The following is a 57671-nucleotide window of genomic DNA, read 5'->3' as shown; positions in this document are numbered from 1 at the left end:
GAACAGGCGCCGACCCAGCGTGAACTGGCCCAAAGTGTCGCCGTCGAAGGCCCGACCCTGGCCCGGTTGCTCGACAGCCTGGAAACCCAGGGGCTGGTGCAGCGCCAAGCCGTAGCCGAGGACCGTCGGGCCAAGAAAATCGTGCTTTGCGCAGCGGCGCTACCGTTGATCGAACAAATCGAAACCATTGCCACGCAACTGCGTCGTGAGCTGTTCGAAGGTGTCGACGAAGCGGACATGCGCGTGTGCATGCGGGTCCACGGTACGATCCTGGCCAACCTGGAAAAATCCTGAGGCATATCCCTGGCGTCAGACTTTTGAGATTCGGCGATTAGCGAACTATAACCAGTACTAAGTGATCGTATTGGATGCGTTTACGCTCAGTCTGGTAGTCGAAAGGGATACCCATGCTTGAAAGTTTGCAGTCCACGTTGCGCAGTTGGGTCAACGTGTCGGTCGTCGTGGGTGCCCTGGGGTATTCGACCTTGGCGTCGGCACTGGGGTTTGGCGAGATCACGCTTCATTCCGCCCTGAACCAGCCGTTGCGCGCCGATATCGCCCTGGTCGATGTGGCCGGGATCGGTGAGGGCGATCTGTCGGCCAGCCTGGCGAGCCCGGACGATTTCAGTCGTGCGGGTGTGGAACGGGTGTTCTTTCTCAATAACCTGCGCTTCACGCCGGTACTGCGCGGGGAGCGCAGCTTCATTCGGGTGACCTCCAGCAAACCGGTGGAGGAACCCTTTCTCAATTTCCTGGTACAGCTCAATCAGCCCAACGGGCGTCTACTGCGCGAGTACACCGTGCTGATCGACCCGCCGGGTACACCGGGTATCGTGCCGGCCGGTGACGAACCTTCCGAGGCCCCGCAGGCCGCGATGCCGGTCATCAAGCCGCCCCCGGCGGTACAGGGCAAACGTTACACCGTCGTGCCGGGAGACAACCCCTGGCTCATCGCCAAGCGCCTGCATGATGCTGGCAGCAACGCGTCGGTCAATGAGTTGACGCAAGCAATCCAGGCCTTGAACCCCGGCAGCGACCGGCTTTCCATCGGCCAGCGCTTGTTGTTGCCCGATTCGGCCGTGCTGCCGACGTCGGCTGCAACCCCTGTCGACCTGCCCCCCGCCGCGTCCGATGAGCAATTGGCCGCCAGCGCGCTGCAAAACCAGCAGCAACAGCAGACTATCGATGAACTGCAGGCCCGGCTCCAGGCCCAGGACGAGGAACTCGCTGACCAGCGCAAGCAGATCAGCGAATTGCAGACCCGGCTGGCCGAGGTTGCGCCAGCCCCTGTTGCATCGACGCAACCGCAACCGCAACCGCAACCGCAACCGGCGCTTCCTGCATCGGAACCGGCTCCAGACGCGCAACCCGCGACAGAACCGCTTGCAGAGCCAGAGGGCACTAATTGGTCATGGGTGGCGGGGCTGGTGGGCCTGTTGGGGTTGCTGGCGTTGTTACTGTTCGTTCGGCGTCGGCAGCAGCAGGCCGAATTGGAACCGATGGTCGGGCGTCCCGAGCCGATGCTGGAGGATGACGAAACCTTTGCATCAATCCCCGATACGCGGTCGTCCGAGACCGCGGCATCGTTCCATAACGGGGATACGCCCCAGGGGGATGTGCTGGAGGGCGTCGGAATCTACCTGACCTACGGTCGATTCACCGAGGCCGCCGGATTGTTGCGCGCTGCGTTGCTGGCGGAGCCGGAACGTACCGACCTGGGCCTTAAATTGCTGGAGGTACTGGGCAAGCAGGGCGATGTCATCGGTTTCCAGGCTCAGGAACATCATCTACTGGCACAGGGTATCGATGCCGGGACGTTGGAGGAGATCCGCGGGCGCTACCCCAAGGTTGCCATGATCGCCGCGCCGACAGTGGCATCGGTACAACCTCAGGCACCGGTTCTTGTACCTGCTCTGGCACCGATACCTGTTCCTGAACGTGAGCCGGTGCCTGGTGACGAGTTCGAGTTGGACCTGGATGCACTGTCCATGGAAACCAGCTGGGACCTCGCCGATGCCCAGGACCACACGGCTGAAAAAGAGGCTGTTTCACCCCATGCCGCCGAGAGCTTTTCGCTTTCAGGGGGCGATGAGCTGGACCTGCAATGGGAAGCGCCGCTGGAAACCGAGTCGCTGGACGATGCTTTCCTCGATAGCTTTGCCGATGAAGAACAGGCGCTGGCGCTCGAGCCGCAGGCCCTTGAACCTGTTTCTCTGGACACCATGCCCCTCGAACCTCAGGCCCCGGAACCCTCGGTCAAGCTGGAACAGGCACAGAATTGCATCGACGATGGAGACCTGAAAGCTGCCGCTTCCTTGCTTGAAGAACTGCTCGAAGAGGGCGACGAACCCCTCAAGCAGACCGCCCGGGTGCTGCTGGCCGGGATTCGCTGAAGCTATGAATGGATGTTGAGTCAACCGGCCTCTTCGCGAGCAAGCTCGCTCCCACAGGGATCTTGGGTGAACAGTCATCCCGCGAACACTCCGCCCCCCATGTGGGAGCGAGCCTGCTCGCGATGACGGCAGCACAGCCAACATCACCGGCACTGACCCACCGCTATCGCGAGCTTGCTCCGGGCGGCGTTCCGACGATAGCGGCCTATCAGGCTGTCAACTCCTGTCCAGGCAGCCCCTCAAAACGTCTGCCCCAGGTTCAGATACACCGCCTGTTCATCTTCGTCGTTAAAGCCATAGCTGAAGTTCAGAGGTCCCAGCGGTGTATCGAAACCGAGGAAAACGCTGGCGGCGTTGATGTAGCCGCTGTCGAATTCGTTGTCGTTGTTCCAGGCCCGGCCGCGTTCCAATGAGCCACCGATGTACAGCGGAAAGTCCAGTGGCAGGTAGGCCCGCGGTGTGAGGCGACGGTAATACACGGCGCGCATCAAGCTGATGTTCTGCCCGGATACCCCGTCTTCGCGAAAGCCTGACAGTTGCCGCGCGCCACCGAGCACAAAGCTGGACGTCACGACCTCGGCAGTGTCCAGTGTGCGGCCGTAGCGACCGCCCAGGATAAAGGTGTCCGGGCCGCGGCTCAGGGCCTTGTCCAGTTTGAACTCCCACTGGCGGTAACGCTGGTCGGAACCCAGCCCCGGTTCGTATTGGCGCCAGGTCAGGCCGATGTCTTCCCCTTCGTGGGGGAAATACACGTTGTCGAAGGAGTCGAAGGAGTACTTCAGCTCATAAAAACCTTCATTGAAGTTTTCGCTGGGCTGGTCATGGTCGCCAATGCGCACATCCGCCTTGCCCCAGGCCTGGCCGACACCGAAGCGGATTTCGCCGTTGTTGCTGATCTGGCGGCCCAGGTTCAGCCCGAAGCCATAGCGCTCGACGCGATACTGGGCCACCGGATCGTTGTTCAGGATGGACTCCACGTTGCGGGATTCGAATTGCCCGTAGGGGGCGATGAAGTAGCGTGAGCCGACATCCAATGGCTGGTAGAACTCGCTGTACAGCTCCTGCTTGTCGCCGATTTGTGCCCGGGTCAGCCATTCGGCACCGAGGCGATTGATGCCGTTGACCCGATAGCTGGCCCCCAGGTTGAAAGCACTGTCGCCGCGCATGTCGTCCGACAGGCTCAGGCCCAGCCGCAGGTAGTCGGTGCCAGTGCGTTTGCCTCGGGCGTTGATCAGCAGCGTGTGATCCGGGCCCTTGCGGACCACGCGGTATTGCACCTGCTCGAAGTAATCCAGGCCGTACAGCGTGCCCATGTCGGTCTGCAGGCGGCCCAGGTCCAGCGGCTCACCGATCTTCTGGCGAACGTAATAGCGGATCACGTCATCACCGACTTTCGAGTCGTTCTCCACACGAATGGCGGTGATGACCGGCGTGCGCTCGCTTGGGGTGCGCGCGGCCATGAGCTCGGCGTCGGGCGCCTCGGATGGGCGTAGGGGAACCAGGCGTGCATCGAGTATCCGCGTGGCACGATAACCGGCATCGATCATGTCCTGGGCCTGGCCGAAATCGGTGGCGCCGAAGCTCGCCAGCGCCGGCTGGATCAGCACGTCGTCTTTTTTCAGGGTTGCCAGTTGCTCTTCGGAGTTGCGTCGGGTCATCAGGGTGGTCGATTGGTTCAGCACGTCGAGCACCGTGACCAGTTGCTTGCGATTGCGCAGGGGGGTACCGATGTCGACCACGATAGCCACGTCCACGCCCATTTCCCGGGCCACGTCCAGCGGGATGTTGTCGGACATGCCGCCGTCCACCAGCAGCCGGCCGTCCAGTTCCACCGGGGCGAACACCGCCGGGATCGACATGCTGGCGCGAATGACTTTGGGCAGATGGCCTTTGCGAAACACGACCTTTTCGCCCGTGGCAATGTCAGTGGCGACTGCGCGAAATGGGATCGGCAGTTGGTCGAAGTCCCGGGTGTCGCTGGCGTGGGCCAGCAGGCTTTCGAGCAGCAGGGCCAGGTTCTGGCCCTGGATGACCCCCAAGGGCAGGCCGAGGCTGCCGTCGTCGCGAAAGCTCAGTTTCTGTTTTACCAGGAAGTCCCGGTCATCCTGCTTGCGTCGGAATGGCACGTCCTTGCGTGGCGGCGCATCGGACAAGGCCTGTTGCCAGTCGATGCCCAGGGCGAGCTTTTCCAGTTCGTCGATCTTGTAGCCCGAGGCATACAGCCCGCCGATTACCGCGCCCATGCTGGTGCCGGCGATGGCATCGATCTTGATGCCTTGCTCTTCCAGAGCCTTGAGCACACCGATGTGGGCCAGCCCCCGTGCGGCACCGCCGGACAGCACCAGGCCGATTTTCGGCCGTGGCGTTTCGACGGTGGGCTCTTTGGCATGGCCGAGCAAGGGCAACAGCAACAGCAACAGGAGGGGCAAGAGGCGGCGCATCGTCAATCTCGGGGGCGATCAAAGGCGGGTATTATAACGACGCCTTCGAACCCAAGAGTCCACCCGCAATGACCGAACGTAAACCGGAAGTCGTCATCACGTATTGCACCCAGTGCCAATGGCTGTTGCGCGCTGCCTGGCTGGCCCAGGAACTGCTCAGCACCTTTGGCGATGACCTGGGCAAGGTGTCGCTGGTGCCGGGCACCGGCGGTGTGTTCCACATCAGCTGCGACGGCATGCAGATCTGGGAGCGCAAGGCCGATGGCGGTTTTCCCGAAGCCAAGGTCCTCAAGCAGCGGGTCCGCGACCGGATCGACCCGGAGCGGGACCTGGGCCACAACGATCGGGGTCAGTGAGACGCGACTTGGGCGCCGACCTCCGGTTTCTTCGAACCGCCCAGTTGGCTTGAGATCACGATGGCCACGATGATCACCACGCCGCCCAGCAGCATGCGCAGGGTCGGGATCTCATCGAACAGCCACCAGGCCATGGCGATGCCGTAGACCGGCTCCATGGCGAACACCACTGCCGCCGTGCGGGCCTTGATCACCGCCAGGCTGGCGACGAACAGGCTGTGGGCCAGGCCGGTGCAGAACACGCCGAGCAAGCCGATCCACAGCCAGTCGATGGGGCGCACTTCGCTCAATTGCGGCGCGGCCATCGGCAGCAGGCACAACCCGACTACCACGTTCTGGCACAGCGCGGCCTGCACCGGCGGCACGTGTGCCGACCCGGCACGGTTGGTCAATGACAGCAGGGAAAACAGCAGCCCCGAGGCCACGGCCCACAGCAGGCCAGTGGTGGCGCCGCTGGCCAGGTCGAAGTTCGGCGTGACCAACACCAGGCCGATGCTCACCAACACCACCAGCCAGATTTCATTGGCGCGAATCCGCTCGCGGAAGATCAGCCCTTCAAGCAACACCGTGAAGGCCGGAAAACTGGCGAACCCCAGCGTGGCGATTGCCACGCCGGCAACCTTCACGGCGATGAAGAAACTCACCCAGTGCCCGGCCAGCAACAGTCCCCCGAGCAGCAATCGCCGGTCATCCTGGGCCCGCAGTTTCTGCCAGCGGCTGCTGCTGGCGAACCGGGCGAACACCGCAAGGGCAAGCACGGCGAAGATGGCGCGACCAAACACAATGACCGCCGGCGAGGCTGCGGCGAGTTTGCCGAATACACCGGTCAGGCCAAACATGAGTGCGCCAATGTGCAGGGCGCCGAGGGCGGTACGGGGTGTCATTTCAATCCTTTCAATAAAACCGGTGGATACATCAATCTCGCGTAGGAGCTGACGAGTGCAACGAGGCTGCGATCTTTTGATCTTTTGATCTTTCGCTTGAGATTCAAGTGTCTGGGGGAGGATCGCAGCCTCGTTGCACTCGTCAGCTCCTACTCAGTTCCTACAGGGCATTTAAGCGTTTGGGAGAGGGTGGCGTCTGTCGCGATCCTAGCGATTTTTAGCGCGTATCTAGCGCTGACGCCGCAGCTTGCCCGGCGAGGCGCCGAATTCGCGCAGCACCGCCGCGGCGAAGGCACTTTGCGAGCTGTAACCGACACGGTGGGCAATCTCACCGATGGGCAGCTGCGAATCACGCAACAACGCCACGGCCTTGTGCAAGCGACGGCTACGGATGTAATCCATCGGGGTTTGTCCGCACTCGGCGACGAAGCGCGCGTGCAAGCGGGCGCTGGAAAGGCCGGCGACTCGCGCCAGGTCCGCCACTTGCAGCGGATAGGCGGCGTTCTGGTCGATGTGGGCGTTGAGTGCGGCGTAGGGCAGGCGCCGGCCGCCGAGGGTTGCCTGGCGAGCGTTATTGAGACTCGCCAGCAGCAGCACCGCGCCTTGCTGGGCGATCACCGGATCGTCCACCGGGCTGCCCGCCAACCAGCTGACCAACTGGCTCTGCCCCGCATCCAGGGGCAGGCGAGCGGTGTCGTCGAGCAAGCGGCGGCTGGCGTTGGCGTGATCCCCCAGGCATTGCCCGACCCAGTCATCACTGGGCACATCCAGCACCAGGCAACGGCTGCCGTGGGGGCTGCCGCAGGCGTGATGTGCGCCGGCGGGTATCACCACGAAGCTTTGTTGCACCACCTGGCTGCCGTGACCTTCGACCTCGAAATCCAGCGCGCCAGACAGCCCGAACACCAGTTGGGCATGTTCATGGCTGTGGACGATCAAGTCGTGGCTGTAGTGGCGTAGGGTGAGGATCGGTCTCATCGCGGTCTCCCGTGTCAGGCCGCCAGCATACACCGAGGGCGCAACGCCCGGCGCTGTCATGCAATGGACTTGTGTTTGTCATGGGCCATTAACCGCTGGCGTGCACAGTGGCAAAAACGATCAGAGGGTTGCCCAATGACCAGCGCCGAGCTCGCCAAACCCAGCCGCAAACAGCGTGTTCGCACCCTGTGGATTTCCGATGTGCACCTGGGTACCCGGGATTGCCAGGCCGAGCACCTGTCGCAGTTTCTCAAGGGCTACCACGCCGACAAGATCTACCTGGTGGGTGACATTATCGATGGTTGGAAACTGCGCGGTGGCATGTATTGGCCCCAGGCTCACACCAACGTCATTCGTCGCTTGCTGACCATGAGCAAGCGCGGCACTGAAGTGATCTACGTCACCGGCAATCATGACGAATTCCTGCGGCGCTATTCGAAGCTGATCCTGGGCAATATCCAATTGGTGGACGAAGCGGTGCACGTCACTGCCGATGGTCGGCACCTGTTGGTGATCCATGGCGACCAGTTCGATGTCATCACCCGGTACCACCGTTGGCTGGCGTTCCTCGGGGATTCGGCCTACGAGTTCACCCTCACGCTGAACCGCTGGCTCAACCATTGGCGGGCCCGTTACGGCTACGGCTACTGGTCGTTGTCGGCGTACCTCAAGCACAAGGTCAAGACCGCCGTCAGCTTCATCAGCGATTTTGAAGAAGCCATCGCCCACGAGTGTGTGAAGCGCGAACTGCATGGGGTGGTCTGTGGGCATATCCACCATGCCGAGATTCGCAAAGTGGGTGAGGTGGAATACCTCAATTGTGGTGATTGGGTCGAATCCTGCACGGCGCTGATCGAGCACTGGGACGGGTCGATCGAGTTGTATCGGTTGGCGGAGGCCCAGGCACGCGAAGCGCAGTTGAAGGCACTGAAAGTCGCCGAACCGGCTTGAAACCGTAGGCGCTGACGAGTGCAACGAGGCTGCGATCTTTCCCCTGACGATTGAATTTCAAGCGAAAGATCAAGATCAAAAGATCGCCGCCTTCGGCAGCTCCTACAGGGCCGGTGCCTGCGTCATCGCCGCCTTGTAGATCGACTGCTTCGGCGTGGCAAACACCCTTTCCAGCATCGGCTCGAAGAAGCTTAGCGGCAAAGTGTCGTACTCGGGATCGAACGCCGCCGCGTCATATTTCGCACAAAAGTCGATCGTCGCCTGGTGCTGCGGATGTTCGAAAAACTGCTCGCGCAGGTGCCGATCCATGCCCAGGTGATGGAAGAAGTAATAGCCCTGGAAAATCCCGTGTTTTTCCACCATCCACAGGTTTTCGGCGCTGACGAAGGGCTTGAGGATTGCCGCCGCGATGTCCGGGTGGTTATACGAGCCGAGGGTGTCACCGATATCATGGAGCAGGGCGCAGACCACGTATTCCTCGTCCCGCCCGTCACGGTAGGCACGCGTGGCGGTTTGCAGGGAGTGGGTCAGGCGATCCACCGGGAACCCACCGAAATCGCCGTCCAGCAGTTTCAAATGGGCCAGGATCCGCTCCGGTAATTGCCGGGCGTAGGTGCTGAAATCGGCTGCGATGATCGCCCAGTCTTCCTGGGTGCCGTCCCGCATGTGGGCAAAGCGTGCATGAGGGTTCATGGGCACTCCTTTGGCTAGAACGCAACCTTGCCCCGCAGCATGTCGCGGTACATGACGAAATCGCCGAGCAAACTGTAGAACGGATGCTGGAAGGTGGCCGGACGGTTCTTTTCGAAGAAGAAGTGCCCGACCCAGGCAAAGCCGTAGCCGGCCACGGGCAGGGCGAGCCACAGCCACCCGCTACCCACGACGAGGGCCATGACGAAAATCAGGATGACCAGGGAGGTGCCGATGAAATGCAATCGTCGGCAGGTGCTGTTGCTGTGCTCGCCGAGGTAATACGGGTAGAACTCCGCGAACGTATTGAATCGTTTGGTGTTTTCCACGACGGCGCTCTCTGTGGTTGTTGTTCTGGCGATCGATGCAGCAGGCTTCTCACTCAAGTCTAGAGTGATCATTTGCAGCGGCCAGTGACAATCAGCGCCACTTTAGTATCCTTCGCAAATCCAGCCGTATCCTGCGGCTCGTCATGCAAGTAAATCGTCATGAACGAACGAACGACTTCTTCGAGCTGGGCGATGGGGATTGTCAAGGCGTTGGAAATGGACGGCCTGGATTGTCGGATGCTGTTCAAGCAACTGGGGCTGGACTTTGATGCGCTGGACGATCCGGATGCACGGTTCCCCCAGGACTCGATGACGCGGCTCTGGCAACGGGCGGTGGAATTGTCCGGTAACCCGGCCATTGGCTTGAACATGGGTAAAGTGGTGCGCCCGGCCTCGTTCCATGTGGCGGGCTACGCCTTGATGTCCAGTCGCACGCTGGTGGAGGGTTTCCAGCGACTGGTGCGATACCAGCGGATTATTGCCGAAAGCGCCGACTTGAGTTTTCGTCGATTGGAAGAGGGCTACGGGCTGATCCTGACGGTGCATGGCGACCATTTGCCCCCCACTCGGCAAAGTGCCGAAGCGTCCCTGGCCTGTGCGTTGGCTCTGTGCAACTGGCTGACCGGACGTACCTTGCAGCCAGTAAAAGTGCTGTTCCAAGGCACCGAACCCCTGGACCAGACGCCTTATCAGCGAGCCTTCTGCGCGCCGCTGGTGTTCGGTGCGCCTTATGACGCGCTGATTTTTGAACAGGCCGACATGGAGGCGCCGCTGCCGACGGCGAACGAAGCCATGGCGCAGTTGCATGACCGGTTTGCCGGCGAGTACCTCGCGCGTTTTTCGGAAAGCCGTGTGACCCACAAGGCGCGACAAGTGTTGTGCCGACTGTTGCCCCAAGGCGAGCCCAAGCGTGACATGGTCGCGCAGACGCTGCACCTGTCGCAGCGCACCTTGCAGCGGCGCTTGCAGGAAGAGGGCACCAGTTTCCAGCGATTGCTTGAGGACACTCGTCGCGAACTGGCCGAGCAGTACCTGGCGCAGCCGGGCATGACGCTGCTGGAAGTCGCCTATCTGCTGGGGTTTGCTGACCCGAGCAATTTTTTCCGGGCTTTCCGCCGCTGGTTCGACACCACGCCTGGCGAATACCGGGCACGGTTGGCGAGCCAGCCTGAAGCGGTCAGTGACGCCAGAACGCCGGGATACACAGCACGAACACCGTGATGATCTCCAGTCGGCCCAGCAGCATGCCTCCTGACAGAATCCACTTGGCCGCGTTCGGCAGCGGTGCGAAGTTGCCGGACGGCCCGATGGTTTCCCCCAACCCCGGGCCGACGCCGGACACGGTACTGGCCGCACCGGTCAGCGCCGTCATCCATTCCACACCCAGCAGCGACAGCAGCAGGGCGATCACGCAGATGGTGATGGCGAAGAAGAACGAGAACGTAAGGATCGAGCGCACGATCTCTTCGTCGAGGCGATGACCGTTGTATTTCTGCTTGATCACCGCGCGGGGGTGGATCAGTTGATTAAGGTTGGCCCGCAGCAGGATGTAGGCGACCTGGAAGCGGAAGATCTTGATGCCGCCGGCTGTCGAGCCTGAACAACCGCCGACGAACCCCAGGTAGAAAAACAGCATCAGCGAAAAATTGCCCCACAGGCTGTAATCGCCTAGGGAGAAACCGCTGGTGGTGACGATGGACGTCACGTTCAGTGCCACGTGCCGCAGCGCCTCCAGCCAATGCAGGTCGGTGGTCGCCCAATACCAGGTGCCGAGCACCAGCCAGGTCACCAGCAACACCCCGATGAGCCCCTGGACCTGCTGGTCCTTGATCAGTGCTCGGTGATTGCCTCGCAACATCGAAACGTACAGGGCAAACGGCAGGCTGCCGAGGATCATGATGACGATAATGACCCAGTGCACCGCCGGCTGGGTCCACTTGGCCAGGGATTGGTCCGAGGTGGAAAAACCGCCGGTGGAGATCGCCGACATTGCATGGTTGATGGCATCGAACAGGCTCATCCCGGCCCACCAGAGCGCCAGGGTGCCGAGAATGGTGATGCCCACGTAGGACGCCACGATCAGCCGCGCCACCATGTGGGAACGGGGCATGACTTTTTCCGAGCGGTCCGACGATTCGGTCTGGAACAGCCGCATGCCACCAATACGCAGCAAGGGCAGGATCGCCACCGCCATGCCGATGAAGCCGATACCGCCGAGCCAGTGCAGCAGCGAGCGCCACATCAGGATGCCCGGGGACATGGTGTCCAGGCCACTGAGGACGGTGGCGCCGGTGGCGGTGATGCCAGACATGCTTTCGAAAAACGAGTCGGTGTAGCTGATCTTCTGGGTCAGCAGGAATGGCAACGCGGCAAAGATACATACCACCAGCCAACTGCTGACGGTCAGCAAGTACATGTCGCGCGGGCGCAGGTGGATGTGTTCCGGCCGTCCGGGAAGCACCAGGGCCAGGCCGGCGAGGAAGGTGATCATGCTCGACCAGAGGAACGACGGCAGGTCGCCGGTGCGCTCGAAGACCATCAGGGTGGCCATGGGCACGACCATGAAGATCGCCAGGGTGATCAGGAAGATGCCGATGATGAAACCAATGATCCGCAGGGTCGGCAACGCCATGAAGTCCGCTCAGGCTGAAAGGGAAGGGCGCCATTCTACCTGCGACAAGCGTCCTGTAAACCGGCACCCGGCGCCGAGTGGGCGCCGGGTCGTGGAATTTGCGCTAACGAACTCGCCGCACAGCCACTAGAATAGCCGGACATTTTTTCAGGAGGTGGCCGATGCAGGCTCTCGACGCTTTGCTCAATCGTGTTTCCGTTCCGCGCCTGGTGGACCCGGCCCCCACGCCGGAACAGCGCGAACTCATGTTCGCCGCAGCGATGCGGGCGCCGGATCACGGCCAGTTGCGGCCATGGCGGTTTCTGACGGTCGAAGGGCAGGCGCGGCATCGCATGGGCGAACTGCTGGCCGAAGCAGCGCGGTTCAATGACCCGCTGGTAGCGGAAGCCGTCGTGGAAAAGGCCCTCAACGGCCCATTGCGTGCGCCCCTGGTCGTGGTGGTGATTGCCCGTTTGCAGGACCATTTCAAAATCCCAAAATCCGAGCAACTGTTGGCGGCTGGCTGCGCGGCCCATGGCATCTTGTTGGCGGCATATGCCCAAGGGGTTGGCGGCGTGTGGCGCACCGGCGAACTGGTGTATTCGCCGCATGTGGCCAGGGGGCTTGGCCTTGAAGACGGGGAAGAGGTGATCGGTTTCCTTTACCTGGGCACGCCGCAGAAAGAAGCACGTACCGCACCGCAGGTGGAAACCGCAGAATTTGTCAGCGCGTGGACAGGTCTGTAGGAGCTGCCGAGCGAAGCGAGGCTGCGATCGTTCCCCAGACACTTGAGTCTCAAGCGAAAGATCAAAATATCGCAGGCTTCGCCAGCGCCTACAGAACCAAGCGGGAGCAAGCTCCCTCGCCACACCATCAACAGCCGACGGTGGTGTTATTTACACGCATCCGCAATCGCCTCGGCCAGCAGGTCCAGGCGCGTGGCGTCGATGCCGGCCACGTTGGCCCGGCCGGTGCCGACCATGTAGACACTGTGGCGCTCGCGCAGGTGCTTGACCTGTTCTGGCGTCAGGCCGGTGTAGGAGAACATCCCGCGTTGTACGCCGATATGGGCGAAGCGCTCGCGCAAGCCATGGGGTTCGAGGGCCTCCAGCAAGCCGCTGCGCAATTGCGCGATGCGCAGGCGCATGGCCTGGACTTCATCGGCCCACAGGCTCTTGAGTTCCGGGTTGCCGAGAATGGTCGCGACCACGGCCGCACCATGATCCGGCGGTGTCGACCACAGGTTGCGGGCGATGTTTGCCAGTTGGCTGCGGATGTCCACCAGCTTCTCGGCATCCCGGGCACAGACGATCAACGCACCGGTACGATCGCAGTAGAGGCCGAAGTTCTTCGAGCAGGAACTGGTGACCAGCACTTCCGGCAGGGCTTGGGCAAACAGCCGGACCGCCCAGGCGTCCTGCTCCAAGCCATCGCCGAAGCCCTGGTAGGCGAAGTCGATCAGTGGCAGCAGGTCGCGGTTGCGCACCACCTCCAACACCTGGTGCCATTGCTCATGGGACAGGTCGAACCCGGTGGGGTTGTGGCAACAGGCGTGCAGCAGCACCACATCACCTTTGGGCGCCTGGTTCAGGGTCGCCAGCATCGCTTCGAAATCCAGGCGATTATCAGCGCCCACGTAAGGGTAATGACTGGCCTTGACCCCGGCCGCGGCAAAGATGGTTTCATGGATCGGCCAGGTCGGGTTGCTCAGCCATACGCCACGCCCCGGCAGGCATTGGGCGATGAAGTCGGCACTCAGGCGCAGCGCCCCGGTGCCACCCGGTGTCTGGGTGGCGCCGGCACGTTTTGCGCTGATCAGCGGTGAGTCGGCGCCCAGCACCAGCTCGTTGATCAATTGGCCGAATGCAGCGTCGCCATGGCCGCCGATGTAGGTCTTGGTGGTCTGGCGATCCACCAGCCGTTGTTCAGCTTGCTTCACTGACTGAAGAATCGGCGTCAGGCCCTGGGCATCCTTGTAGACACCCACGCCCAGGTCGAACTTGCTCGGGTTGGCGTCCGCCCCGTAGGCCTCCATCAGGCCGAGGATCGGGTCGCCGGGTACCCGGCCGATGGCATCGAAATGCATTACTTGCGGCCCTCGGCGGTCTTGGCCACGTCATCGGTGCGGGCGGCCATGATGAAGTCGTTGCGGTGCAGGCCCTTGATGGAGTGGCTCCACCAGGTCACGGTGACTTTGCCCCACTCGGTGAGCAGGCCTGGGTGGTGGCCTTCGGCCTCGGAGATTTCACCAACGGCATTGGTGAACGCCAGGGCGTGCTTGAAGTTCTTGAACAGGAAGACTTTTTCCAGCTGCATCACGCCGTCGCGCACTTCAATGTTCCAGTCGGGGATCTGCTTGATCAGCACCGGCAGTTCTTCGTCGCTGACTTGTGGGGCATCGGCGCGGCAGGCTTCGCAATGGGCTTGGTTCAGAGTGTTCATGGTGTGTTCCTGAATCGAATATTTGAAAACGTCGATGCACCCACGCTAAAGCAAAGCTGCGCTGTGCAACAGACTCAATTGAGATTAAAAGACGCGGTTCACGCCGCCTTTGGTGGGAATTTCGGGGCGTGCAAGCCCAGTTCCCGCCCGCGCTTGACCATGCCCATGATGTCTTCGTGGGCCAGGTCAAACAGGCGCTTGAGCTCGGGGAGTACGAAATACACCGGTTGCAGGATGTCGATGCGATACGGCGTGCGCATGGCTTCCAGCGGGTCGAAAGCTTGATGCTCCGGCTCGTCCGACAGGCAGTAAACGGTTTCCTTGGGCGAAGACAGGATGCCGCCACCGTAGATGCGCCGGCCCTGCGGGGTCTGCACCAGGCCGAACTCGATGGTCATCCAATACAGGCGCGCCAAGTAGACGCGTTCTTCCTTGGACGCCTGTAGGCCGAGTTTGCCGTAGGTGTGGGTGAATTCGGCAAACCAGGGGTTGGTCAGCAATGGGCAGTGGCCGAAGATCTCGTGGAAAATGTCCGGCTCTTGCAGGTAATCCAGCTCTTGCCGGGTACGAATGAAGGTCGCCACCGGGAACTGCTTGCTGGCGAGCAATTCGAAGAAGGTCTGGAAGGGGATCAACGCCGGCACCCGGGCGACTTGCCAGCCCGTGGTCTCACCCAGCACCTGGTTGATTTCGCCCAGTTGCGGGATACGGTCGTGGGGCAGGCCAAGCTTGTCGATGCCGTCCAGGTATTCCTGGCACGCACGGCCTTCGATGACTTTCAGCTGGCGGGTGATCAGCGTGTTCCACACCGCATGTTCTTCGACGGTGTAGTGGATAAAACCTTGCGCATCGGGCTCGCGGGCCACGTACTGCGTCTGCTTCATGCTGCTCTCCTGCTGATTTCCCTCGGGGGGAAGACGTGTTGTTGTTATGTCCAGCGATGTATTAGAGATAGCTCGAAGCAGCGGTATGCGCATCGGCTTGGCGGCGATGGATCGGACGACCGAAGGGTTAGCTCGTAAAGTTTTCGTTACGTTTTGGCGGGAGGTACGATGTTGTTGGGGTTTTCAGCTGGGAAAAGGCCTGCATCTGTCACATAATCTTGACGATTATTTGTACCATCCAGCAGAAAAACGATGGTGAGGGCGTGTGCTCCCCGCCGGGCTGCGCCGTAGGAGCTGCCGAAGGCTGCGATCTTTTGATCTTGATCTTTCGCTCGAGATTCAACTGCCAGGGAAAAGATCGCAGCCTCGCTTCGCTCGGTAGCTCCAACAAGCGGGAACAAGCTCGCTTACCACGAATTTCTACTACACATCGGGCCTTTTCATGCGCATCAAAGTCCATTGCCAGAATCGCATCGGCATCCTGCGGGACATCCTCAATCTGTTGGTGGAGTACGGCATCAACGTCGCCCGGGGGGAGGTCGGTGGCGAGCAGGGCAACGCGATTTACCTGCACTGCCCAAACCTGATCAACATCCAGTTCCAGGCGCTGCGTCCGAAATTCGAGGGCATTGCCGGGGTATTTGGCGTCAAGCGTGTAGGGCTGATGCCCAGTGAGCGTCGGCACATGGAACTCAACGCCTTGCTCGGCGCTTTGGAGTTCCCGGTGCTGTCCATCGACATGGGCGGCTCCATCGTTGCGGCCAACCGGGCGGCGGCGCAGTTGCTCGGGGTGCGAGTGGACGAGGTGCCGGGGATTCCCTTGTCCCGCTACGCCGAGGATTTCGACTTGCCGGAACTGGTGCGGGCCAACCAGTCGCGCATCAATGGCCTGCGGGTCAAGGTCAAGGGCGATGTGTTCCTGGCCGACATCGCGCCACTGCAATCGGAGCACGACGACAGCGAAGCCATGGCCGGTGCGGTGTTGACGCTGCACCGGGCCGACCGGGTGGGCGAACGTATCTATAACGTGCGCAAGCAGGAGTTGCGCGGCTTCGACAGTATTTTCCAGAGCTCGAAAGTGATGGCGGCGGTGGTCCGTGAGGCCCGGCGCATGGCACCGCTGGACGCGCCGCTATTGATAGAAGGCGAAACCGGTACTGGCAAGGAGCTGCTGGCTCGCGCTTGCCATTTGGCGAGCCCGCGCGGGCAATCACCCTTGATGGCGCTCAACTGTGCCGGGCTGCCCGAGTCCATGGCCGAGACTGAGCTGTTCGGCTACGGCCCGGGTGCCTTCGAAGGTGCTCGGGCCGAAGGTAAGCTCGGCCTGCTGGAGCTGACTGCCGGGGGGACGCTGTTCCTTGACGGGGTAGGGGAAATGAGCCCGCGGCTGCAAGTGAAACTGCTGCGCTTTTTGCAAGACGGTTGCTTTCGGCGTGTCGGCAGCGATGAAGAGGTCTACCTGGACGTCAGGGTCATCTGCGCCACCCAGGTCGATTTGTCCGAACTCTGCGCCCGGGGAGAGTTCCGTCAGGATTTGTACCACCGCTTGAACGTCCTTTCCTTGCACATCCCACCGCTGCGCGAATGCCTCGATGGCTTGGCGCCGCTGGTGGAACATTTCCTCGACCAGGCCAGTCGCCAGATCGGCTGCGCGTTGCCCAAGCTGGCTCCGGCGGCGATGGACCGCCTCAGTCACTACCATTGGCCGGGCAATGTTCGGCAGTTGGAAAACGTGCTGTTCCAGGCCGTTTCCCTGTGCGACGGCGGCACGGTCAAGGCCGAGCATATTCGCCTGCCGGACTATGGCGTGCGCCAACCCCTTGGCGATTTTTCCCTTGAGGGTGGGTTGGACGAGATCGTCGGACGCTTCGAGAAAGCAGTGTTGGAACGCCTGTACTCCGAGCATCCCAGCAGCCGGCAACTGGGCAAGCGGCTGGGGGTTTCCCATACGACCATTGCCAACAAGTTGCGCGAGTATGAGGTCGGTAAGACTGAGTCGTAGCTATTTATCTATTGTGTTTTGCTGGCCTCATCGCGAGCAGTGGCCATTATTCAAGGACAAGCATTGCCACCAACCGGCACGACACCGCCGGTTTTTCGTCTTCGATACATTTGCAGAACGCCTTCCAGAACCTCCAAGCCCTTTGTTTGTCGGGCCCATCAGCGCCAGAAAAAAGTTGGTCTGCAAATTGCTTGAGGCTGTGCAACACAGCAGTGGGCGGCAAACGTCCGGCATGCAGAGGAACGACAGTGGACAAGTACCTATATGTGGCAATGACCGGCGCCAGCCAGAACGCACTGGCGCAGCGGGCCCATGCCAACAACCTGGCGAACATCTCCACCAATGGTTTTCAGAAAGACCTGGAGCAGGCACGTTCGATGCCAGTGTTCGGCGACAGCTTTCCGGCGCGGGCCTTTGCCCTGTCCGAACGGCCGGCGACTGATTTCACTCCGGGTGCACTGGTGGAAACCGGCCGCGACCTCGATGTGGCGGTCAGTGGGCCGGGCTGGATGGCCGTGCAGAACCCCGATGGCGGTGAAAGCTACGTGCGCACCGGCAGCCTCAATGTTGATGCCCTGGGCGTGCTGCGCGCCGGCAACGGCATGCCGGTGATGGGCAACGGCGGTCCGATCGCCGTGCCGCCAGAGCAGAAAATAGAAATCGGTCAGGACGGCACCATCAGCATCCGCGCCATGGGCGAAGGCCCGCGGGTGATGGCTGAAGTGGACCGCATCAAGCTGGTCAACCCGGACCTCAAGAACATGACCAAGGGCCTGGATGGTTCGATCCGGACCAAGGACGGCCAGGCGGCGCCCATCGATGCCAACGTGCAGTTGGTGTCGGGCTTCCAGGAAGCGAGCAACGTCAATGCCGTGGATGAAATGACCTCGGTGCTGGCCCTGGCCAAGCAGTTCGAGCTTCACGTCAAGATGATGAACACCGCCAAAGAAGGCGACGAGGCCATGGCTCGGGTCTTGCAGATCTAACCATTAACTAAAGCGTCGCGCCGAAAAACAGGCGTACGAGGAGAATCGAATGCTTCCGGCTCTATGGGTTGCCAAAACAGGTCTGTCCGCCCAGGACACCAACCTGACGACCATTTCCAACAACCTGGCGAACGTTTCGACCACGGGTTTCAAGCGTGATCGGGCCGAGTTCCAGGACCTGCTGTATCAGGTAAAACGCCAGCCTGGCGCCCAGTCGACCCAGGACAGCGAATTGCCGTCGGGCCTGCAAGTGGGTACCGGTGTGCGCATCGTCGGCACGCAGAAAAACTTCAACGCCGGCAGCCTGCAAACCACCGAGCAGCCGCTGGACATGGCCATCGACGGTCGCGGTTTCTTCCAGATTCTGCAGCCGGACGGCACCACGTCTTACACCCGTGACGGTACGTTCCACCTCGACTCCAACGGCCAGATCGTCAACGCCAGCGGTTTCGCCCTGGAGCCGGCCATCATCATTCCGAACGATGCCCAGACCTTTACCGTGGGCCGTGACGGCACCGTGTCCATCACCGTGGCGGGCAACCCGGCCGCTCAGGTGATCGGCAACCTGCAGACCGCCGACTTCATCAACCCGGCCGGCCTGCAAGCGGTGGGCAACAACCTGTTCCTGGAAACCGCCGCCAGTGGCGCGCCGCAAGTCGGCACCCCGGGCCTGAACGGTTTCGGCACCACGCTGCAGAACACCCTGGAAACGTCCAACGTGAGCACTGTCGAGGAGATGGTCAACATGATCACCACCCAGCGCGCCTACGAGATGAACTCCAAGGTGATCTCCACCGCCGACCAGATGCTCTCGTTCGTTACGCAGAATCTGTAATCACGTCGCAACGTCCGTCATTACGTAGACAGGGCGGCCCCAGGGTCGCCTGCAACACCAAGAGGTAGGGTCATGAAACGCTTCGTATCTGTTCTGGCACTGAGTGGGATCACCGCGCTCGCGGGCTGTGTCGCGCCGACACCCAGGCCCAATGACCCGTACTACGCTCCGGTGTTGCCGCGCACGCCGTTGCCGGCTGCCGCCAACAATGGCTCGATCTACCAGGCCGGTTTCGAGCAGAACCTGTACAGCGACCGCAAGGCCTTCCGGGTCGGTGACATCATCACTATCACCCTGAACGAGCGGACCCAGGCCAGCAAGAACGCCAACTCGCAGATCGACAAGACCAGCGAAACCAGCGTCGGCCTGACCTCGCTGTTCGGCTCCAGCCTGACCACCAACAACCCGATCGGTGGCGGCGACCTGAGCCTCAACGCCGGCTACGGCTCCGACCGGGCCACCAAGGGCGACAGCAAGTCCGGGCAGAGCAATAGCCTGACCGGCTCGATCACCGTGACCGTCGCCGATGTGCTGCCCAACGGCATCATTGTCGTGCGCGGCGAGAAGTGGCTGACCCTCAACACCGGTGACGAACTGGTGCGCATCGCTGGCATGGTTCGCGCCGACGACATCGCCACCGACAACACCGTTTCGTCCACCCGCGTGGCCGATGCGCGCATCACCTATTCGGGCACCGGTGCCTTTGCCGATGCGAGTCAGCCAGGCTGGTTCGACCGTTTCTTCCTCAGCCCGAAGTTCCCTTTCTAGGTGGCCCCGTTGAATCTTAAGCAGCTGTTGATCGGTGCCCTGATGATGTCCGCAGCCTTTACCGCTCAGGCCGAGCGTTTGAAGGACATCGCCAGCATTTCCGGCGTGCGTTCCAACCAGTTGATCGGCTACGGCCTGGTCGTGGGCCTGAACGGCACCGGTGACCAGACCACCCAGACCCCGTTCACCTTGCAGACCTTCAACAACATGTTGTCGCAGTTCGGTATCAAGGTGCCGGCCGGCTCTGGCAACGTGCAGTTGAAGAACGTCGCGGCGGTGTCGGTCAGTGCCGATCTGCCGGCGTTCGCCAAGCCTGGCCAGCAGGTGGATATCACCGTTTCGTCCATCGGTAACTCCAAGAGCCTGCGTGGCGGCACCCTGCTGCTGACGCCGCTCAAGGGGATCGACGGCAACGTCTACGCCATCGCCCAGGGTAACCTGGTGGTCGGCGGTTTTGATGCCGAGGGGCGCGACGGTTCGAAGATCACCGTCAACGTTCCGTCGGCCGGTCGCATCCCTGGCGGTGCGTCGGTGGAGCGTGCGGTGCCGAGCGGTTTCAACCAGGGCAACAGCCTGACGCTGAACCTCAACCGTTCCGACTTCACCACCGCCAAGCGTATCGTCGACAAGATCAACGACATGCTCGGCCCAGGCGTGGCCCAGGCCCTCGACGGTGGTTCGGTGCGCGTCACGGCGCCGCTGGATCCGAGCCAGCGGGTCGACTACCTGTCGATCCTGGAAAACCTTGAGGTCGACCCGGGCCAGGCGGTGGCGAAAGTCATCATCAACTCGCGTACCGGCACCATCGTGATCGGCCAGAACGTCAAGGTGTCTCCGGCCGCCGTGACCCACGGCAGCCTGACCGTGACCATCACCGAAGACCCGATCGTCAGCCAGCCGGGGCCGCTGTCCAACGGCCAGACCGCCGTGGTGCCGCGCTCGCGAGTCAATGCCGAGCAGGAAGCCAAGCCGATGTTCAAGTTCGGTCCGGGCACTACCCTGGATGAAATCGTCCGGGCGGTGAACCAGGTCGGCGCGGCGCCGGGCGACTTGATGGCGATCCTCGAAGCCTTGAAGCAGGCCGGCGCGTTGCAAGCCGACCTCATCGTGATTTGAGGGGCGAGCCATGGATATGCGCAAGGGCGCTTTGATCAGCGGGGACTCGGGTTCCTACTCGGACCTGAACCGCTTGAACCAGCTCAAGGTCGGCGACAAGAACAGCGACAGCAACCTGCGTAAAGTGGCGCAGGAGTTCGAGTCGCTGTTCCTCGGCGAAATGCTCAAGTCCATGCGCTCGGCCACCGAGGCCTTGGGCAAGGACAATCCGATGAACACGCCAGAAGCCAAGCAGTACCAGGAGATGTACGACCAGCAGTTGGCCGTTTCCATGTCCCGCGAAGGCGGTGGTATTGGCCTGGCCGATGTGCTGCTGCGCCAGATGTCCAAGAACAAGCCACTGGCCCCCGGCGAGGCGGCAACCTTGTCGGCTGCCAAGCAACAAGAGGCGCTGGACAAGGTCACCAAGGCGCCAGTGCCGACACCGCTGGGTGCCGGGACCCTGCCCACCGACGGCCCGTTGTCGCGTATCAGTGGCCAGCGGCCGTTGTGGGCTTCGCGGGCCGTGAGTGCGCCGCAAGGGGCCGAGGGTGTCCACCGCAACGACATGGAATTGCTCAACCAGCGCCGCTTGGCCCTGCCACCGAAACTGGCCGACCGCCTGCTCGCCGGGCTGGTGCCTTCGGCGGCGGTCAATGCCGATGTGCCTGCGCAGAACGTCCTGACGGATCGCGCCATCGGCGCCGTCAAACCGGCCACTGGCGACCTGGCCAATGGCGACTGGTTGGCCGCACTCAAGGCCGCCGAGCCGAAAGGCGACATGCAGGTCTATGGCCGCGCCGTGGCACAGCCACCGTTGGCGCCGGCGCGCAAAGCCTTCCGCGATGCCGATGAATTCATCAATGCCATGTTGCCAATGGCCAAGGAAGCGGCCGACCGCATTGGCCTCGACCCGCGTTACCTGGTGGCCCAGGCCGCCCTGGAAACCGGTTGGGGCAAATCGGTCATGCGCCAGCCCGATGGCGGCAGCAGTCACAACCTGTTCGGTATCAAGGCCAGCGCCAATTGGAAGGGCGATTCGGCCCGGGCGATCACCAGCGAATTCCGCAATGGCGCGATGGTCAAGGAGACGGCCGAGTTCCGTTCCTACGCCTCGTACCGCGACAGTTTCCATGACTTGGTCAACCTGCTGCAAAGCAACAGTCGCTATCAAGATGTACTGAAGTCGGCCGATAACCCAGAACAGTTTGTACGCGAGTTGCAGAAAGCCGGTTACGCCACCGATCCGCACTACGCCAGCAAGATTTCGAACATAGCCCGGCAGATGACGAGTTACCAAAACTACGCTTCTGCAGGCGCCACCACGACTTTATAAGGTCTGAACCATGAGTTTGCTCAATATAGGGATGTCGGGTCTGTCAGCAAGCCAGACTGCGTTGGTGACCACGGGTAACAACATTGCCAACGTCGACACCGCCGGTTATTCGCGCCAGCAGACCGTGCAGACCACCAAGGCCTCGAACCAATACGGCAACGTGTTCATCGGTTCCGGCACGACCCTGGCCGATGTGCGTCGGGTGTATAACGCCTTCCTTGAAGCACAACTGAAAACCACCACGTCGCTCAACAGTGACGCGGCGGCCTATCAGGGGCAGATCACGCCGCTCGACTCCCTGTTGTCGGACAGCGGCACCGGTCTCAACGGGGCGCTGACCAAGTTTTTCGCCTCGGTGCAGAACGTCAACGCCAAGCCGGGTGATGATGCATCCCGTCAGTTGCTGCTCAGCGATGCCCAGGCTCTGAGCAACCGTTTCAATTCGGTTGCTAACCAGTTGACGGAGCAGAGCCAGAACATCAATGGCAACTTGTCGAACATGGTCGACCAGGTTAATAACCTGGCGGCCACCGTTGCGCAGTTGAACAAGAAAATCGCCGAAGTCTCCAACTCCGGTGGCGCCCCCAATGACCTGCTCGATGCCCGCAGCGAAACCATTCGCCAGCTCTCGGCGTTCACCGGCACGCAGGTCGTCGAGAACGGCAGCAGCCTGGACATCTACCTGGGTTCCGGCCAACCACTGGTGATGGGCAATATCGTCAATACCCTGGAAGCGGTGCCGGACAAGAACGATCCGGGGCGTATTGGTATCCAGCTCAACAGCGGTTCCAGCTCCATGGACCTGACGTCGGTGCTCACTGGCGGCGAGATCGGTGGCCTGATGCGCTACCGCAGCACCGTGCTCGACCCGGCCATGAACGAGCTGGGTCGCGTGGCCCTGGTGGTCGCCGACCAGATGAACAGCATCCAGGCGTCAGGCATCGACATGAACGGGGCCTTCGGCTCCAACCTGTTCAGCAATATCAACAGCACTGCGCAGATGAGTCAGCGCAGCGTTGCGTCGTTGAACAACAGTGTGGGCTCCGGCAACTTCAACATCGCCATCGAAGACACCGGCAAGCTGACCACCAACGATTACAAGGTGACGTTCACCAGTGGCACGGACTACACCGTCCAGCGCCTGCCCGACGGCACCTCAATGGGCGCGTTCAACACTGCGACCACGCCGCCGCCCGTGATCGACGGTTTCTCGATGACTTTCGCCAACGGCACCGCCGCCGCCGGCGACTCGTTCAAGCTTACGCCGACCCGCAACGAGGCGGCCAACATCAAGACTGAGATGACCGACTCCAAGCGGCTTGCGATTGCTGCCCCGTTGGGCGCCGCCATCACGCCGGGCGGCAGCGGTACGCTGACCATCCCGGCCAGTGGCCAGCCGAGCATGACCACGAAGCTGGACATCTACGACGCCGCCACCACGACCATCGTCCAGAACGGCATCAAGAACTCCATGCCGGTCAAGGTGGTGTTCGGCGCGACGTCCGCTGATGGCACCAGTCAGGCGTACCAGCTGCTCGATGCCCAAGGCCTCCCGATCAGCAATGGCACGATCAAGCCCGGCGAAAGCAACACCTTGAGCCTGAGTGTTCCGCTCAAGGATGCCAGCGGTAACCCGATCATGGATTCGTCCGTGCCGGCGGTGCAACGCACCGTCACGTTCGACATGTCCATTGCCGGCGCCCCGTCCAACGGTGCCTCCATCAACGTCAGCCTCAGCCAGGCCGGCAGCCTGGACAACCGTAACGGCACTGTCCTGGCCGGCTTGCAGACTGCCAAGACCGTGGACACCGGTTCCTCCAGCAAGGGTATTTCCCTGAACGATGCCTACGGCAAGCTGGTGGAAGGCGTAGGTTCCAAGGCCGCCCAGGGCAAGCTCGACAGCGCCGCCACTGGCGCGATCCTGGACAACGCCAAGAACGCCCGCGACTCGCTGTCGGGCGTGGACCTGGATGAAGAAACCGGCAATCTGGTCAAGTTCCAGCAGTACTACACCGCGTCTTCGCAGATTATCAAGGCGGCGCAGCAAATCTTCAGCACGCTGATCAACAGTCTTTAAGGAGCCGTAGCCCATGCGCATTTCCACCTCCCAGTTTTACGAAAGCACGGCTGCGAACTACCAGAAAAACTTCGCCAACGTGGTCAAGACCAGCGAAGAAGCCAGCAGCCTGGTGCGGGTGAACACCGCAGCCGATGACCCGGTGGGGGCTTCGCGTCTGCTGCAACTGGGCACGCAAGCGTCGATGCTGGCTCAGTACGAAACCAACACCAACACCATCAAGGCGACCCTGGGCACCACTGAAGCGGTGATGACCAGCATTGGCAACGTGCTGCAGCGCGCCAAGGAATTGGCCGTCGGTGCCGGCAACGCCGGCTACACCGACGCCGATCGCCAGGCCAACGCCTCGGAGCTGGCGCAGATCGAAGAACAGCTGCTGAGCTTGATGAACAGCAAGGACGAAAACGGCAAGTACATTTTCGCCGGCTCCAAGGGCGACACCATTCCGTTCACCCGCAACAACGATGGCAGCTACAGCTATAACGGTGACCAGGTGACCCTCGACCTGCCCGTCGGCGACACCATGTCGATGGCCACCAACAGCACCGGCTGGGAAGTGTTCCAGCAGGCCGTCAACACCAGCCGCAGCCAGGTCACCCTGACCGCGCCTGCGGTGGATGATGGCCGCGTAGTGCTGTCCAACGGCCAGGTGTCGTCCAGTGTCACCTACAACAGTAAATTCCGCAGCGGTGAGCCGTACACCGTTGAATTCACCAGCGGTACGCAACTGAAAATCACCGACTCCGGCGGCAACGACGTCACCGCCGAAGCCAGTCAGGGCGGTGCTTTTGATCCCAACAGCAAAAGTGGTCAGGCGGTACAGTTCCGTGGTCTGGAACTGACCCTGAACATCAACCTGCAAACCGGTGATACCGCGGGCACTGTGTTGCCTGGCCACACCTTCACCCTGGCCGCCAAGCCGGATACTTTTGTCACGACCCGCAGCGCGGGCAACCCGACCACGGTCCAGGTCACTGGCAGCGAAATCACCGACCCGGTGGCCTATCACGCCAGTTTCCCTACCGGTTCGGCCGTATTGAAGTTCACCAGTGCCACCGATTTCGACCTCTACAGCGCGCCGCTGACCGCCAACAGCCAGCCGGTGTCCAGCGGTACCCTGGCCGGCAACGTGGCCACCGCCTCGGGTGTGAGCTTTACCCTGGACGGAACGCCTGCCGCTGACGATCAGTTCAGCATCGCGGTCAACACCCATGAGACCCAGAATATTCTGGACACTGTTAACCAGTTGAAAACCGCGTTGAGCACGCCGACCAACAACGATCCGATTGCGTTGCAGAAGTTGCAGGCATCGCTGGCCTCCGGTATCGGCAACCTGGCCAGCGGCACCGATCAGTTGTCCAGCGCTTTGAGCTCGGTAGGTGGGCGTGGTCAGGCCCTGGAAACCCAAAGCGACACAAACCAGAGCCTGCTGTTGGCCAATAACCAGACTCAATCGTCGATTCGTGATTCCGATGCGGCCGAAGTGATGACTCGCCTGACCTTGCAGCAGACCATGTTGCAGGCCTCGCAACTGGCGTTCAGCAAGATCGCCCAGTTGGGTCTGTTCAACAAGATCTGAGCCGGTATCGACCGAGCCGCCAACCGTCTTTTTTTTTAAGCGGTTCCGGGGCTCCGACCTGAAAAGGCCGGGGCCCGCCGCTCGAGAGTTTTAACCGTGAAGTCACTTCCGCTCGTCAGTATCGTTATCCCCGCCTACAACCCTCGGTTCTTCGACCAGGCACTGCTCAGTGCCCTGGCCCAAACCTACGAACACATCGAGATCATCGTTTGCGATGATTCGCCTGGCGATGAGATTCGCCAGATCGTCGACTCCTTCCCTGAACCGTCCCATCCGATCCGCTATTTGCGAAACCCGCAGCGACTGGGGCTTCAGGGCAACCTGTTGCGGTGTGTCGAAGAGGCCAGGGGCGAGTTCATCAAAGTGCTGTGCGACGATGATCGGCTGTTTGCGCCGAGCATTGCGATGCAGGCCCAGGCGTTGATGGATCATGCTGACGTGAGTGTGGTGTTTGCACTTCGGCTGTTGTGTGACGCAGGCAACTTCATCTTGCCGCCTCGCGTCGACAATTGCCGGTTCTCGCCGAACGATGCCCTGCTCAAGGGTGATGACATGCTGGCGATTTTCGAGAGCACGCTGACCAACTTTGTTGGCAATTTCAGTTCGACGCTGATGCGCCGCGCCGATGTGCTGGAGTTGCTGCCGGCGCTCCTTCAGGACGGTGCCGGTTTTGTCGCTTTGCTCGACTTTGCTTTGTTCGTCTGTCTGATGCGTCGTGGCAACTTGATTGCCTTGAATACCGTGTTGAGTGTCGAGCGACTGTACCCGGAGCGTTTGAGTAAGACTCCGGAAATGCTCAAGGCCGCGAAGGCAGAAGGGGGGTGGCTGGCGCAGATGCTTGTTGCGCGCAGCGGCGAAGCGGCTCCGGCCTCGGGTTGGGTGCGCTGCATCGATTTGAACAAAATCACTGACCAGCCTCATGCCTGGCAGGAACTCTGCGTAACCCGCGTGCTGGGCAACCGCAATACCGTCGTCAATGGTCGAGTAGGGGCGCAAACTGAGAGCTATGCCGACTTTTACCGCGAGTGGCTGAGCGTCCGCCAGTTTAGCGAGGTTGAGCGGCGTGTCATGCCCGCGCGTATCGATAGCTGGCCGTTTCAGCCGAACATTGTGCCTGTGATCATCGACGCCCTCGGTGATGCGACGTCGCTTGCGGCGACGTTGCGTAGCATCAAGGGCCAGCTGTATCGCGCCCAGGCCGTCGTGGTGCTTTCCGATGCGCATTGCGAGGTCGACGAGCGAGTGCTGCAGTTGCCTTATCAGGCCGATTGGCCGCGTCAGCTCAATGCCATCGTTCCACAGCTGGAAGGCGCGCACTGGTTTTACCTGCTGCGAGCGGGCGACGTCTTGCGCGATTCGGCATTGCTGATCCTGGCCGAGCGCGTGGCCGGGAGGCAGGGCATTCTTTGCGTCTACAGTGATGAAGGAGCGTTGGTGGACGGGGAGTCCTTCGAGCCGGTATTCAAGCCGGACTTCAACCTGGACCTGATGCGCGCCTATCCCTATGTCGGTCGGACCCTGGCTTTCGAGCGTGAGCGGTTCATGACCGCGGGCGGCTTCGAGCCGACCCAGGGTGAACTGGCGCCCCACGATCTGCTCTGGCGCCTGGTGGAAGAGGCCGGCCCTCAGACCATCGAACACATTCCGGAAATCCAAGTCGAGTCGGCCCTGAGCTTCGCCCAATGGTTGTCGTTGCCCGAGGTCATCGAAGGCAATGCCCGGTTGGTTGGCACGCATCTGGATCGTATCGGCATCGAACACAAGATCTCACCGGATACGATGCCGTTGATCAATCGCATAAACTATCGACACGGTGCACGTCCGCTGGTGTCGATTATCGTGCGTACCGGTGACTCGCTTGCGGCGTTGCAACATTGCACCGAAAGCCTGATCGAGCGTACTGCCTATACCCATTATGAAATCCTGATCGTGGACAGCGGCGTTCAGGATCCGGCCATGCTCGACTGGCTGGCGAACATGGCTCAGTTGGGGGCGAGCATGCTGCGGGTACTGCGTCATGTCGGCGAGGCCAATGACGCCGCTGTGCGTAATTTTGCCGCCAGTCAAGCCCGTGGTGAATACTTGCTGCTGCTCAGTGCGCACACGATCGTCCGCGATAATGATTGGCTGGACGAGATGATCAATCATGCCCTGCGACCTGAGGTCGCGGTGGTAGGTGCCAGGATCCTCAGCCCTCAAGGCGCCCTTGTTGGCGGCGGGCAGATTCTCGGGCTGGCCGGGCCGGTGGGGACGCCGTTCTTCGGTGAGCCAGCGGCTTCCCGGGGCTATATGCAACGTTTGCACACCACCCAGAACTGGAGTTCGGTCAGCAGCGACTGCCTGATGGTGCGCAAGCAGGTTTTCGATGAACTCGGCTATCTGGACGAAGCGTCCTTTACCCTCGGTCTCAGCGATGTCGACCTGTGCTTGCGCGCTGGCCAGCACGGCTATCTGGTGGTTTGGACACCTTACGCCACCGTGATGAAAATCGACCCTCAATCGAGCGTTGTCCGGTCGGACGAAACCACATTGATGGAACGCGAGCACGAAACCTTCTCTCGTAGATGGTTGCCGCAGATTGCCCGGGATTCTGCCTACAATCCTGCGCTGAGCCTGGGGGCATCAAGCTTCAGCCTGGAGCCTTCGCTGCGCAACAACTGGAATCCGTTCTGCACCCGCGCGTTGCCATTGGTGCTAGGCTTGCCGGTCAACGCCACCGCGGTCGGCCACTATCGTGTCACGGCTCCGTTGGCCGAACTGGAGGCTGCGGGACGGGTGATTGCCCGAGTCGCCTACGAATCGCCTTCGACCGTTGAAGTCGAGCGCTTGTCGCCGGATACGATCGTCTTGCAGGGGCGCTACAGTGAAGGTGCCGCCGGCGATATCCTGAGGATGAAGAAGTATTCCAATGCCCTGCGGATCTTCGAGCTTGACGATTACGTCGTCAATGCGCCCAAGAAAAACACTCATGCGCGCAACAAGCCGGTCAATATCGAGCAGATGCTGCGCGAAGGGATCGGATTGTGTGATCGCGTTGTGGTGACGACGCCGTCGCTCGCTGATGCGTTGTCCAGCATGCACCATGAGATCCGTATCGTGCCCAACATGCTGCCGCCCAAGCCATGGAGTCGGTTGACCAGTCGCCGTGGTACGTCCTCCAAGCCCCGGGTGGGTTGGGGAGGTGGGACAAGTCACAGCGGCGACCTGGAGATCATTGCGGACGTGGTTCGCGAGCTGGCAGACGAGGTGGAGTGGGTCTTCTTTGGTATGTGTCCGGATGCGCTGCGTCCGTACATCCATGAATTCCACCGGTCGGTTGCCTTGAGCACTTATCCTTCCAAATTGGCCAGCCTGAACTTGGACCTGGCCTTGGCCCCGCTGGAATTCCATATCTTCAATGACTGCAAGAGCAACCTGCGCTTGCTGGAATACGGCGCCTGCGGCTATCCGGTGATCTGCACCGACACCAAGGCCTACGACGGCTTCCTGCCGTGTACCAAGGTACGCAGCAACAGCACCGAGGAATGGATCGCGGCGATCCGCATGCACCTGGCCGATCCTGATGCCAGTTACCGCATGGGCGATGAACTGCGCGAAGCGGTGCTTCGCGATTACATGCTCAGTGGCGACAACTTGCAGCATTGGTTGTGGGGCTGGTTGCCGGACTGAGTATGGGCTGTTTGTGCCGGGAGGCCTGGGGCGAGGGGATAAAGTTCCCTCGCCACAAAGATCAGTATTCAACCCTGTTTTGATTCAAATCCCCTCCAGCGAGCTGGCGCGTTTCCTGCAAGCCCCCCTCATATCGCCATAAAACGAGCGCTTGCGGCATACCGCGGCGTCCGGATCGGCATCGAAGGTGTAATCCCCGCGCCCGCAAAGCGAAACAACGCTTGGCCGAGCCCGGTGATGGACAAGAGGGGAGACGATGAAGGCAGTTATTTTGGCAGGTGGTCTCGGCACGCGGATCAGCGAGGAGTCGCACCTCAAGCCCAAGCCGATGATCGAGATCGGTGGTAAGCCAATTCTTTGGCACATCATGAAGCAGTATTCCGCCCATGGAATCCACGACTTCGTCATTTGCCTGGGCTACAAGGGCTACGCCATCAAGGATTTCTTCGCCAACTACTTCCTCCACACCTCCGATGTCACGTTCGACATGTGCAACAACCGCATGGACGTTCACCAGAACTATAGCGAGCCGTGGCGCGTGACCTTGATCGACACCGGTGAAGACACCATGACCGGCGGCCGGCTGCGTCGGGCGGCGCGTTATCTGGAAAACGAAGAGGCGTTTTGTTTTACCTATGGCGACGGCGTCTCGGACCTCAATATTGGCGCACTGGTGGATTTTCATCTGGCGCACGGCAAGCTCGCCACGGTGACCGCCGTCCAGCCCCCGGGACGTTACGGTGCGCTGGAGCGCGACGGCGATAGCGTCCTGGGTTTCACCGAAAAACCCCGGGGTGACGGTGGCTGGATCAACGGTGGTTTCTTTGTACTCTCGCCGAAGGTTCTGCCTTACATCGCCGACGATCAGACTTCTTGGGAGGCTGAACCGTTGGCGGCATTGGCCACCGAACAGCAACTGCAGGCGTTCCAGCACGACGGTTTCTGGCACCCGATGGACACCCTGCGGGATAAAAATCATCTTGAGGCTCTGTGGCAAAGCGGGGAGGCCCCATGGAAACAATGGGGTTGAGCCCGGAGTTCTGGCGCGGCAAGCGGGTGCTGGTCACCGGCCACACCGGTTTCAAGGGCAGTTGGCTGGCGCTTTGGCTGCAAAGCCTGGGCGCCAAGGTCAGCGGTTTTTCCCTGGATCCGGCCACCGAGCCCAACCTGTTCGAGCTGGCACGGGTGGGTGAGGGCATTGATGATCGGCGCGGTGACTTGCGCGACCTCGGCGCGTTGCTGGAAGTGCTCGCCGACGTGCAGCCGCAGATTGTCCTGCACCTGGCGGCGCAGCCGTTGGTGCGCGAGGGGTATCGCGATCCGCTGGGCACTTATTCCAGTAACGTCATGGGCACCCTGAACCTGCTCGAAGCGGTCCGCCAGATTGGCGGCGTGCGAGCCTGTGTCCTGGTCACTACCGACAAGGTCTACGCCAATCAGGAGTGGCTGTGGCCCTACCGTGAAAACGAAGCCCTGGGCGGCCACGATCCTTACAGCAGCAGTAAGGCCTGCTGCGAGTTGCTGGCGCAGTCTTATGCCGCCTCGTTTTTCTCCGCCGATCGTTACGCCGAACACGGCCTGGCCCTGGCCACGGCCCGGGCCGGTAACGTACTGGGCGGTGGTGACTTCGCCCCTGAACGGCTGATTCCGGACGTGCTCAAGGCCTGGTCGGCGGACGAACCGGTGACGCTGCGTTATCCCCAGGCGGTACGCCCCTGGCAGCACGCCCTGGAGCCGCTGGCCGGTTACCTGCAATTGGCCGCGCGCCTCTATGAGCAAGGCCCGGAGTTTGCCGGCGCCTGGAACTTTGGCCCCGGCGAGACTGACATGTGCAGCGTCGGCGAAGTCGTCCAGTTGCTCGCCGAGCGCTGGCCGCTGGCGCCGGGCCTACGGATCGAACCGAGTGATTTGCATGAAGCCGGCCTGTTGCGCCTGGACAGCAGTCGCGCCCGGCAATTGCTGGGTTGGCAGCCGCGCTGGTCGTTGCAGCAGTGCCTTGCCCAGACCCTCGATTGGCATTTGGCGTGGCAGAACGGCGATGACATGCGCCAGGTCACCCTCGGCCAATTGAACTTGTACCGAGGCGCGTTGTGAGCGAGTTTTTGTTAAAGGCATTGCCTCTTGCCGGGCTGTTCAGCGTCCAGCACAAACGCTTCGAAGACCAGCGCGGGCATTTCGCCCGGCTGTTCTGCGAAGGCAGCCTGAGCGCGTTCGGCCAGCCGTTCCATATCCGCCAGATCAATCATTCCTGCACCCATGAGCGCGGTAGCGTGCGTGGGTTGCATTATCAGAATGCGGCGCAACCGGAAGCCAAGCTGATTACCTGTCTGCGAGGCGAAGTTTGGGATGTGGCCGTGGACTTGCGTCCCGATTCCGAAACGTTTCTGAGTTGGCATGCCGAGCACCTGAAGGCTGGAGATGGCCGCAGCCTATTGATCCCGGCCGGGTTCGCCCATGGGTTCCAGACCCTGACCGACGATGCCGAACTGCTTTACTTGCATAGCGCCGATTACGCCCCGGAGCATGAGGGCGGCCTGTCGGTGAGTGATCCGCGGCTGGCGATTGCCTGGCCGCTGCCTGTCAATAATCTGTCGATGCGGGACAGCAATCATCCCTTGCTCGACGAGCGTTTCGCAGGAGTGCGTGTATGAATTGCCGAGGTTGCGGGACTGCTCTGGTGTTGCCACTGATTGACCTTGGCACGTCGCCGCCATCCAACGCATACGTGCGGGCCGACCAACTGGAGCAGGCCGAGCAGTGGGTGCCGCTCAAGGTTGCGGTATGCCAGCAGTGCTGGCTGGTACAGACCGAGGATTACACCCGCGCCGACAGTCTGTTCGATGCCGACTACGCCTATTTCAGTTCGTTTTCCAGTACCTGGCTGGCCCATGCCGAGCGCTATGTGGCCGAGATGGTCGAACGCTTCGATTTGACTCCGGACAGCCGCGTGGTGGAGATTGCCGCCAACGACGGTTACCTGTTGCAGTACGTGGCCAAGCGCGGCATTGCGTGCCTGGGCGTCGAGCCGACCCGCAGCACCGCCGAGGCGGCTCGTGAAAAAGGTCTGGAAATTCGCGAGCTGTTCTTTGGCCGCGATACCGCGTCGCAACTTATGGGCGAGGGTTGGGCAGCCGACCTGATGGCGGCCAATAACGTGCTCGCCCATGTGCCGGACATCAATGATTTCCTCGCCGGTTTCGCCACGCTGCTGAAGCCGACGGGCGTCGCGACATTTGAGTTTCCGCAATTGCTCACGCTGATGGCCGGGCAGCAGTTCGACACCCTGTATCACGAACATTTTTCCTACCTGTCGCTGACGGCCGTGCAAACACTGTGCGAGCGCAACGGGCTGGAAGTATTCGATGTCAGCCAACTGTCGACCCACGGCGGTTCGTTGCGAGTGTTCGTCCAGCGCACCGATGGCGAGCGTCGTCCGGTGCAGTCCTCGGTGCAACAGCAGTTGCAGGCTGAGCTGACCGCTGGCGTGAAAACCTCTGCGTATTACGCCACCCTGGCGCCGGCCGCCGAGGCCATCAAGCATGGTTTGCTGCGCTTTCTGTTGCAGGCCAAGGCTGATGGCAAGCATGTGGTCGGTTATGGCGCGGCCGCCAAAGGTAATACGTTGCTCAACTATGCCGGGGTCAAACCCGACCTGCTGGCATGGGTAGCCGATGCCAATCCGCACAAACAGGGCAAGTACTTGCCGGGCAGTCGGATTCCCATCGTATCGCCCGAGCGTATCGCGGCGGAGAAACCCGACTACGTTCTCGTCCTGCCCTGGAACTTGCTGAGCGAAGTCAGCCAGCAGTTGGCTGAGGTCCGCCAATGGGGTGGACAGTTTGTGATCGCCGTGCCTGAGTTGACGGTGCTATGAAGGTCCTGGTGACTGGCGCCACGGGGTTCGTCGGCCGTCATCTGGTCCAGGCGTTGCTGACGCGTGGCTGTGAGGTAAGGGCCGTTGCCCGTCGGGTCGAACCGGCGAAAGCATTGCCTTGGTTCGACCAGGTCGAGTTCGTGGCGGCTGATGTCCACGACGAGGCGCTGGACGTCGCCGCGCTGGCCGAAGGGGTCGATGCATTGGCGCACCTGGCATGGCCTGGGTTGCCGAATTACCAGGCACTGTTTCATTTCGAACACAACTTGATGGCTGATTATCGCTTCATCAAAAAGGCCGTCGACGCAGGCATTTCCCAAGTGCTGGTCACTGGCACCTGTTTCGAATACGGCCTGCAAAGCGGGCCGCTCGACGAGCAGACTGCGCCGCAGCCGGCCAATCCTTACGGCTTGGCTAAAAATACCTTGCGCCTGTTTCTTGAACACCTGCAACGCGATCACCCGTTTACTTTGCAGTGGGCGCGCTTGTTCTACTTGCACGGCGCCGGCCAGAACCCCAATAGCCTGCTGGCGGCGCTAGACCGGGCGATCGATGCGCAAGCAGCGGTATTCAATATGTCCGGAGGTGAACAGTTGCGCGATTACCTGCCGATCGAGACTGCGGCCGCCCATTTGGCTGGCCTGTTGCTGCGGCGCCGATTCAATGGCGTGGTCAATTGTTCCAGCGGCGAACCGGTGTCAGTGCGCGCGCTGGTGGAAGCGCACCTGCGCGAGCGTGGTGCCGCCCTTCGCCTGAACCTGGGCCATTATCCTTACCCGACTCACGAACCCATGTCGTTCTGGGGCGTGGCGGAACGCCTGCACACCTTGTTGGGAGCCGAACATGACGCGTGAGCTGTACCGGGCCACCGGCCTTCCAGTCCTGCAGAACCGTACCTTCGCCGATGAACAGTCGGCCAAGTCCTCGGCATGTGCCGATATGATTCTGGTCCAGGACGAAGTGAGCGGGTTGGTCTTCAATCAGGCATTCGATGCGGACAAGCTCCGCTATGACAGTGATTATCAAAACGAACAGGCCCACTCTGGGCAGTTTCAGCGGCACTTGGCTGATGTGGAGGGCGTTATTGCTCGACATTTCAGCGGCCAGGAACTGATCGAGGTCGGTTGTGGCAAAGGTTATTTTCTGGAGTTGCTCAAAGAGCGCGGCTACGCCATCACCGGCATCGACCCGGCCTACGAGGGCGATAACGCCGATGTGATCAAGGCGCCGTTCACTCGTGACCTGGGCCTGTCGGCCGACGCGGTGGTGCTTCGTCATGTGCTTGAGCACATCCAGGACCCGCTGAGCTTTCTCGCCGAAATCGCAGCGGCCAATCAGGGCGGACAGATCTACATCGAAGTGCCGTGCCTGGACTGGATCCTGGAGCATCGCGCCTGGTTCGACCTGTTCTACGAACATGTCAATTATTTCCGCCTCGATGACCTGCGCCGAATGTTCGGCGCGGTGCATGAAGCCGGACATCTGTTCGGCGGCCAGTACCTGTACATCGTGGCTGACCTGGCGACGTTGCGCCTGACGCCGGAAGAGCCCGCGGCGGAACTTGCGTTGCCGGACGGATTCACTGCCAGTCTCGGGCGCGCGGTGCAGATTATCCAGGCTGCGCCGCAGCAGGGTTCGGCGATCTGGGGGGCATCTTCCAAAGGCGTGATCTATTCGCTGTTCCTGCAACGTGCTGGTGTGGCGGTGGACTGCGTGGTGGATATCAACCCGGCCAAGCAGGGACGGTATCTGCCCTTGAGTGGCGCGCGCGTCTGCTCACCGGATGAGGCGATGGATACATTGCCTGAAGGGGCGCACGTGTTTGTGATGAATTCCAATTACCTTGAAGAGATCAAACGGATGACCGGTGGGCGCTACGTCTACCACGCCGTTGACAGCGCTTCGTTCCAATAACCACGAGATTCGAACATGACCGACAACACGATCCATAAAGCCTTCGAAGCCCAATGCCAGACCGAAATCGCCGGTCAAGGCCAAGACCAGAAACTCGTCGGCCTGGCCAAGGAGTTTTTCAACGAGTCGGCCCGCCACAAGTACAGCTACCATTTTTCCTGGATGGGCCGCCCCATCATCCAGTTGCCGCAGGACATGATGGCGATGCAGGAGTTGATCTGGCAGATCAAGCCTGACCTGATCATCGAATGCGGCATCGCTCACGGCGGTTCGATCATTTATTACGCCTCGTTGCTGGAGCTGCAAGGCCATGGCGAAGTGCTGGGCATCGACCTGGATATTCGCCCTCATAACCGCGAAGCCATCGAGAGCCACCCGATGAGCAAACGCATCTCGATGATCGAGGGTTCGAGCATCGATCCGGCCATCGCCGAGCAGGTCCATGCAGCGGCCAAAGGCAAGAAAGTCATCCTGGTGCTCGATTCCAACCATACCCATGATCATGTGCTCGAAGAGCTGCGCCTGTATGCGCCGCTGGTCTCGGTGGGGAGCTATTGCGTGGTGATGGACACCGTGGTCGAAGACATGCCAGCGGACTTTTTCCCGGATCGCCCATGGGGCCCTGGCGATAACCCGAAAACCGCCGTATGGAAATACCTTGAGGAAAACGCTGATTTTGAAATTGACCAGCAATTGCAGAACAAGCTGCTGATCACCGTTGCTCCAGACGGTTATCTGCGTCGGGTTCGTTAATCCATCCGTTTCAAGTCATTGGCGTCTGGCAGGTTGTGGGGACAGGAAATATGCAGGTTCGAAACAATATTCAAAACAACGTGGCACCGCTGAGCGAGCGGTTCACGGTGGTGGTGATCTCCCACAACCGCAGCGCATTCCTGCGGCGTACATTGCATTACTACAGCAGCTATCCGTGTTCGGTGCTGGTGCTTGATTCGTCGGTTGAGCGCGATGAGCAAATCGCCCGGGATTTTCCCTCGGTCGATTACCGACATTTGCCTCAGTTCACCTACAAAGGGCTGCAGGACAAACTGGTGTACGGCGTCAATCAGGTCACGACGCCGTACATGGTGTTTGCCGCCGATGACGATTTCCTGCTGCACGATGCCTTGACCGAATCGGTGGAGTTCCTCGAAGCCAATCCTGACTACGGCCTGTGCCATGGCTATGGGATCATGTATTTGTCCTGCGCTACAGAAGTCTGCTACTTCCGCCGTGATCGCAAGGTGCATGAGGATTACAACAGCGAACTGGCCGAGGACCGTGTGATCCGCTTTATGGATCAGTTCCTTCCGCCGTTCTACGCCGTGACCCGCACCGACCTGCTGCAGCAGTGGTACGGCATGCTGCCGCCAGGCACCAATTTCGAATGGCAGGAAATCGGTCATACCTTTTACTTGCTGGCGTGCGCCAAGGCGCGGATCTTGCCGATTCCGTTTGCGGTGCGCGAACTCAACTACGGCGGTTCCGAACACAACACCAATGTGTTGACCGTGCTTAGCTACAAGGACGCCAAAAGCGTTGCCGAGCGGGAACAGTTCGCCGAGTTCCTGGCATCCGTACCTACCCAGCTTACCGAGCAGGCTCCGGAGCGTATCAAACAGATTGCTTTGGACAGTTTTGCGGCCATGGCCGACTGCTTGCAACAAGGGCGTTCACTCAAGGGAACGCAGATCATTCGTTCGGCCTGGCTGGAAGCAGGGGGCGAGCCGATACGTTCGTTTGGCCCCCAGCAGTTTGTCGAAATGCCATTTTATAATCAGAGGGTTTTCGATCTGCTGACCCAGTTTGAATTCCTGCTGCATGCAATGCCAGCCGGTCGTCTTCAGCTTCAGCAGCTAGAAGGCATCCTGCTGCGCCAGCACGAACTGATGCAGGTGCAACCCAACGACAACGAACGCACGATACGCAGCCGCTTGTGGGAAGCCCAAGGTCTTTATGCGTTCAACCGTACCGTGGTCAAACGCTTGGCCGAATCGTTGAAGAGCAGCGATGAGCCTGAGGAAGCGGTGAAGTTGCAAGCCTGGCTCGAACGTCTGGACTCCGTGCCGGTGCAGCAGGATCGTCGGTTGCTGGAGAACATGCACTCCGGTCGCTTGTTGAGCTGGCTTGAAGCACGTAACCCTGAAGAACAGCAACTCAAATCTATCGCCGCCCACCTGGCCGAACATCAGGGCGGGCCACGGTTTGGCATCCTGTTGCTGGATCTGGACGCTGACATGTTCAAGTTGCAGGCCTCTTTCGACAGCCTGGTCAACGGCCATTGCAAAGCATTCAACGTAGTGGTGTTCACCACGGGTGACTTGCCGGCGACCACCACCGCGCGTGACACCGTGCACTTCGTCAAAGTCAGCACCACTAATTACGTCGAGCGCATCAATCAGAGCGTCGGGCAATCCACCGCCGACTGGCTGTTGCTGGCCGAAGCCGGTGACCAGTTCACCCAAAGCGGCCTGCTGCGCGCCAGCCTCGAACTGATCGGTGGCGAAGGTGTGCGCGCCGTGGCCATGGATGAAATCCAGCGCAAGGCCGATGGCAGCCTCACCGACGTGTTCCGTCCGGGCGTCAACCTCGATCTGCTGCAATCGGTGCCTTCGTTGATGGCGCGTCACTGGCTGATTCGTCGTGATGTGCTGGCCCAGTCTCGCGGCTTTACGGCTGAATACACTCAGGCCCTGGAGCTGGATCTGTTGTTGCGCCTGATTGAAGACGCAGGATTGGCCGGCCTGGCGCACCTGGCCGAGCCATTGTTGATCTGCAACGCCCCGGTCCAGGAAGAAAACCTCCAGGAGCGTCAGGTCCTGACACGTCACTTGGCTGCCCGAGGGTATCGAGCTCAAGTCACCTCGGCACAGCCGCTGACTTACCAGATCGACTACCAGCACGCCGAGCGGCCCTTGGTATCGATCATTCTCGAAAGTCGGGACAACTTTGAACAAGTCCAGCAGGCGCTGGTCAGCGTGCTGCAGCGCACGCGCTACCATCGTCATGAAATTCTGATCGCGGACAATCATAGCCAGTCCGAAGCGTTGGCCCAGTGGCTAGACAGTCTGGAAGGGAAGGGCGATCGGATCCGCATCCTGCGCAGCGACCGACGCCTCAGTGCCTCGGCCCTGAACAACTGGGCGAGTGCCCAGGCCAAAGGGGAGTACCTGGTCCTACTGTCGTCCCAGGTGCAGGTGGTCAATTCCAACTGGCTCGACAGTCTGCTCAATCAGGCCCAGCGGCCTGAAGTGGGGATCGTCGGCAGCAAACAAATGGAGATACGCGGTATCACGACCCAGGCTGGCCTGGTGCTCGCTCCCGACGGCCAGGTGAACTCGGTATTTGTGGGCGAACGCAAGGACGCCAAGGGCTACCTCAACGGCCACCAAGTGGAGCAGAACTACTCGGCGGTGTCCGGCGTTTGCCTGATGATCCGCAAGGATTTGTTCGAAGCCGTTGGCGGCCTGGACGAGGATCATTTCGGCGAGGCCTTTGCCGATGTCGACCTATGCCTGAAAATCGCCGACGCGGGTTATCTCACGGTCTGGACACCCCAGGCCCAGATGCTGCACGCAGGTACGTTCCCCGACGCGCCGGAGGCGGCCGATGCCTTGCGCAAAAAGTGGCAGGCGCGCTTCGACCATGACGCGGCTCGTAATCCGAACCTTGCCTTGACCGGCACCGGTTTTGCGCTGGGCACCGCCACGGTTGTCGACTGGGCGCGGTTGCTCGCATAAGCCTGCCAGGCAAAAGGAATCAGGGTATGTTCAACGGTAAATCGATTTTCATCTCCGGCGGCACCGGTTCGTTCGGACGCAATTTCATCCGCCGCTTACTGGAGCAATACCAGCCCAAGCGCGTGGTGGTGTTTTCCCGCGACGAACTCAAGCAGTACGAGATGCAACAAACTTTCAATGCCCCGTGCATGCGTTATTTCCTCGGGGACGTGCGTGATGCCGATCGTTTGCGCCAGGCCATGCGCGGGATTGATTACGTGGTGCACGCGGCCGCCCTCAAACAGGTGCCGGCGGCGGAATACAATCCCACCGAATGCATTCGCACCAACGTCAATGGCGCAGAAAACATCATTGCGGCGGCGATCGATAACGGCGTGAAAAAAGTCGTTGCGCTGTCCACCGACAAAGCGGCCAGTCCGATCAATCTGTACGGAGCAACCAAGTTGCTGTCGGATAAATTGTTCGTGGCGGCCAACAATATCGCGGGTGAGCAGCAGACCCGGTTCGCCGTGGTGCGTTATGGCAATGTCGCCGGTTCGCGAGGCTCGGTGGTGCCATTTTTCAGCAAGTTGATCGCAGAGGGTGCGACGCAGCTGCCGATTACCGATGAGCGCATGACCCGCTTCTGGATCACCCTCGACCACGGCGTGCAGTTTGTGCTCGACAGCTTTGCCCGCATGCACGGTGGTGAAGTCTTCGTGCCGAAAATTCCATCGATTCGTATCGTCGATCTGGCGTTGGGCATGGCTGGGCATTTGCCTCACAAGAACGTCGGGATTCGTCCTGGAGAAAAACTTCATGAGCTAATGGTGCCGCTCGATGACGCGCGCATGACCATTGAGTTTGCCGATCACTACACCATCCAGCCGTCGATTCGCTTTACCAGCGTGGATGTGGATTTCGCGCTGGACAATCTGGGTGAGTGCGGCAAGCCTGTGGCGGAGGACTTCGAATATCGCTCCGACACCAACCCGCACTTTTTGTCGGTGGATCAGATTGCCGACCTTCATGCCCGGTTGCCGACATGATTCCCTACGGTCGGCAAAGCCTCGATCAAGCTGACATCGATGCGGTGGTCGCGGTATTGCACTCCGATTGGCTGACCCAGGGGCCGACTCTTGAGCGTTTCGAACAGGCCATGGCCCTGCGTTGCCAGGCCGATCACGCCGTGGCGGTGTGCAATGCGACCGCCGCGCTGCACATCGCCTGCGTGGTGGCGGGGCTAGGGCCAGGTGATCGTTTATGGACTACCCCCAATACCTTCCTGGCTTCGGCCAACTGCGGGCGGTATTGCGGCGCGCAGGTCGATTTTGTCGATATCGATCCGCTGACCTGGAATCTCGATACCCATGCCCTTACCACAAAGCTTGAAGAGGCCGAGTGCGATGGGACTCTGCCCAAAGTGTTGGTGGCGGTGGCGTTCTCGGGGCAAAGCTGTGACATGCGCAGAATTGGTCAGCTATCGGAGCGATACGGCTTCACTGTGATCGAGGATGCATCCCATGCCGTGGGGGCGTCTTATGCGGGCCGGCCGGTGGGCTGTGGCGAATTCGCGGACATGACCGTGTTCAGCTTCCACCCGGTGAAAATCATCACCAGCGCCGAAGGCGGCATGGTTCTGACCAATCGCCCGGACCTGGCACAGCGCCTGCAACGCCTGCGCAGCCACGGAATGACCCGCGACGCCGGTCAAATGACCGAGCCCAGCCATGGGCCGTGGTACTACCAGCAAGTCGAGTTGGGTTTCAATTACCGCATGACAGATCTTCAGGCCGCGCTGGGGCTCTCGCAGTTGAACAAGTTGGATGGGTTTATCGCACGACGCCGTGAGTTGGCAGCGCGATACCATCGTTTGTTGGGCGGTTTGCCATTGACCTTGCCGGGCTTACAGCCCCAGGCGGAGTCGGCCTGGCATTTGTATGTGGTGCGCTTGCAACTTGATGGCATCACCCTCAGCCACCTTCAGGTATTCGAGGGCTTGCGCGCGGCCGGGATTGGCGTAAACCTGCATTACATTCCGGTTCATTTGCAACCGTATTACCGTGACCTGGGATTCGCCACAGGTGATTTTCCCCAGGCCGAACGTTATTACAGCGAAGCGATCAGCTTGCCCATGTTCCCTTCCCTCAGTGATGAACAGCAGGACTATGTGGTCGAGCAACTACACCGATTGCTTGAGGAGTAACGACACGTGAGCGCAGTCGCGATCATTCCTGCCCGTGGTGGCAGCAAACGGATCCCGCGCAAGAACCTGAAGCTGTTCGATGGCGTCCCGATGATCGTCCGCTCGATTCGTACAGCCCTGGCGTCACGGTTGTTCGATGACGTGATCGTCAGTACCGACGACGAAGAGATCGCTGAGCTGGCGCATGCCCATGGTGCGCAGGTGCCGTTCATGCGACCTACAACATTGGCCGATGATTTCACGGGGACGGCGGCGGTGATTGCCCATGCCTTGGGTGAGTTGCATGAGCGCTCGTTCGATTTTGCCTGTTGCATCTATGCCACTGCGCCGCTGTTGCAGGCTCGGTTCCTGCATGAGGGATTTGAGTTGTTAGGCGAGCACCCTGACAAGTCATTTGCGTTTTCAGTGACCGGTTTCGGTTTTCCCGTACAGCGGGCCTTGACCCTGGATGAGCAGGGTGCGTTGACCCCGCTCTATCCGCAGTTTCGCGATACCCGATCCCAGGACCTGCCCCAAGCGTTTCAGGACGCCGGCCAATTCTACTGGGGGCGCCGGGAGGCTTGGTTGCGCGGTGATAAATTGTTTTCACCCAGCAGCTTGCCGGTGGTCCTGCCTCGCCATTTGGTGCAGGACATCGACACACTCGAAGATTGGAAGCGGGCTGAATACCTCTATGCGGCATTGAAAGCTGGCGGTGAGCTGCAATGAGGGTTCTGATCCGCGCCGACGCTTCGCCAACCATTGGCAGTGGGCACATCGCCCGCTGCCTGACCTTGGCTCGGGTGTTGCGCGAGCAGGGGGCGCACGTCGCGTTTGCCTGTCGTTCGCTGTCAGGGCATCGATTACAGGCATTGGCAACCGAGGGCTTCGAAACATTTGCCTTGCCGGATCTTTATCCTGGCGAGGACCCGCAGCAGGCGATCGAGTCTTTGCTGCCCTGGCAGGCGGATATCACTGCGTTGGAACAGGCCTTGAGCGCTCAGCAGCGTTTCGACTGGATCATCGTCGATCATTACGGCCTGGACCATCATTGGCAAACCGCCGCACGGCGCTTTGCGCCAAGGATCATGGCAGTGGATGACTTGGCCACCCGCACTTATAGCGTTGATTTGCTGCTCAACCAGAACCTGTCCGGGACCCGAGCTGCCTACTCGGGTCTGTTGCCAGCGCATTGCCAGGCGCTGCTGGGGCCGCGTTATGCGCTGTTGCGAGATGAGTTTCGCTGCGGGGCGATTACCATAAAACCCCAGGCCAGGCGTGTACTGGTGAACTTCGGTGGGTTTGACGCGGCGATGCAGACTCACCGTGCCATGCTTGCGCTGGCGGATTTCGATGAGCTTGAAGTCGATTTTGTCGCGGGCGCCGACAACCCAGCCTGGGCTGAGATGCGTGGGATGGTGGCGAGTCGACCTCATTGGCGACTGCACAGCTTCGTCAGCCATTTCCATCAGCTCATGATCGAAGCCGATCTGTTCATTGGTGCCGGTGGTGGTACCAGTTGGGAGCGCGCCGCAATGGGGTTGCCAACAATTTGCATCGCGGTATCGAATAATCAGCAGGCCAATAGCGAGGTGATGGCGATCTCCGGAGCCCATATTTATCTTGGCCGCCACGAGGAGGTCAGTGTCGAACAGTTGCGTCAGGCCATTGGGTTTGTCGCAGGCAATCAAGACCTGCGCAGAAGTTTGGCCGAGCGCTCCCGGCAACTGGTCGATGGCTTGGGCGTCCAACGGGTCGCTGTCGCGTTGGCCGGTGCATTGTTGCAAGTTCGCCCGGCCACACAAGACGACGCCCAATTGCTTTTTGATGGCCGTAACGCCGAGGCTGTGCGCCGTGTATCGCTGGATACATCGGTGATCGACTGGAGCCGCCATTGCCAATGGCTGCAAGCAAGCCTGGTCAATGCGCAACGCCTGTTGCTGATCGGCGAAGCGGCAGATGGCCCGGTGGGCGCATTGCGTTATGACCTGAAGGGTGACGAGGCGCTCGTGTCAATCTATCTGTTCGAAGACCGGATGGGGCTGGGGTGGGGCAAAGCGTTGCTGGCCCGTGGCGAAGCGTTTGCTGCTGTCCATTGGCCTCAATTGCGGGCTCTTACCGCGCAAGTTTTGCCGGCCAATCAAACCTCCCTGAGCCTGTTTCGCCAGGCCGGTTTTATTCAGAGCACTTGCGTGCTCACGCGCGTATTGAAGGACCACCCTCATGAGTAGTTTCAAGATCGGCCACCGCAGCATCGGGGCGCAGGTGCCGCCGTTCATCATTGCCGAGATGAGCGGCAATCATAACCAGTCCCTGGAGGTGGCGTTACAGATCGTCGAGGCCGCCGCCCGGGCCGGCGCCCACGCCTTGAAGCTTCAAACCTACACCGCCGATACCATGACGCTGGATTTGAGCGAGGGTGAGTTCTTCATCAAGGACCCCAACAGCCTGTGGGCTGGGACCTCGCTTTATGACTTGTACGAAAAGGCCCATACACCGTGGGAATGGCATGCGCCGATTTTCGCCCGGGCCAAGGCGCTGGGTATGCTGGCGTTCTCGACGCCGTTTGACGAGACAGCCGTGGATTTCCTCGAGAGCCTGGATGTGCCGGCCTACAAGATCGCCAGCTTCGAAAACACGGACCTGCCGCTGATCCGTCGGGTCGCCGCCACCGGCAAGCCGTTGATCATTTCCACCGGCATGGCAAGCATCGCAGAGCTCGACGAAACCGTGCGTGCCGCCCGCCAAGCCGGTTGCAAGGATCTGGTGCTGCTCAAATGCACCAGCACCTATCCGGCCTCGCCGGCCAACAGCAATGTGCGCACCATCGCTCATTTGCGAGAATTGTTTGGCTGTGAGGTGGGTTTGTCGGACCATTCCATGGGCGTCGGGGTGTCTGTCGCCGCCGTGGCGTTGGGCGCGACCGTGGTGGAAAAACACTTCACCCTCGACCGGGCGGCCGGTGGGGTGGATGCCAGTTTCTCGCTGGAACCGGCGGAACTCGCGGCGCTGGTGATCGAAACCGAACGCGCCTGGCAGGCGCTTGGGCAGGTGCACTATGGTGTGACGGAGGCTGAGCGCAAGTCGCTGGTCTATCGCCGGTCGCTGTATGTGACGCAAGACATGAACCCTGGTGATGCGTTTACACCGCAGAACCTGCGAGCCATCCGGCCGGGCCTGGGGCTGGCTCCCAAGCATGCGGAGTCCGTGATGGGCCGGTGCGCTCGCCAGGCGATCGCGCGGGGTACTCCCCTGGCCTGGGCGCTGGTTGAATAGCTTTGTGATCGAGCTTAATCAGTAAAATCGCGTGACCTGCGAGTCATAACGTGCATCTTCACTGTATTGTATTGACCGGGAAGATGGTGCCTGGCCCTTATCAGGCCCAGTGATAGCCCTTTACACTTCCCGTTTGTCGGCGCCCCTCGATTCCTTGCGAGCGGTGGTATTGGGCTGTTTTTGATTGGGAAGCCGTAATGATTGGCATAAAAAGCATTGCGAGCTACGTTCCTGTAGCCGGCGTGGACAATTACGCACAGGGTGCGAAATTCGAAAAGGATGAAGAGTTCATCCTGGGCAAGATCGGTTCGGCCTTCTTGCCACGCAAGGATGACGGGCAGGAAACCTCGGACCTGTGTGTAGAAGCGGCCAATGCGCTGTTTGCCAACAATCCCGGACTGAAGCGCGAATCTGTCGATGTACTGATCGTCGTCACCCAGAACGGTGACGAAGAAGGTTTGCCTCACACGGCGGCCATTGTTCAGGACAAGCTCGGCTTGCCGACCACCGTGGCGGCGTTTGATATCTCCCTGGGCTGTTCGGGTTATGTCTATGGCATCTACGCCATCAAGGGCTTCATGGAAGCTGCCGGCCTGAAAAATGGCCTGCTGATAACGGCCGATCCGTATTCGAAAATCGTCGATCCGGAAGACCGCAACACCACGATGTTGTTTGGCGACGCCGCCACCGCGACCTGGATGGGTGAAGAGGCGCCTTGGCAGCTGGGCAAGGCCAAGTTCGGCACCGACGGTTCCGGCGCGCCGCACCTGAAGGTCAGCGACGGCGTGTTCTTCATGAACGGCCGCCAGGTGTTCAACTTCGCCTTGCTCAAGGTGCCGGCCCATCTGCATGAGTTGCTCGCCGATTCCGATCTGCAGGCCAGCGACATTGATGCGTTCTGCATTCACCAGGGCAGTGCGGCGATTGTCGATGCCGTGGCGCGGCGTTTCGAGGGTGAGCCGGAAAAGTTCATCAAGGACATGGTCGAGACCGGGAACACCGTGTCGTCGAGCATTCCGTTACTGCTGGAAAAACACGTGCTCGGTTCCGATTGGACCCGCGTGGCATTAAGTGGTTTTGGCGTGGGCCTGTCCTGGGGCTCGGCGATCATCTATCGCCCGTAAACCACTAAAACCCGGGCACAAAAATAGCGTCCAAGGTGTAACCTTGAACGCTATTTTTTTGCCTGATCGAAAAGCGAGGCACCAATGAGCGAGTTTTTTCAGCGCAACCTCCAGGTGATCGAGCAGCGCTGGCCGGCGCTGGCTGATCGGCTGCTGCTGGAGGATGCGGGTGCGTTGCAGGCAGATCTGGTCGAGGGGCTTGGATCGACCTTGAGCATCAATGGGATTCAGTTGACCAGCCGCCATGACCGCCTCGCCGAGGCCCACCTGCAAGCCGCCAGCCTACCGCCGGACGCCGCGGTCGTGCATGTCTATGGCACCGGCTTGGGGGATCTGCAAAATCATATGCTGGAGCGGACAGGGGTTGAACGTCTGTACGTGCATATCCTCAATGGCTCAGTGTTTGCCTTGGTGTTGCAGTTGCTGGATCAATCGCCATGGCTTGCCGACTCGCGGGTCGAATTGCGCTATGCAGGCGATTTGGCGGAAATCCAGCTGCCGTTTTTCGCATTGCCCGCCGAGTTGGTGCTGGCCGATGATTTCAATGCAAAAATTCGCGACCGATTGATCAGTGAAATCCATCTGGCCTTCAGTAACCGGGAATTCGACCCCAAGGCGCCGGAGATCATCGAACGCCTGCAAGCCACTTTCAATCTCGTGCAAGCGGATCACGATGTCACCGAGCTATTTGGCTCCTTCAATGGACGGGAGGCGTTTGTCATTGCCACCGGGCCCAGCCTTGAGCAGCACTTCGAAAAATTGCGCAATCTGAATGACCGCGCCGAGCGGCCGCTATTGATTTGCGTCGATACGGCCTACCGACCGTTGATCAACCACGGCATTCGACCGGATGTCGTGGTCAGCATCGATCAACGCATCTCGGCGCGCCATCTCCCTCCTGAAGACACCGACGATATTGCACTGGTTTACCTGCCAATGGCTGAGCCTTCAGTGATTGAAGCCTGGCAGGGGCGGCGTTATGCCGGTTACTCCGCCAGCCCTGTCTATCACCAGTTGCGACAGCTACTTCGCCGAGGCGAACTGTACGTGGGCGGGAGCGTGATTCATCCGGCGGTGGACCTGGCGGTGAAAATGGGGGCGGCGCAAATCACCCTGTTCGGCGCCGACTTTGCTTTTCCTCATGACAAAACCCACACCGGTTGGGGCGACGGTGATCTGGGGCCACAACTGGGCGTGGCAAAGCACTGGGTGCTCGATGGTCATGGACAGCGGGTCAAGACCCAACTCAACTTCCGCAGCTATCTGTGTGAGCTCGAGCGTTTTATCGCCGGGCATCCCCAGGTGCGTTTCTATAACAGCAGTCGGGACGGGGCGCTGATCGTCGGCGCTGATTTCCATCCGGAGTACGTGCAATGACCGGGTTTCAAGGGGTAATCGATGACGCCCGTGAGTGCGCACGGCTGTTTCGCCTGGGGCGGGATGTCGAGGCGGGGCTGGCGATGGTTGCATTGATCGAGGCGGCGCAACCGTTGGTCGAGCTTATGCCGAGCGACGTCCAATCATCGTGGAACAGGCTGCTGGGGCTGATGTTCAACGATCAGCAGGCTCAGAACTGGCTCTCGCTGGCGGACTATCTTGAGTACGAATGGGTTGAACTGTTGACCGCTGGTCAGGCGGTGTAATTCCTTTCCTTGATGAGCTGGCGCCGCTGTCCAAGCGAATCGCGCCACCGGCATTTCCCTGGCGTCATTTTTTTACCTGCCGAGCGCTGCCAAGCCCTTGATTTACGAGGGGTGGCACCCTGATGGCAAATTTTTTGAAAAAACCGCTAAAGCAAGTTCCGATTACGACGATAACTATTACGAAGGTTCTCTAGGCCACACCCGGCGGTTGCCAGGGCCGGAAGCCGCAGTACCCAACCAACGAGGAATTCGTCATGGCTTTAACAGTAAACACTAACGTCACATCGTTGAACGTTCAGAAGAACCTGAACAAGGCTTCCGATGCTCTGTCCACTTCGATGACCCGTCTGTCTTCCGGTCTGAAAATCAACAGCGCCAAAGACGACGCCGCCGGCCTGCAGATCTCTACTCGTATGACCTCGCAAATCCGCGGTCAGACTGTTGCGATCAAGAACGCCAACGATGGTATCTCCATCGCTCAGACCGCTGAAGGCGCTCTGCAGGAATCCACCAACATCCTGCAACGTATGCGTGAACTGGCTGTCCAGGCTCGAAACGACAACAACGGCACTGCTGACCGTGACGCTCTGAACAAAGAATTTGCTCAGATGTCGGACGAACTGACCCGTATCGCTGATTCGACCAACCTGAACGGCAAGAACCTGATCGACGGTTCCGCTGGCACCATGACCTTCCAGGTCGGCTCCAACACCGGTGCTACCAACCAGATCACTCTGACCCTGAGCGACAGCTTCGACGCTGCGACCTTGAGCGTTGACTCTGCTGCCATCGCGATCAGTGCTGCGGACAGTGCTGAGGCTGAAACCAACACTGCAGCTGCAATCGACGCGATCGACGCTGCTCTGGCGACCATCAACGCCAGCCGTGCGGACCTCGGTGCTGCCCAGAACCGTCTGACCAGCACCATCTCCAACCTGCAGAACATCAACGAAAACGCCGCCGCTGCACTGGGTCGCGTACAAGACACCGACTTCGCTGCTGAAACTGCCCAGCTGACCAAGCAGCAGACTCTGCAACAGGCTTCCACTTCGGTTCTGGCCCAGGCCAACCAACTGCCATCCGCTGTACTGAAGCTGCTTCAGTAATAGCCGGATGAGTTTTAGCGGGGGAGTGCGCTTGCGTACTCTCTCGCTTTTTCCGTTCAAGAGGTGATGGACATGGATATGAGCGTGAAGCTGAACTTGTCTTATCCAGCTGCGAAGCCGGCGACGACATTTGCCGACAAACCAGTGGAAAAGCCTCGAACCGATGCTGCCACCGTGGTACCGGTCAAGGATGAGCCGAAAGACGCTGTGGCCGAGCAAGAGAAACTGAAGAGGGCGGTTCAGGAAATTGAAACCTTCGTTCAGTCGGTCAAGCGCAACCTGGAGTTCTCAATCGATGAGCCTTCAGGCAAAGTAGTTGTCAAAGTGATTGCCAGTGGTTCCGGTGAAGTGATTCGCCAGATCCCTAATGAAGAAGTGCTTAAACTGGCGAACAGTTTGAATGATGCAAGCAGCCTGTTGTTCAGCGCGCAAGCCTGACAGCTGGCACGAATTTTGTTCTTTGGTTCTTTTGAGCGGTTGTAAAGGTCAAAAGGCCGGCGGCACACTGAAGGGAGTCCCATATGGCAAGTCCAATTCTACCTGGCTTGGGTCTAGGCTCTGGCCTTGATACCGGTGCGATCGTCAAGGCATTGGTGGATTCTGACAAAGCAGCCAAGCAAGGTCAGATTGACCGTGCCACCAAGACCAATACGGCCAATATTTCGGGGATCGGCACCCTGAAGTCGCTGCTGGCTACTTTCCAGTCCGCACTTAAAAGTCTGGGTAGTACGACCACGCCCCAATTTACCGGGGTTGCTGCTACTTCGGCCAACACCAGTGCGCTGACGGTGACAGCCGGAAATTCGGCAGTTAGCGGCACTTACTCGGTAAATGTCACTCAGTTGGCGACGTCATCAAAAGTCGCTACCGCCGCGTTCGCGGGTGGTACTTCCAGTGCCGTAGAGGCGGGTACGCTGACCATCAGCCAAAGTGGCACCGATTACACGCTTGATATCCCGGCTGACGCGACGCTGCAGTCGGTTCGGGATGCGATCAATAGCAAGTATTCCTCCAGTGGTTTGACCGCCAACATCGTCACGGATAACTTTGGTTCCCGTTTAGTGGTGGGGTCGACGAAAACCGGCGCTGGAAGTGATATCTCGCTCAGCGGTATTGCCAGCCTGGCCGCCGATGGCTCTACGGAGATGGGGGCGCCCAGCGCAAGCTCTTCGGGTTCAATTGGTCTCGCTAAGGACGCAATTTTTACTGTTGATGGGCTGTCGATGACCAGTCCAACCAACAAGCTGGATGATGTTATTTCGGGCTTGAACATGACATTGCTCGTCGCCGGTTCCGGACCAACGACAGTCACCGTAGCCGCTAACACCGACGGCCTGAAAGCTTCGATCCAGAAATTCGTCGATGCTTATAATGCCATTGCCAAGGCAGTAACATCGTTGACGAAGCCTTCGACGGATGCTAATGGCAATGTTGTTCCAGCAGCGCTGACCGGCGACTCACTGCCACGCTCACTTTTGGCCGCGATTCGCGCACCTTTGTCCGAAACCGGTGCCGGCGATAAGCTGACCGTGTTGTCTCAGTTGGGGATTACTACCAACCAGACGACAGGCGCGCTGGATTTTGACGGTGCGAAATTCGCAACTGCCGTGAACGAAAAGCAGTTGGGGGGAGAAATCCAGACGCTGTTCACCGGGGAGAATGGCCTGATCGAGCGCATGCAGAATGCACTCAATCCCTACACGGAGACCAGTCAGAAGGATTCCAATGGGAAGGCCGTCGATAACATCCTTACGACGCGATCCAAGAACCTGGAAATTCTCAAGGCGAGGCTGAGTGAAGACCAGTTGGCCCTCGATCGCCGGGTCGAAACGCTGACCGCCGTACTGACCAAAAAGTACAACGACATGGACACCCTAGTCGGCAGGCTGAAAGCCACCGCCAGCAACATCACCTCCATGTTCGAAGCGATGACGGCACAACAGAAAAACAGCTGATTTTCGACCGATGCAAAGAGCCCGGCAATGTTTTGACAGCATTCCGGGCTTTCGGCTTTTCGCCCTAAAGTTTTTTGACGCAGCGTCGATACGCTGTTTATACGAACTGAAGTTTTTTGATGAGGTAGAACATGAATCCGATGTTAGCCCTTCGCCAATACCAGAAGATTGGCGCCCAGGCGCAAACCTCCGAGGCAAGTCCCCATCGTCTGGTGCAGATGCTGATGGAGGGCGGGCTGGATCGCATTGCCCAGGCCAAGGGCGCGATGGAGCGTAAGGATATTGCCAACAAAGGCGTACTGATCAGCAAGGCCATCGGCATCGTCGGTGGTTTGCGTGAAGGCTTGGACCTGGAAAACCAGGCCGAGTCGGTAACCGAGCTGGATAACCTCTATACCTACATGATGAAGCGCCTGGCCGAAGCCAACGCCAAGACTGATCCGAAGATCCTCGACGAAGTCGCCGATCTGCTTGGCACGGTCAAGGAAGGCTGGGATGCCATCGCCGCACCTGGTCCGCAATTCTAAGGAGTGCTCTCATGAGTCTTGTCCTGCAGCGAATCGAACAAACCCGTAATGCCCTGGTCGATGCCCTGGCCGAGCGTAATTGGGAGGCAATCGGCCAGTTGGACCTGGCCTGCCGCTCCTGCATGGAAGACGTCCTGAGCGAGTCAGAGGCGGACGAGGCGGCGTTGCGCATTAATCTTGAGGGGTTGCTGGGGGTGTATCGGCAATTGCTGGAGGCGGCGACAGGAGAGCGTCAGGCGATCGTCGACGAGATGCAGCAGATCCATCAAGCACAGAACGCTGCAAAGGTTTACCATCTGTTCGGTTAATGCTCAGTTAATCCGAGCCTGTTGCGCCATAAATTTGACTGTGCACGGTTTTTTGACTTAACTAGTAGCTGTTTACAGATTTAAGGCGTCTACAGGCATGACAAGTCTGCAAGCGTCTAGCTTGCCCCCTAAATTTCGGGCATTGGGTTGACTAGGGAAGTTGTTATTGCATGTGGCGTGAAACCAAAATTCTCCTGATCGATGACGATAGCGTCCGCCGCCGCGACCTGGCGGTGATCTTAAATTTTCTTGGCGAAGAAAATTTACCCTGCGGAAGCCATGACTGGCAGCAGGCCGTCGGCTCTTTGTCGTCCAGTCGCGAGGTCATTTGTGTTCTGATCGGGACCGTGAATGCCCCTGCAACGCTTTTGGGCTTGCTAAAGACACTCTCCACCTGGGATGAGTTCCTTCCGGTTTTGTTGATGGGCGAAAATTCCTCCCTAGACTTGCCCGAAGACCAGCGCCGCCGAGTACTTTCCACGCTCGAAATGCCGCCCAGCTACAGCAAGCTGCTTGATTCGCTGCATCGCGCGCAGGTTTATCGCGAGATGTACGACCAGGCCCGTGAGCGCGGCAGGCATCGCGAACCCAACCTTTTCCGCAGTCTTGTCGGCACCAGCCGGGCGATCCAGCACGTGCGCCAGATGATGCAGCAGGTTGCCGATACTGACGCCAGCGTACTCATCCTGGGCGAGTCGGGCACCGGCAAGGAGGTGGTGGCGCGCAATCTGCATTATCACTCCAAGCGCCGCGAAGCGCCGTTCGTGCCAGTCAACTGTGGCGCGATCCCGGCCGAGTTGTTGGAGAGCGAGCTGTTTGGCCATGAGAAGGGCGCCTTTACCGGCGCGATCACCAGTCGCGCCGGGCGTTTCGAGCTGGCCAATGGCGGCACGCTGTTTCTCGACGAAATCGGCGACATGCCGCTGCCGATGCAGGTCAAGCTGCTGCGGGTCCTGCAGGAGCGCACCTTCGAACGCGTGGGCAGCAACAAGACCCAGAGCGTCGATGTGCGAATCATTGCCGCCACGCACAAGAACCTCGAGAGCATGATCGAGGTTGGCAGTTTCCGCGAAGACCTCTATTACCGCCTCAACGTTTTCCCAATTGAAATGGCGCCACTGCGCGAGCGCGTCGAAGACATTCCGTTGTTGATGAACGAACTGATCTCGCGCATGGAGCATGAAAAGCGCGGTTCGATCCGCTTCAACTCGGCGGCGATCATGTCCCTGTGTCGCCATGGCTGGCCGGGCAACGTCCGTGAGCTGGCCAACCTGGTGGAGCGCATGGCGATCATGCACCCGTACGGGGTGATCGGCGTGAATGAATTGCCGAAGAAATTCCGCTACGTCGACGACGAAGACGAGCAAATGGTCGACAGCTTGCGCAGCGATCTGGAGGAGCGGGTGGCAATCAACGGTCACACGCCGGATTTCACCGCCAATGCCTTGTTGCCACCGGAAGGCCTGGATCTCAAGGATTACCTGGGAGGCCTGGAGCAGGGGCTGATCCAGCAGGCGCTGGACGATGCCAACGGTATCGTGGCCCGCGCGGCAGAACGCCTGCGCATCCGTCGCACCACCCTGGTGGAGAAGATGCGCAAGTACGGCATGAGTCGTCGCGAAGGAGATGAACAGGCGGATGATTGACGCCTGTTTTCCAACCGCCTGATTTTCAGGCGGTTTTTTTTCGGCACGGGTATTGCTATAGCCCTCGCAACGTTCCGTTTAACTGACGGTCAGCCAAGCGAGAGAGCACGATGACCCAAGTCGCCCAGATGTCGCCTGTCCCCGAGCCGGGACACATGCCGTCCGCCGAGCAGGCAAGTCGGCTTGGACTTGAGCAGGCATTTTCGCTGTTCAACCAGATGTCCAATCAACTGACTGATTCCTACAGCCTGCTCGAAGCTCGGGTCACCGAGCTCAAGGGTGAGCTGGCCGTGGTCAGCGCCCAGCGCATGCAGGAGCTGGCGGAAAAGGAACGCCTGGCTAACCGTCTGCAAAATCTCCTCGACCTGTTGCCCGGTGGCGTTATCGTCATCGACGCCCACGGCCGTGTGCGCGAAGCCAACCCGGCGGCTTGCGAGTTGCTCGGCCTGCCGTTGGAAGGCGAGCTGTGGCGGCATGTCATCGCCCGCTGTTTTTCGCCTCGTGAAGACGATGGTCATGAGGTGTCCCTCAAGGATGGCCGGCGCCTGTCCATCTCGACGCGCTCGCTGGATGCCGAGCCGGGGCAGTTGGTGCTGCTCAATGACTTGACTGAAACCCGTCACCTGCAAGACCAACTGGCTCGCCATGAGCGCCTGTCTTCCCTGGGGCGGATGGTGGCGTCGTTGGCCCATCAGATTCGTACGCCGCTTTCTGCCGCGCTGCTCTATGCCAGTCATCTGACTGAACAGCAATTGCCGATGGAAACCCAGCAGCGGTTCGCCGGACGCTTGAAAGAGCGTTTGCACGAACTGGAGCACCAGGTGCGCGACATGCTGGTATTTGCTCGCGGCGAGCTGCCGTTGACCGACCGTGTCACCCCCAAGGCATTGCTGCAATCACTGCAGGCCGCGGCATTGACTCATGTACAGGCACTGCCGATCCGCTGGCAGTGCGACAGCCATGTAGGTGAAGTGTTGTGTAACCGCGACACTTTGGTGGGGGCGGTGTTGAACCTCATCGAAAACGCGATCCAGGCCAGCGGCGGCGACGTCCGGCTGAAAGTGCACTTATATACACGCGAGAACACCTTGCGCCTGTGTGTCAGCGACAACGGCAGTGGTATCGAACCGGTCGTGCTGGCGCGCTTGGGCGAGCCATTTTTCACCACCAAGATCACTGGCACCGGCTTGGGTCTGACCGTGGTCAAGGCTGTGGCGCGTGCCCATCAGGGAGAATTGCAACTGCGCTCGCGGCTGGGCCGTGGCACCTGTGCGACGGTGTGCTTGCCGCTGTTTTCCAATGCGCCGGGGGTGGAGTGAAAGCAATGGCGATCAAGGTGTTACTGGTTGAGGATGATCGGGCCCTGCGCGAGGCGCTGGCCGATACGCTGATGCTGGCCGGGCACGACTACACTGACGTCGGCTCGGCGGAGGAAGCGCTGCTGGCGGTGGGCCGCGAAGCATTCAGCCTGGTGGTCAGTGACGTCAATATGCCGGGCATGGACGGCCATCAATTGCTCGGCCTGTTGCGCGCCCGTCAGCCGCAACTGCCGGTGCTGTTGATGACCGCTCACGGCGCCGTCGAGCGAGCGGTGGATGCCATGCGCCAGGGCGCAGCGGATTACCTGGTCAAGCCGTTCGAGCCAAAGGCGCTGCTGGACCTGGTCGCGCGTCATGCCTTGGGCAGTCTCGCGGTCGAGGGCGAAGGCCCGGTGGCCATCGAGCCGGCCAGTGCGCAACTGCTGGAATTGGCCGCGCGGGTGGCACGCAGCGATTCAACCGTGTTGATTTCCGGCGAGTCGGGGACGGGTAAGGAAGTGCTGGCGCGCTATATCCATCAACAATCCCGGCGTGCCAGCGAGCCGTTCATTGCCATCAATTGCGCGGCGATTCCCGACAACATGCTCGAGGCGACACTGTTCGGTCACGAAAAAGGCTCGTTCACGGGGGCCATCGCGGCCCAGGCCGGTAAGTTCGAGCAGGCCGACGGCGGCACGATCCTGCTCGATGAGATTTCCGAAATGCCGATGGGCTTGCAGGCCAAGTTGCTGCGGGTATTGCAGGAGCGGGAAGTGGAGCGGGTCGGTGCGCGCAAGCCCATTAGCCTGGACATCCGCGTGGTGGCAACCACCAACCGCGACCTGGCCGGCGAAGTGGCGGCGGGACGCTTTCGTGAGGATCTCTATTATCGCCTGTCGGTCTTCCCGCTGGCCTGGTGTCCGTTGCGCGAGCGCACTGCCGACATCCTGCCGTTGGCCGAGCGTCTGCTGAACAAGCACGTCAATAAAATGAAGCATGCGGCTGCCCGGCTTTCAGCCGACGCCCGGGCCTGCCTGATCGCCTACCCGTGGCCGGGCAATGTCCGAGAGCTCGATAACGCCATCCAGCGGGCCTTGATCCTGCAGCAGGGCGGCTTGATCCAGCCGGAGGATTTCTGCCTGGCGGGCCCTGTGGCCTGCGCGCCATTACCTGCACTGTCGCCGGTACCCGCAGCGGCCTTTGCGCCCCCGGTGGAAGTGGAGGGCGAGTCGGTCGGCGCCTTGGGAGATGACCTGCGTCGTCGCGAGTTCCAGATGATCATCGACACCCTGCGTGCCGAACGCGGTCGTCGCAAGGAGGCGGCAGAACGCCTGGGGATCAGCCCCCGGACCCTGCGCTACAAGCTGGCGCAAATGCGCGACGCTGGCATGGACGTCGAGGCTTGCCTGTTCGCCAGTTGAGTAGTATTCGCCGAATATTCTCTTGCGGGGGCGGGCTTGCTCGCGAAAGCAATTTGTCAGTCACCGTTGCATTGACTGAACCACCGCCTTCGCGAGCAGACCTGCTCCCACATGCATTTGTTTCCTGCGACCATGGAGCTGGCACCCTTGTTGCTAATACCCGAATACCCGCTGCGTAAGTGTCAAAAAAATGCGGGCCGCCAGAGAGAGTAGACCATGAGCCAAGGTGTTGAATTTAATCGGTTGATGTTGGACATGCGGGCCATGCAAATGGACGCCATGGCCCAGCCTAAATCGGTCGCGGTCCCCCAAGTGGGTGGCAGCAGCTTTTCCGACATGCTCGGTCAGGCCGTCAATAAAGTAAACGATACCCAGCAGGCGTCGAACCAGTTGGCCAGTGCTTTCGAGATTGGCAAAAGTGGCGTCGACCTGACGGACGTAATGATCTCCTCGCAGAAAGCCAGTGTCTCGTTTCAGGCGTTGACCCAGGTTCGTAACAAACTGGTTCAAGCCTACCAAGACATCATGCAGATGCCGGTTTAAGGAAATTATTGAGTCATGGCAGAAGCAGCCGTTGATAACGTTCCGGCCAAGGCCACTCCGGTAGACGGCAAACCGCCGTTGTTCGGTCTGTCCTTCCTGGAAAATCTCTCCGAGATGACCATGCTGCGTCAGGTAGGCCTGTTGGTCGGCCTGGCGGCCAGCGTGGCGATTGGTTTTGCCGTGGTGCTGTGGTCCCAGCAACCGGACTACCGTCCATTGTATGGCAGCCTGGCGGGCATGGACGCCAAGCAAGTCATGGAAACCCTGGCTTCCGCCGACATTTCTTACACCGTCGAACCCAGCTCCGGGGCGTTGTTGGTCAAGGCCGATGACGTTGCCCGTGCGCGCCTCAAGCTTGCTGCGGCTGGCGTGACGCCTACCGATGGCAACATCGGTTTCGAGATCCTCGACAAGGACCAAGGCCTGGGTACCAGCCAGTTCATGGAAGCGACCCGTTATCGTCGCGGCCTGGAAGGTGAGCTGGCGCGGACCATTTCCAGTCTGAACAACGTCAAGGGCGCCCGCGTGCACCTGGCGATTCCGAAAAGCTCGGTGTTCGTCCGTGATGAGCGCAAGCCTAGCGCTTCGGTATTGGTCGAGTTGTATTCGGGCCGCTCCCTGGAGCCAGGCCAGGTCGTTGCCATCGTCAATCTGGTGGCGACCAGCGTACCTGAGCTGAGCAAATCGCAGATCACGGTGGTCGACCAGAAGGGCAACCTGTTGTCCGATCTGGCGGAAAACTCTGAACTGACCATGGCCGGCAAGCAATTCGATTACAGCCGTCGCATGGAAGGCATGCTGACCCAGCGGGTGCACAACATCCTGCAACCGATCCTGGGTAACGATCGCTATAAGGCCGAAGTGTCTGCCGATGTCGACTTCAGTGCCGTCGAGTCCACTTCCGAGCAGTTCAACCCCGACCAACCGGCGCTACGCAGCGAGCAGTCGGTCAACGAACAACGTACCGCCAGCAATGGCCCGCAAGGCGTACCAGGTGCCCTGAGCAACCAGCCGCCGTCGCCAGCCAGCGCGCCGCAAACAACCGGGGGCGCCGCGGCGGCGGCCGGCATGGTGCAGCCAGGCCAGCCGCTGATCGATGCAAATGGCCAGCAGATCATGGACCCGGCCACCGGCCAGCCGATGCTGGCGCCGTACCCGGCCGACAAGCGTCAACAGTCGACCAAGAACTTCGAGCTTGACCGTTCCATCAGCCACACCAAGCAGCAGCAGGGTCGTTTGAATCGGCTGTCGGTCGCCGTGGTGGTGGACGATCAGGTCAAGATCAACCCGGCCAACGGCGAAACCAGTCGTGCGCCATGGACTGCCGACGAATTGGCGCGTTTTACTCGCCTGGTGCAGGACGCTGTCGGTTTCGACGCCAGCCGCGGCGACAGCGTCAGCGTGATCAACGTACCGTTCTCCCAGGAACGCGGTGAAGTGGTCGCCGATATTCCGTTTTATTCGCAACCCTGGTTCTGGGATGTGGTCAAGCAAGTATTGGGTGTGCTGTTCATCCTGGTACTGGTGTTTGGCGTGCTGCGTCCGGTGCTCAACAACATCACTGGCGGCGGAAAGAGCAAGCAGTTGGCAGGTTTTGGTGATGTCGAGTTGGGAGGCATGGGCGGCCTGGATGGCGAATTGGCCAACGATCGCGTCAGCCTCGGCGGGCCGCAGAGCATTCTGCTGCCAAGCCCGAGCGAAGGCTATGACGCTCAGTTGAACGCCATCAAGAGTCTGGTGGCAGAAGATCCGGGTCGTGTGGCCCAGGTCGTGAAAGAGTGGATTAACGCAGATGAGTGATAATCGAGCCGCTGTTGCCAAATTGTCCC

The 57671-nt window shown here is 60.3% G+C and carries 52 protein-coding genes (2 of these 52 running past the window's edge); 42 read left to right on the top strand and 10 right to left on the bottom strand.

What is annotated here, in order from left to right; genetic code table 11:
• Positions 1 to 294, top strand: the 3' portion of a protein-coding gene (locus AACY42_RS15135; RefSeq protein ID WP_339480470.1) for a MarR family transcriptional regulator. 141 nt of this gene lie to the left of the window's left edge; the window shows 294 of its 435 coding nt (coding positions 142-435); its start codon lies beyond the left edge, outside the window; it ends in the stop codon at positions 292 to 294.
• Positions 295 to 407: 113 nt separating this feature from the next.
• Positions 408 to 2393, top strand: coding sequence for a FimV/HubP family polar landmark protein (locus AACY42_RS15130; RefSeq protein WP_339480469.1), 1986 nt, complete (start codon positions 408 to 410; stop codon positions 2391 to 2393).
• Between the two features lie 239 nt (positions 2394 to 2632).
• Here the strand turns inward: AACY42_RS15130 and AACY42_RS15125 are convergent, their stop codons facing one another.
• A complete protein-coding gene (locus AACY42_RS15125; RefSeq protein ID WP_339480466.1) occupies positions 2633 to 4834 on the bottom strand; it encodes a patatin-like phospholipase family protein in 2202 nt (733 codons plus the stop codon).
• A gap of 68 nt (positions 4835 to 4902) precedes the next feature.
• On the opposite strand from AACY42_RS15125, the gene AACY42_RS15120 reads away from it, so the two are divergent.
• On the top strand, positions 4903 to 5190 hold the full coding sequence (locus AACY42_RS15120; protein WP_339480463.1) for a SelT/SelW/SelH family protein: 288 nt from the start codon (positions 4903 to 4905) through the stop codon (positions 5188 to 5190).
• Here AACY42_RS15120 and AACY42_RS15115 read toward each other — a convergent pair.
• Positions 5184 to 6074, bottom strand: coding sequence for a DMT family transporter (locus AACY42_RS15115; RefSeq protein WP_339480461.1), 891 nt, complete (start codon positions 6072 to 6074; stop codon positions 5184 to 5186). The two genes, AACY42_RS15120 and AACY42_RS15115, sit on opposite strands and share 7 nt — an antisense overlap.
• Before the next feature lie 228 nt (positions 6075 to 6302).
• Entirely contained in the window at positions 6303 to 7052 is a 750-nt protein-coding gene (locus AACY42_RS15110) for a helix-turn-helix transcriptional regulator (protein ID WP_339480459.1), read from the bottom strand.
• A gap of 135 nt (positions 7053 to 7187) precedes the next feature.
• Here AACY42_RS15110 and AACY42_RS15105 point away from each other — a divergent pair, with 135 nt between their 5' ends.
• The gene (locus tag AACY42_RS15105) at positions 7188 to 8003 is read left to right on the top strand and encodes a UDP-2,3-diacylglucosamine diphosphatase (RefSeq protein ID WP_339480457.1); all 816 of its coding nucleotides are present in this window, start codon (positions 7188 to 7190) and stop codon (positions 8001 to 8003) included.
• A 102-nt stretch (positions 8004 to 8105) separates the two neighbouring features.
• Here AACY42_RS15105 and AACY42_RS15100 read toward each other — a convergent pair whose 3' ends face one another.
• Positions 8106 to 8696 (bottom strand): HD domain-containing protein, encoded by a 591-nt coding sequence (locus AACY42_RS15100; RefSeq protein WP_339480455.1) that lies wholly within the window; start codon positions 8694 to 8696, stop codon positions 8106 to 8108.
• Between the two features lie 14 nt (positions 8697 to 8710).
• Entirely contained in the window at positions 8711 to 9022 is a 312-nt protein-coding gene (locus AACY42_RS15095; RefSeq protein ID WP_339480453.1) for a DUF962 domain-containing protein, read from the bottom strand.
• Between the two features lie 159 nt (positions 9023 to 9181).
• Here AACY42_RS15095 and AACY42_RS15090 point away from each other — a divergent pair, with 159 nt between their 5' ends.
• On the top strand, positions 9182 to 10243 hold the full coding sequence (locus tag AACY42_RS15090) for an AraC family transcriptional regulator (protein WP_339480451.1): 1062 nt from the start codon (positions 9182 to 9184) through the stop codon (positions 10241 to 10243).
• Here AACY42_RS15090 and AACY42_RS15085 read toward each other — a convergent pair.
• On the bottom strand, positions 10200 to 11654 hold the full coding sequence (locus tag AACY42_RS15085) for a TrkH family potassium uptake protein (protein WP_339480450.1): 1455 nt from the start codon (positions 11652 to 11654) through the stop codon (positions 10200 to 10202). The two genes, AACY42_RS15090 and AACY42_RS15085, sit on opposite strands and share 44 nt — an antisense overlap.
• Before the next feature lie 161 nt (positions 11655 to 11815).
• Between AACY42_RS15085 and AACY42_RS15080 the strand changes: the two genes are divergently transcribed.
• On the top strand, positions 11816 to 12379 hold the full coding sequence (locus AACY42_RS15080; RefSeq protein WP_339480448.1) for an NAD(P)H nitroreductase: 564 nt from the start codon (positions 11816 to 11818) through the stop codon (positions 12377 to 12379).
• Between the two features lie 146 nt (positions 12380 to 12525).
• On the opposite strand, the gene AACY42_RS15075 is transcribed toward AACY42_RS15080, so the two are convergent.
• From AACY42_RS15075 to AACY42_RS15060, 4 genes are all read right to left on the bottom strand, one after another.
• Positions 12526 to 13719 (bottom strand): amino acid aminotransferase, encoded by a 1194-nt coding sequence (locus tag AACY42_RS15075; RefSeq protein WP_339480446.1) that lies wholly within the window; start codon positions 13717 to 13719, stop codon positions 12526 to 12528.
• Positions 13719 to 14075 (bottom strand): 4a-hydroxytetrahydrobiopterin dehydratase, encoded by a 357-nt coding sequence (locus tag AACY42_RS15070; protein ID WP_003184087.1) that lies wholly within the window; start codon positions 14073 to 14075, stop codon positions 13719 to 13721. The genes AACY42_RS15075 and AACY42_RS15070 overlap by 1 nt, the downstream gene beginning before the upstream one ends.
• Before the next feature lie 98 nt (positions 14076 to 14173).
• Entirely contained in the window at positions 14174 to 14959 is a 786-nt protein-coding gene (gene phhA / locus AACY42_RS15065; protein WP_339480444.1) for a phenylalanine 4-monooxygenase, read from the bottom strand.
• A gap of 146 nt (positions 14960 to 15105) precedes the next feature.
• Complete coding sequence (locus AACY42_RS15060) at positions 15106 to 15360, bottom strand: hypothetical protein (protein WP_339480442.1); 255 nt, start codon at positions 15358 to 15360, stop codon at positions 15106 to 15108.
• A 41-nt stretch (positions 15361 to 15401) separates the two neighbouring features.
• Here AACY42_RS15060 and AACY42_RS15055 point away from each other — a divergent pair, with 41 nt between their 5' ends.
• The 36 genes from AACY42_RS15055 to fliG form a co-directional block, all read left to right on the top strand.
• Positions 15402 to 16961, top strand: coding sequence for a sigma-54-dependent transcriptional regulator (locus AACY42_RS15055; protein WP_339480439.1), 1560 nt, complete (start codon positions 15402 to 15404; stop codon positions 16959 to 16961).
• 248 nt (positions 16962 to 17209) lie between these two features.
• Entirely contained in the window at positions 17210 to 17947 is a 738-nt protein-coding gene (locus tag AACY42_RS15050) for a flagellar basal body rod protein FlgF (RefSeq protein ID WP_253472393.1), read from the top strand.
• Positions 17948 to 17996: 49 nt separating this feature from the next.
• On the top strand, positions 17997 to 18782 hold the full coding sequence (flgG, locus tag AACY42_RS15045; protein ID WP_053146447.1) for a flagellar basal-body rod protein FlgG: 786 nt from the start codon (positions 17997 to 17999) through the stop codon (positions 18780 to 18782).
• A 72-nt stretch (positions 18783 to 18854) separates the two neighbouring features.
• On the top strand, positions 18855 to 19550 hold the full coding sequence (flgH, locus tag AACY42_RS15040) for a flagellar basal body L-ring protein FlgH (RefSeq protein WP_207966010.1): 696 nt from the start codon (positions 18855 to 18857) through the stop codon (positions 19548 to 19550).
• A gap of 42 nt (positions 19551 to 19592) precedes the next feature.
• The gene (locus AACY42_RS15035; RefSeq protein ID WP_339480493.1) at positions 19593 to 20666 is read left to right on the top strand and encodes a flagellar basal body P-ring protein FlgI; all 1074 of its coding nucleotides are present in this window, start codon (positions 19593 to 19595) and stop codon (positions 20664 to 20666) included.
• Positions 20667 to 20676: 10 nt separating this feature from the next.
• The gene (flgJ, locus tag AACY42_RS15030) at positions 20677 to 21981 is read left to right on the top strand and encodes a flagellar assembly peptidoglycan hydrolase FlgJ (RefSeq protein ID WP_339480428.1); all 1305 of its coding nucleotides are present in this window, start codon (positions 20677 to 20679) and stop codon (positions 21979 to 21981) included.
• A 10-nt stretch (positions 21982 to 21991) separates the two neighbouring features.
• Positions 21992 to 24058 (top strand): flagellar hook-associated protein FlgK, encoded by a 2067-nt coding sequence (flgK, locus tag AACY42_RS15025; RefSeq protein WP_339480425.1) that lies wholly within the window; start codon positions 21992 to 21994, stop codon positions 24056 to 24058.
• A gap of 13 nt (positions 24059 to 24071) precedes the next feature.
• The gene (locus AACY42_RS15020) at positions 24072 to 25637 is read left to right on the top strand and encodes a flagellar hook-associated protein 3 (RefSeq protein ID WP_339480422.1); all 1566 of its coding nucleotides are present in this window, start codon (positions 24072 to 24074) and stop codon (positions 25635 to 25637) included.
• 96 nt (positions 25638 to 25733) lie between these two features.
• Entirely contained in the window at positions 25734 to 29306 is a 3573-nt protein-coding gene (locus AACY42_RS15015; protein WP_339480419.1) for a glycosyltransferase, read from the top strand.
• 256 nt (positions 29307 to 29562) lie between these two features.
• The gene (rfbF, locus tag AACY42_RS15010; RefSeq protein WP_076385852.1) at positions 29563 to 30336 is read left to right on the top strand and encodes a glucose-1-phosphate cytidylyltransferase; all 774 of its coding nucleotides are present in this window, start codon (positions 29563 to 29565) and stop codon (positions 30334 to 30336) included.
• Entirely contained in the window at positions 30318 to 31400 is a 1083-nt protein-coding gene (rfbG, locus tag AACY42_RS15005; protein WP_339480413.1) for a CDP-glucose 4,6-dehydratase, read from the top strand. The genes rfbF and rfbG overlap by 19 nt, the downstream gene beginning before the upstream one ends.
• A complete protein-coding gene (locus AACY42_RS15000) occupies positions 31397 to 31957 on the top strand; it encodes a dTDP-4-dehydrorhamnose 3,5-epimerase family protein (RefSeq protein WP_339480410.1) in 561 nt (186 codons plus the stop codon). The genes rfbG and AACY42_RS15000 overlap by 4 nt, the downstream gene beginning before the upstream one ends.
• Complete coding sequence (locus tag AACY42_RS14995; RefSeq protein ID WP_339480407.1) at positions 31954 to 33180, top strand: class I SAM-dependent methyltransferase; 1227 nt, start codon at positions 31954 to 31956, stop codon at positions 33178 to 33180. Before AACY42_RS15000 ends, AACY42_RS14995 begins: the two co-directional genes overlap by 4 nt.
• On the top strand, positions 33177 to 34034 hold the full coding sequence (locus AACY42_RS14990) for an NAD-dependent epimerase/dehydratase family protein (RefSeq protein WP_339480406.1): 858 nt from the start codon (positions 33177 to 33179) through the stop codon (positions 34032 to 34034). The genes AACY42_RS14995 and AACY42_RS14990 overlap by 4 nt, the downstream gene beginning before the upstream one ends.
• The gene (locus AACY42_RS14985) at positions 34024 to 35094 is read left to right on the top strand and encodes a class I SAM-dependent methyltransferase (RefSeq protein ID WP_339480404.1); all 1071 of its coding nucleotides are present in this window, start codon (positions 34024 to 34026) and stop codon (positions 35092 to 35094) included. Before AACY42_RS14990 ends, AACY42_RS14985 begins: the two co-directional genes overlap by 11 nt.
• A 15-nt stretch (positions 35095 to 35109) precedes the next feature.
• Complete coding sequence (locus AACY42_RS14980; RefSeq protein ID WP_024617489.1) at positions 35110 to 35847, top strand: cephalosporin hydroxylase family protein; 738 nt, start codon at positions 35110 to 35112, stop codon at positions 35845 to 35847.
• 50 nt (positions 35848 to 35897) lie between these two features.
• Complete coding sequence (locus tag AACY42_RS14975; RefSeq protein WP_339480401.1) at positions 35898 to 38831, top strand: TIGR00180 family glycosyltransferase; 2934 nt, start codon at positions 35898 to 35900, stop codon at positions 38829 to 38831.
• Positions 38832 to 38857: 26 nt separating this feature from the next.
• The gene (gene pseB, locus AACY42_RS14970; RefSeq protein WP_173407218.1) at positions 38858 to 39859 is read left to right on the top strand and encodes a UDP-N-acetylglucosamine 4,6-dehydratase (inverting); all 1002 of its coding nucleotides are present in this window, start codon (positions 38858 to 38860) and stop codon (positions 39857 to 39859) included.
• Positions 39856 to 41016, top strand: coding sequence for a UDP-4-amino-4,6-dideoxy-N-acetyl-beta-L-altrosamine transaminase (gene pseC, locus AACY42_RS14965; protein ID WP_339480399.1), 1161 nt, complete (start codon positions 39856 to 39858; stop codon positions 41014 to 41016). Before pseB ends, pseC begins: the two co-directional genes overlap by 4 nt.
• Positions 41017 to 41022: 6 nt before the next feature.
• On the top strand, positions 41023 to 41724 hold the full coding sequence (gene pseF / locus AACY42_RS14960) for a pseudaminic acid cytidylyltransferase (RefSeq protein WP_339480397.1): 702 nt from the start codon (positions 41023 to 41025) through the stop codon (positions 41722 to 41724).
• The gene (gene pseG / locus AACY42_RS14955) at positions 41721 to 43226 is read left to right on the top strand and encodes a UDP-2,4-diacetamido-2,4,6-trideoxy-beta-L-altropyranose hydrolase (protein ID WP_339480394.1); all 1506 of its coding nucleotides are present in this window, start codon (positions 41721 to 41723) and stop codon (positions 43224 to 43226) included. The genes pseF and pseG overlap by 4 nt, the downstream gene beginning before the upstream one ends.
• Positions 43219 to 44271 carry a pseudaminic acid synthase gene (pseI, locus tag AACY42_RS14950; protein ID WP_339480391.1) on the top strand — a complete coding sequence of 351 codons (1053 nt, stop codon included), beginning with the start codon at positions 43219 to 43221 and terminating at the stop codon, positions 44269 to 44271. The genes pseG and pseI overlap by 8 nt, the downstream gene beginning before the upstream one ends.
• Before the next feature lie 197 nt (positions 44272 to 44468).
• Positions 44469 to 45395, top strand: coding sequence for a ketoacyl-ACP synthase III (locus AACY42_RS14945; protein WP_339480389.1), 927 nt, complete (start codon positions 44469 to 44471; stop codon positions 45393 to 45395).
• A gap of 84 nt (positions 45396 to 45479) precedes the next feature.
• Complete coding sequence (locus AACY42_RS14940) at positions 45480 to 46772, top strand: motility associated factor glycosyltransferase family protein (RefSeq protein ID WP_339480386.1); 1293 nt, start codon at positions 45480 to 45482, stop codon at positions 46770 to 46772.
• Positions 46769 to 47038 (top strand): hypothetical protein, encoded by a 270-nt coding sequence (locus AACY42_RS14935; RefSeq protein ID WP_339480384.1) that lies wholly within the window; start codon positions 46769 to 46771, stop codon positions 47036 to 47038. The genes AACY42_RS14940 and AACY42_RS14935 overlap by 4 nt, the downstream gene beginning before the upstream one ends.
• Positions 47039 to 47292: 254 nt before the next feature.
• Positions 47293 to 48144 carry a flagellin domain-containing protein gene (locus tag AACY42_RS14930; RefSeq protein WP_024617493.1) on the top strand — a complete coding sequence of 284 codons (852 nt, stop codon included), beginning with the start codon at positions 47293 to 47295 and terminating at the stop codon, positions 48142 to 48144.
• A 72-nt stretch (positions 48145 to 48216) separates the two neighbouring features.
• Positions 48217 to 48582: a flagellar protein FlaG gene (locus AACY42_RS14925; protein WP_053186546.1), complete on the top strand. Its 366-nt coding sequence runs from the start codon at positions 48217 to 48219 to the stop codon at positions 48580 to 48582.
• An 83-nt stretch (positions 48583 to 48665) separates the two neighbouring features.
• The gene (gene fliD, locus AACY42_RS14920) at positions 48666 to 50099 is read left to right on the top strand and encodes a flagellar filament capping protein FliD (RefSeq protein WP_339480379.1); all 1434 of its coding nucleotides are present in this window, start codon (positions 48666 to 48668) and stop codon (positions 50097 to 50099) included.
• Between the two features lie 131 nt (positions 50100 to 50230).
• Entirely contained in the window at positions 50231 to 50626 is a 396-nt protein-coding gene (fliS, locus tag AACY42_RS14915) for a flagellar export chaperone FliS (RefSeq protein ID WP_339480377.1), read from the top strand.
• An 11-nt stretch (positions 50627 to 50637) separates the two neighbouring features.
• Positions 50638 to 50934, top strand: a complete 297-nt coding sequence (locus AACY42_RS14910) for a flagellar protein FliT (protein ID WP_339480374.1) — start codon at positions 50638 to 50640, stop codon at positions 50932 to 50934.
• Positions 50935 to 51104: 170 nt separating this feature from the next.
• Entirely contained in the window at positions 51105 to 52580 is a 1476-nt protein-coding gene (locus AACY42_RS14905) for a sigma-54 dependent transcriptional regulator (protein ID WP_003199076.1), read from the top strand.
• Between the two features lie 110 nt (positions 52581 to 52690).
• A complete protein-coding gene (locus AACY42_RS14900; RefSeq protein ID WP_445261745.1) occupies positions 52691 to 53899 on the top strand; it encodes a sensor histidine kinase in 1209 nt (402 codons plus the stop codon).
• A 5-nt stretch (positions 53900 to 53904) separates the two neighbouring features.
• Positions 53905 to 55299, top strand: coding sequence for a sigma-54-dependent transcriptional regulator (locus tag AACY42_RS14895; RefSeq protein WP_339480370.1), 1395 nt, complete (start codon positions 53905 to 53907; stop codon positions 55297 to 55299).
• Between the two features lie 216 nt (positions 55300 to 55515).
• The gene (gene fliE, locus AACY42_RS14890; protein WP_339480369.1) at positions 55516 to 55842 is read left to right on the top strand and encodes a flagellar hook-basal body complex protein FliE; all 327 of its coding nucleotides are present in this window, start codon (positions 55516 to 55518) and stop codon (positions 55840 to 55842) included.
• Positions 55843 to 55857: 15 nt separating this feature from the next.
• Complete coding sequence (fliF, locus tag AACY42_RS14885) at positions 55858 to 57642, top strand: flagellar basal-body MS-ring/collar protein FliF (RefSeq protein ID WP_339480367.1); 1785 nt, start codon at positions 55858 to 55860, stop codon at positions 57640 to 57642.
• A protein-coding gene (fliG, locus tag AACY42_RS14880) for a flagellar motor switch protein FliG (protein ID WP_003199086.1) crosses the window boundary here: on the top strand, positions 57635 to 57671 show its 5' portion. Its footprint extends 983 nt past the window's final position; the window shows 37 of its 1020 coding nt (coding positions 1-37); it begins with the start codon at positions 57635 to 57637; its stop codon lies beyond the right edge, outside the window. The genes fliF and fliG overlap by 8 nt, the downstream gene beginning before the upstream one ends.

The organism is Pseudomonas sp. RL_5y_Pfl2_73 (assembly GCF_963970515.1).
GTDB lineage: Bacteria > Pseudomonadota > Gammaproteobacteria > Pseudomonadales > Pseudomonadaceae > Aquipseudomonas.
Note: the sequence above shows the minus strand (reverse complement) of the source record. Positions and strands in the feature narration are given on the sequence as shown.

What these genes read in the sequence shown, in the direction of transcription:
- AACY42_RS15130 (WP_339480469.1), top strand. Translation starts at nt 408, where the DNA reads ATGCTTGAAAGTTTGCAGTCCACGTTGCGCAGTTGGGTCAACGTGTCG.
- AACY42_RS15125 (WP_339480466.1), bottom strand. Translation starts at nt 4,834, where the DNA reads ATGCGCCGCCTCTTGCCCCTCCTGTTGCTGTTGCTGTTGCCCTTGCTC.
- AACY42_RS15120 (WP_339480463.1), top strand. Translation starts at nt 4,903, where the DNA reads ATGACCGAACGTAAACCGGAAGTCGTCATCACGTATTGCACCCAGTGC.
- AACY42_RS15115 (WP_339480461.1), bottom strand. Translation starts at nt 6,074, where the DNA reads ATGACACCCCGTACCGCCCTCGGCGCCCTGCACATTGGCGCACTCATG.
- AACY42_RS15110 (WP_339480459.1), bottom strand. Translation starts at nt 7,052, where the DNA reads ATGAGACCGATCCTCACCCTACGCCACTACAGCCACGACTTGATCGTC.
- AACY42_RS15105 (WP_339480457.1), top strand. Translation starts at nt 7,188, where the DNA reads ATGACCAGCGCCGAGCTCGCCAAACCCAGCCGCAAACAGCGTGTTCGC.
- AACY42_RS15100 (WP_339480455.1), bottom strand. Translation starts at nt 8,696, where the DNA reads ATGAACCCTCATGCACGCTTTGCCCACATGCGGGACGGCACCCAGGAA.
- AACY42_RS15090 (WP_339480451.1), top strand. Translation starts at nt 9,182, where the DNA reads ATGAACGAACGAACGACTTCTTCGAGCTGGGCGATGGGGATTGTCAAG.
- AACY42_RS15085 (WP_339480450.1), bottom strand. Translation starts at nt 11,654, where the DNA reads ATGGCGTTGCCGACCCTGCGGATCATTGGTTTCATCATCGGCATCTTC.
- AACY42_RS15080 (WP_339480448.1), top strand. Translation starts at nt 11,816, where the DNA reads ATGCAGGCTCTCGACGCTTTGCTCAATCGTGTTTCCGTTCCGCGCCTG.
- AACY42_RS15075 (WP_339480446.1), bottom strand. Translation starts at nt 13,719, where the DNA reads ATGCATTTCGATGCCATCGGCCGGGTACCCGGCGACCCGATCCTCGGC.
- AACY42_RS15070 (WP_003184087.1), bottom strand. Translation starts at nt 14,075, where the DNA reads ATGAACACTCTGAACCAAGCCCATTGCGAAGCCTGCCGCGCCGATGCC.
- phhA (WP_339480444.1), bottom strand. Translation starts at nt 14,959, where the DNA reads ATGAAGCAGACGCAGTACGTGGCCCGCGAGCCCGATGCGCAAGGTTTT.
- AACY42_RS15055 (WP_339480439.1), top strand. Translation starts at nt 15,402, where the DNA reads ATGCGCATCAAAGTCCATTGCCAGAATCGCATCGGCATCCTGCGGGAC.
- flgG (WP_053146447.1), top strand. Translation starts at nt 17,997, where the DNA reads ATGCTTCCGGCTCTATGGGTTGCCAAAACAGGTCTGTCCGCCCAGGAC.
- flgH (WP_207966010.1), top strand. Translation starts at nt 18,855, where the DNA reads ATGAAACGCTTCGTATCTGTTCTGGCACTGAGTGGGATCACCGCGCTC.
- AACY42_RS15035 (WP_339480493.1), top strand. Translation starts at nt 19,593, where the DNA reads ATGATGTCCGCAGCCTTTACCGCTCAGGCCGAGCGTTTGAAGGACATC.
- flgJ (WP_339480428.1), top strand. Translation starts at nt 20,677, where the DNA reads ATGGATATGCGCAAGGGCGCTTTGATCAGCGGGGACTCGGGTTCCTAC.
- flgK (WP_339480425.1), top strand. Translation starts at nt 21,992, where the DNA reads ATGAGTTTGCTCAATATAGGGATGTCGGGTCTGTCAGCAAGCCAGACT.
- AACY42_RS15020 (WP_339480422.1), top strand. Translation starts at nt 24,072, where the DNA reads ATGCGCATTTCCACCTCCCAGTTTTACGAAAGCACGGCTGCGAACTAC.
- rfbF (WP_076385852.1), top strand. Translation starts at nt 29,563, where the DNA reads ATGAAGGCAGTTATTTTGGCAGGTGGTCTCGGCACGCGGATCAGCGAG.
- rfbG (WP_339480413.1), top strand. Translation starts at nt 30,318, where the DNA reads ATGGAAACAATGGGGTTGAGCCCGGAGTTCTGGCGCGGCAAGCGGGTG.
- AACY42_RS14995 (WP_339480407.1), top strand. Translation starts at nt 31,954, where the DNA reads ATGAATTGCCGAGGTTGCGGGACTGCTCTGGTGTTGCCACTGATTGAC.
- AACY42_RS14990 (WP_339480406.1), top strand. Translation starts at nt 33,177, where the DNA reads ATGAAGGTCCTGGTGACTGGCGCCACGGGGTTCGTCGGCCGTCATCTG.
- AACY42_RS14985 (WP_339480404.1), top strand. Translation starts at nt 34,024, where the DNA reads ATGACGCGTGAGCTGTACCGGGCCACCGGCCTTCCAGTCCTGCAGAAC.
- AACY42_RS14980 (WP_024617489.1), top strand. Translation starts at nt 35,110, where the DNA reads ATGACCGACAACACGATCCATAAAGCCTTCGAAGCCCAATGCCAGACC.
- AACY42_RS14975 (WP_339480401.1), top strand. Translation starts at nt 35,898, where the DNA reads ATGCAGGTTCGAAACAATATTCAAAACAACGTGGCACCGCTGAGCGAG.
- pseB (WP_173407218.1), top strand. Translation starts at nt 38,858, where the DNA reads ATGTTCAACGGTAAATCGATTTTCATCTCCGGCGGCACCGGTTCGTTC.
- pseC (WP_339480399.1), top strand. Translation starts at nt 39,856, where the DNA reads ATGATTCCCTACGGTCGGCAAAGCCTCGATCAAGCTGACATCGATGCG.
- pseG (WP_339480394.1), top strand. Translation starts at nt 41,721, where the DNA reads ATGAGGGTTCTGATCCGCGCCGACGCTTCGCCAACCATTGGCAGTGGG.
- pseI (WP_339480391.1), top strand. Translation starts at nt 43,219, where the DNA reads ATGAGTAGTTTCAAGATCGGCCACCGCAGCATCGGGGCGCAGGTGCCG.
- AACY42_RS14945 (WP_339480389.1), top strand. Translation starts at nt 44,469, where the DNA reads ATGATTGGCATAAAAAGCATTGCGAGCTACGTTCCTGTAGCCGGCGTG.
- AACY42_RS14940 (WP_339480386.1), top strand. Translation starts at nt 45,480, where the DNA reads ATGAGCGAGTTTTTTCAGCGCAACCTCCAGGTGATCGAGCAGCGCTGG.
- AACY42_RS14935 (WP_339480384.1), top strand. Translation starts at nt 46,769, where the DNA reads ATGACCGGGTTTCAAGGGGTAATCGATGACGCCCGTGAGTGCGCACGG.
- AACY42_RS14930 (WP_024617493.1), top strand. Translation starts at nt 47,293, where the DNA reads ATGGCTTTAACAGTAAACACTAACGTCACATCGTTGAACGTTCAGAAG.
- AACY42_RS14925 (WP_053186546.1), top strand. Translation starts at nt 48,217, where the DNA reads ATGGATATGAGCGTGAAGCTGAACTTGTCTTATCCAGCTGCGAAGCCG.
- fliD (WP_339480379.1), top strand. Translation starts at nt 48,666, where the DNA reads ATGGCAAGTCCAATTCTACCTGGCTTGGGTCTAGGCTCTGGCCTTGAT.
- fliS (WP_339480377.1), top strand. Translation starts at nt 50,231, where the DNA reads ATGAATCCGATGTTAGCCCTTCGCCAATACCAGAAGATTGGCGCCCAG.
- AACY42_RS14910 (WP_339480374.1), top strand. Translation starts at nt 50,638, where the DNA reads ATGAGTCTTGTCCTGCAGCGAATCGAACAAACCCGTAATGCCCTGGTC.
- AACY42_RS14905 (WP_003199076.1), top strand. Translation starts at nt 51,105, where the DNA reads ATGTGGCGTGAAACCAAAATTCTCCTGATCGATGACGATAGCGTCCGC.
- AACY42_RS14900 (WP_445261745.1), top strand. Translation starts at nt 52,691, where the DNA reads ATGACCCAAGTCGCCCAGATGTCGCCTGTCCCCGAGCCGGGACACATG.
- AACY42_RS14895 (WP_339480370.1), top strand. Translation starts at nt 53,905, where the DNA reads ATGGCGATCAAGGTGTTACTGGTTGAGGATGATCGGGCCCTGCGCGAG.
- fliE (WP_339480369.1), top strand. Translation starts at nt 55,516, where the DNA reads ATGAGCCAAGGTGTTGAATTTAATCGGTTGATGTTGGACATGCGGGCC.
- fliF (WP_339480367.1), top strand. Translation starts at nt 55,858, where the DNA reads ATGGCAGAAGCAGCCGTTGATAACGTTCCGGCCAAGGCCACTCCGGTA.